This window comes from Rhodococcus sp. ABRD24, assembly GCF_004328705.1.
Lineage (GTDB): Bacteria > Actinomycetota > Actinomycetes > Mycobacteriales > Mycobacteriaceae > Prescottella.
This window is the reverse complement of record NZ_CP035319.1, coordinates 2,992,149-3,047,934: the sequence shown is the minus strand read 5'-3', so window position 1 is coordinate 3,047,934 and position 55,786 is coordinate 2,992,149. Positions and strand designations below refer to the sequence as shown.

At 65.8% G+C, this 55,786-nt stretch carries 54 protein-coding genes, 3 tRNA genes and 7 pseudogenes (2 of these 64 only partly in view); 35 read left to right on the top strand and 29 right to left on the bottom strand.

Going from position 1 to position 55,786, the window contains the following annotated elements; genetic code table 11:
- On the top strand, positions 1 to 70 hold the 3' portion of the coding sequence (locus ERC79_RS13435) for a flavodoxin domain-containing protein (protein WP_131578866.1). Its footprint begins 449 nt before the window's first position; the window shows 70 of its 519 coding nt (coding positions 450-519); its start codon lies off the left edge, out of view; it ends in the stop codon at positions 68 to 70.
- Positions 71 to 207: 137 nt separating this feature from the next.
- Here ERC79_RS13435 and ERC79_RS13430 read toward each other — a convergent pair whose 3' ends face one another.
- Positions 208 to 717 carry a DUF3761 domain-containing protein gene (locus ERC79_RS13430; RefSeq protein WP_207390521.1) on the bottom strand — a complete coding sequence of 170 codons (510 nt, stop codon included), beginning with the start codon at positions 715 to 717 and terminating at the stop codon, positions 208 to 210.
- A gap of 328 nt (positions 718 to 1,045) precedes the next feature.
- Here ERC79_RS13430 and ERC79_RS23500 point away from each other — a divergent pair.
- Positions 1,046 to 1,204 (top strand): annotated as a pseudogene (locus tag ERC79_RS23500) (site-specific integrase); the annotation flags it as partial.
- A 58-nt stretch (positions 1,205 to 1,262) separates the two neighbouring features.
- Here the strand turns inward: ERC79_RS23500 and ERC79_RS13420 are convergent.
- From ERC79_RS13420 to ERC79_RS13405, 4 genes are all read right to left on the bottom strand, one after another.
- A tRNA-Ser gene (locus tag ERC79_RS13420) sits at positions 1,263 to 1,353 on the bottom strand.
- A gap of 51 nt (positions 1,354 to 1,404) precedes the next feature.
- Positions 1,405 to 1,602, bottom strand: a complete 198-nt coding sequence (locus ERC79_RS13415; protein WP_131578862.1) for a CsbD family protein — start codon at positions 1,600 to 1,602, stop codon at positions 1,405 to 1,407.
- 146 nt (positions 1,603 to 1,748) lie between these two features.
- On the bottom strand, positions 1,749 to 2,207 hold the full coding sequence (locus tag ERC79_RS13410; protein ID WP_131578860.1) for a nucleoside deaminase: 459 nt from the start codon (positions 2,205 to 2,207) through the stop codon (positions 1,749 to 1,751).
- 16 nt (positions 2,208 to 2,223) lie between these two features.
- The gene (locus ERC79_RS13405) at positions 2,224 to 2,763 is read right to left on the bottom strand and encodes a tRNA adenosine deaminase-associated protein (RefSeq protein WP_131578857.1); all 540 of its coding nucleotides are present in this window, start codon (positions 2,761 to 2,763) and stop codon (positions 2,224 to 2,226) included.
- A 49-nt stretch (positions 2,764 to 2,812) separates the two neighbouring features.
- On the opposite strand from ERC79_RS13405, the gene ERC79_RS13400 reads away from it, so the two are divergent.
- Positions 2,813 to 3,778: a prephenate dehydrogenase gene (locus ERC79_RS13400; protein WP_131578855.1), complete on the top strand. Its 966-nt coding sequence runs from the start codon at positions 2,813 to 2,815 to the stop codon at positions 3,776 to 3,778.
- The gene (locus ERC79_RS13395) at positions 3,775 to 5,121 is read left to right on the top strand and encodes an amidase (protein WP_131578853.1); all 1,347 of its coding nucleotides are present in this window, start codon (positions 3,775 to 3,777) and stop codon (positions 5,119 to 5,121) included. Before ERC79_RS13400 ends, ERC79_RS13395 begins: the two co-directional genes overlap by 4 nt.
- A gap of 16 nt (positions 5,122 to 5,137) precedes the next feature.
- Here ERC79_RS13395 and ERC79_RS13390 read toward each other — a convergent pair whose 3' ends face one another.
- From ERC79_RS13390 to ERC79_RS13380, 3 genes are all read right to left on the bottom strand, one after another.
- Positions 5,138 to 5,743 (bottom strand): CueP family metal-binding protein, encoded by a 606-nt coding sequence (locus ERC79_RS13390; RefSeq protein WP_131578851.1) that lies wholly within the window; start codon positions 5,741 to 5,743, stop codon positions 5,138 to 5,140.
- 136 nt (positions 5,744 to 5,879) lie between these two features.
- The gene (locus ERC79_RS13385) at positions 5,880 to 6,395 is read right to left on the bottom strand and encodes a putative glycolipid-binding domain-containing protein (protein WP_242676886.1); all 516 of its coding nucleotides are present in this window, start codon (positions 6,393 to 6,395) and stop codon (positions 5,880 to 5,882) included.
- 164 nt (positions 6,396 to 6,559) lie between these two features.
- Complete coding sequence (locus tag ERC79_RS13380; RefSeq protein ID WP_131578846.1) at positions 6,560 to 7,621, bottom strand: hypothetical protein; 1,062 nt, start codon at positions 7,619 to 7,621, stop codon at positions 6,560 to 6,562.
- A gap of 163 nt (positions 7,622 to 7,784) precedes the next feature.
- On the opposite strand from ERC79_RS13380, the gene ERC79_RS13375 reads away from it, so the two are divergent.
- Entirely contained in the window at positions 7,785 to 10,268 is a 2,484-nt protein-coding gene (locus tag ERC79_RS13375; RefSeq protein ID WP_131578844.1) for an ATP-dependent Clp protease ATP-binding subunit, read from the top strand.
- A gap of 92 nt (positions 10,269 to 10,360) precedes the next feature.
- On the opposite strand, the pseudogene ERC79_RS13370 reads toward ERC79_RS13375, so the two are convergent.
- From ERC79_RS13370 to ERC79_RS13355, 4 genes and pseudogenes are all read right to left on the bottom strand, one after another.
- Positions 10,361 to 10,588: pseudogene (locus ERC79_RS13370) on the bottom strand (AMP-binding protein); the annotation flags it as partial.
- Between the two features lie 46 nt (positions 10,589 to 10,634).
- Positions 10,635 to 11,828, bottom strand: coding sequence for a nitrilase-related carbon-nitrogen hydrolase (locus ERC79_RS13365; protein WP_131578840.1), 1,194 nt, complete (start codon positions 11,826 to 11,828; stop codon positions 10,635 to 10,637).
- The gene (locus tag ERC79_RS13360) at positions 11,825 to 13,141 is read right to left on the bottom strand and encodes an ArgE/DapE family deacylase (protein ID WP_131578838.1); all 1,317 of its coding nucleotides are present in this window, start codon (positions 13,139 to 13,141) and stop codon (positions 11,825 to 11,827) included. The genes ERC79_RS13365 and ERC79_RS13360 overlap by 4 nt, the downstream gene beginning before the upstream one ends.
- A gap of 23 nt (positions 13,142 to 13,164) precedes the next feature.
- Positions 13,165 to 14,910: an amidohydrolase family protein gene (locus ERC79_RS13355; protein WP_165497118.1), complete on the bottom strand. Its 1,746-nt coding sequence runs from the start codon at positions 14,908 to 14,910 to the stop codon at positions 13,165 to 13,167.
- 157 nt (positions 14,911 to 15,067) lie between these two features.
- On the opposite strand from ERC79_RS13355, the gene ERC79_RS13350 reads away from it, so the two are divergent.
- The 4 genes from ERC79_RS13350 (at position 15,068) to ERC79_RS13335 (ending at position 18,489) form a co-directional block, all read left to right on the top strand.
- Entirely contained in the window at positions 15,068 to 15,751 is a 684-nt protein-coding gene (locus tag ERC79_RS13350) for a helix-turn-helix transcriptional regulator (protein ID WP_131578834.1), read from the top strand.
- A gap of 237 nt (positions 15,752 to 15,988) precedes the next feature.
- Positions 15,989 to 17,152, top strand: coding sequence for a DNA (cytosine-5-)-methyltransferase (gene dcm, locus ERC79_RS13345; RefSeq protein WP_207390319.1), 1,164 nt, complete (start codon positions 15,989 to 15,991; stop codon positions 17,150 to 17,152).
- Between the two features lie 36 nt (positions 17,153 to 17,188).
- Positions 17,189 to 17,593: a very short patch repair endonuclease gene (locus ERC79_RS13340; RefSeq protein ID WP_131578832.1), complete on the top strand. Its 405-nt coding sequence runs from the start codon at positions 17,189 to 17,191 to the stop codon at positions 17,591 to 17,593.
- Positions 17,594 to 17,658: 65 nt separating this feature from the next.
- On the top strand, positions 17,659 to 18,489 hold the full coding sequence (locus tag ERC79_RS13335; RefSeq protein ID WP_131578830.1) for an NAD(P)-dependent oxidoreductase: 831 nt from the start codon (positions 17,659 to 17,661) through the stop codon (positions 18,487 to 18,489).
- Between the two features lie 98 nt (positions 18,490 to 18,587).
- On the opposite strand, the gene ERC79_RS13330 is transcribed toward ERC79_RS13335, so the two are convergent.
- Positions 18,588 to 19,523 (bottom strand): LysR family transcriptional regulator, encoded by a 936-nt coding sequence (locus ERC79_RS13330; protein ID WP_131578828.1) that lies wholly within the window; start codon positions 19,521 to 19,523, stop codon positions 18,588 to 18,590.
- A gap of 121 nt (positions 19,524 to 19,644) precedes the next feature.
- Here ERC79_RS13330 and ERC79_RS13325 point away from each other — a divergent pair, with 121 nt between their 5' ends.
- The 8 genes from ERC79_RS13325 to ERC79_RS13290 all read left to right on the top strand — a co-directional run bounded on the left by ERC79_RS13325 (position 19,645) and on the right by ERC79_RS13290 (position 26,662).
- Positions 19,645 to 20,619: an alpha/beta hydrolase gene (locus tag ERC79_RS13325; protein ID WP_131578826.1), complete on the top strand. Its 975-nt coding sequence runs from the start codon at positions 19,645 to 19,647 to the stop codon at positions 20,617 to 20,619.
- Positions 20,616 to 21,947 carry an MFS transporter gene (locus ERC79_RS13320; protein ID WP_131578825.1) on the top strand — a complete coding sequence of 444 codons (1,332 nt, stop codon included), beginning with the start codon at positions 20,616 to 20,618 and terminating at the stop codon, positions 21,945 to 21,947. Before ERC79_RS13325 ends, ERC79_RS13320 begins: the two co-directional genes overlap by 4 nt.
- Positions 21,944 to 22,720, top strand: coding sequence for an SDR family oxidoreductase (locus tag ERC79_RS13315; protein ID WP_207390318.1), 777 nt, complete (start codon positions 21,944 to 21,946; stop codon positions 22,718 to 22,720). Before ERC79_RS13320 ends, ERC79_RS13315 begins: the two co-directional genes overlap by 4 nt.
- Before the next feature lie 10 nt (positions 22,721 to 22,730).
- Positions 22,731 to 23,555, top strand: coding sequence for an SDR family NAD(P)-dependent oxidoreductase (locus ERC79_RS13310; RefSeq protein ID WP_131578823.1), 825 nt, complete (start codon positions 22,731 to 22,733; stop codon positions 23,553 to 23,555).
- A 114-nt stretch (positions 23,556 to 23,669) separates the two neighbouring features.
- Positions 23,670 to 23,858, top strand: coding sequence for a hypothetical protein (locus tag ERC79_RS13305; protein ID WP_131578821.1), 189 nt, complete (start codon positions 23,670 to 23,672; stop codon positions 23,856 to 23,858).
- Positions 23,859 to 24,262: 404 nt separating this feature from the next.
- Positions 24,263 to 24,718, top strand: coding sequence for a PaaI family thioesterase (locus tag ERC79_RS13300; RefSeq protein ID WP_131581099.1), 456 nt, complete (start codon positions 24,263 to 24,265; stop codon positions 24,716 to 24,718).
- Positions 24,719 to 24,986: 268 nt separating this feature from the next.
- A complete protein-coding gene (locus ERC79_RS13295; protein ID WP_131578820.1) occupies positions 24,987 to 25,760 on the top strand; it encodes a class I SAM-dependent methyltransferase in 774 nt (257 codons plus the stop codon).
- A gap of 5 nt (positions 25,761 to 25,765) precedes the next feature.
- Entirely contained in the window at positions 25,766 to 26,662 is an 897-nt protein-coding gene (locus ERC79_RS13290) for a mycobacterial-type methylenetetrahydrofolate reductase (RefSeq protein WP_131578819.1), read from the top strand.
- Between the two features lie 18 nt (positions 26,663 to 26,680).
- Here ERC79_RS13290 and pcaG read toward each other — a convergent pair whose 3' ends face one another.
- The gene (gene pcaG / locus ERC79_RS13285) at positions 26,681 to 27,352 is read right to left on the bottom strand and encodes a protocatechuate 3,4-dioxygenase subunit alpha (protein ID WP_242676559.1); all 672 of its coding nucleotides are present in this window, start codon (positions 27,350 to 27,352) and stop codon (positions 26,681 to 26,683) included.
- Complete coding sequence (gene pcaH / locus ERC79_RS13280; protein WP_131578817.1) at positions 27,349 to 28,077, bottom strand: protocatechuate 3,4-dioxygenase subunit beta; 729 nt, start codon at positions 28,075 to 28,077, stop codon at positions 27,349 to 27,351. The genes pcaG and pcaH overlap by 4 nt, the downstream gene beginning before the upstream one ends.
- Before the next feature lie 94 nt (positions 28,078 to 28,171).
- Here pcaH and ERC79_RS13275 point away from each other — a divergent pair, with 94 nt between their 5' ends.
- Entirely contained in the window at positions 28,172 to 29,134 is a 963-nt protein-coding gene (locus tag ERC79_RS13275; protein ID WP_131578816.1) for a LysR substrate-binding domain-containing protein, read from the top strand.
- A gap of 15 nt (positions 29,135 to 29,149) precedes the next feature.
- Here ERC79_RS13275 and ERC79_RS13270 read toward each other — a convergent pair whose 3' ends face one another.
- The gene (locus tag ERC79_RS13270; protein ID WP_131578814.1) at positions 29,150 to 30,166 is read right to left on the bottom strand and encodes an asparagine synthase C-terminal domain-containing protein; all 1,017 of its coding nucleotides are present in this window, start codon (positions 30,164 to 30,166) and stop codon (positions 29,150 to 29,152) included.
- A gap of 227 nt (positions 30,167 to 30,393) precedes the next feature.
- On the opposite strand from ERC79_RS13270, the gene ERC79_RS13265 reads away from it, so the two are divergent.
- Entirely contained in the window at positions 30,394 to 31,278 is an 885-nt protein-coding gene (locus ERC79_RS13265; RefSeq protein WP_131578813.1) for an IclR family transcriptional regulator, read from the top strand.
- A gap of 23 nt (positions 31,279 to 31,301) precedes the next feature.
- Here the strand turns inward: ERC79_RS13265 and ERC79_RS13260 are convergent, their stop codons facing one another.
- The gene (locus tag ERC79_RS13260; protein WP_131578811.1) at positions 31,302 to 32,228 is read right to left on the bottom strand and encodes a D-isomer specific 2-hydroxyacid dehydrogenase family protein; all 927 of its coding nucleotides are present in this window, start codon (positions 32,226 to 32,228) and stop codon (positions 31,302 to 31,304) included.
- A 243-nt stretch (positions 32,229 to 32,471) separates the two neighbouring features.
- Between ERC79_RS13260 and ERC79_RS23740 the strand changes: the two genes are divergently transcribed.
- Positions 32,472 to 32,597 carry a hypothetical protein gene (locus ERC79_RS23740; protein WP_278249705.1) on the top strand — a complete coding sequence of 42 codons (126 nt, stop codon included), beginning with the start codon at positions 32,472 to 32,474 and terminating at the stop codon, positions 32,595 to 32,597.
- A gap of 149 nt (positions 32,598 to 32,746) precedes the next feature.
- Positions 32,747 to 33,049 carry a hypothetical protein gene (locus tag ERC79_RS13255; RefSeq protein WP_131578810.1) on the top strand — a complete coding sequence of 101 codons (303 nt, stop codon included), beginning with the start codon at positions 32,747 to 32,749 and terminating at the stop codon, positions 33,047 to 33,049.
- 212 nt (positions 33,050 to 33,261) lie between these two features.
- On the opposite strand, the pseudogene ERC79_RS13250 reads toward ERC79_RS13255, so the two are convergent.
- A pseudogene (locus tag ERC79_RS13250) lies at positions 33,262 to 33,603 on the bottom strand (GNAT family N-acetyltransferase); the annotation flags it as partial.
- Positions 33,604 to 33,659: 56 nt separating this feature from the next.
- Here ERC79_RS13250 and ERC79_RS13245 point away from each other — a divergent pair.
- Positions 33,660 to 34,775 carry a PLP-dependent aminotransferase family protein gene (locus ERC79_RS13245; RefSeq protein WP_242676558.1) on the top strand — a complete coding sequence of 372 codons (1,116 nt, stop codon included), beginning with the start codon at positions 33,660 to 33,662 and terminating at the stop codon, positions 34,773 to 34,775.
- A 378-nt stretch (positions 34,776 to 35,153) separates the two neighbouring features.
- A pseudogene (locus tag ERC79_RS23495) lies at positions 35,154 to 35,493 on the top strand (transposase); the annotation flags it as partial.
- A 29-nt stretch (positions 35,494 to 35,522) separates the two neighbouring features.
- On the opposite strand, the gene ERC79_RS13235 reads toward ERC79_RS23495, so the two are convergent.
- Positions 35,523 to 36,149, bottom strand: a complete 627-nt coding sequence (locus tag ERC79_RS13235; protein WP_242676557.1) for a response regulator transcription factor — start codon at positions 36,147 to 36,149, stop codon at positions 35,523 to 35,525.
- Positions 36,146 to 37,243, bottom strand: a complete 1,098-nt coding sequence (locus ERC79_RS13230; RefSeq protein WP_242676885.1) for a sensor histidine kinase — start codon at positions 37,241 to 37,243, stop codon at positions 36,146 to 36,148. The genes ERC79_RS13235 and ERC79_RS13230 overlap by 4 nt, the downstream gene beginning before the upstream one ends.
- 271 nt (positions 37,244 to 37,514) lie before the next feature.
- On the opposite strand from ERC79_RS13230, the gene ERC79_RS13225 reads away from it, so the two are divergent.
- The 4 genes and pseudogenes from ERC79_RS13225 (at position 37,515) to ERC79_RS13210 (ending at position 41,374) form a co-directional block, all read left to right on the top strand.
- Positions 37,515 to 38,489, top strand: coding sequence for an ABC transporter ATP-binding protein (locus ERC79_RS13225; RefSeq protein ID WP_165497116.1), 975 nt, complete (start codon positions 37,515 to 37,517; stop codon positions 38,487 to 38,489).
- Positions 38,486 to 39,271, top strand: coding sequence for an ABC transporter permease (locus ERC79_RS13220; RefSeq protein WP_131578804.1), 786 nt, complete (start codon positions 38,486 to 38,488; stop codon positions 39,269 to 39,271). The genes ERC79_RS13225 and ERC79_RS13220 overlap by 4 nt, the downstream gene beginning before the upstream one ends.
- 989 nt (positions 39,272 to 40,260) lie before the next feature.
- Positions 40,261 to 40,965: pseudogene (locus tag ERC79_RS13215) on the top strand (IS110 family transposase); the annotation flags it as partial.
- Positions 40,966 to 41,107: 142 nt separating this feature from the next.
- Positions 41,108 to 41,374, top strand: a complete 267-nt coding sequence (locus ERC79_RS13210) for a hypothetical protein (RefSeq protein ID WP_131578803.1) — start codon at positions 41,108 to 41,110, stop codon at positions 41,372 to 41,374.
- 60 nt (positions 41,375 to 41,434) lie between these two features.
- Here the strand turns inward: ERC79_RS13210 and ERC79_RS23490 are convergent, their stop codons facing one another.
- Positions 41,435 to 42,571, bottom strand: a complete 1,137-nt coding sequence (locus tag ERC79_RS23490; RefSeq protein ID WP_242676556.1) for a hypothetical protein — start codon at positions 42,569 to 42,571, stop codon at positions 41,435 to 41,437.
- Positions 42,572 to 42,737: 166 nt separating this feature from the next.
- Here ERC79_RS23490 and ERC79_RS13200 point away from each other — a divergent pair, with 166 nt between their 5' ends.
- A complete protein-coding gene (locus ERC79_RS13200; protein WP_207390317.1) occupies positions 42,738 to 43,283 on the top strand; it encodes a hypothetical protein in 546 nt (181 codons plus the stop codon).
- Between the two features lie 1,394 nt (positions 43,284 to 44,677).
- Here the strand turns inward: ERC79_RS13200 and ERC79_RS13195 are convergent.
- Positions 44,678 to 44,941: an ATP-binding protein gene (locus tag ERC79_RS13195; protein ID WP_131578798.1), complete on the bottom strand. Its 264-nt coding sequence runs from the start codon at positions 44,939 to 44,941 to the stop codon at positions 44,678 to 44,680.
- A gap of 1,579 nt (positions 44,942 to 46,520) precedes the next feature.
- Here ERC79_RS13195 and ERC79_RS13185 point away from each other — a divergent pair.
- The gene (locus tag ERC79_RS13185; protein WP_131578795.1) at positions 46,521 to 47,540 is read left to right on the top strand and encodes a hypothetical protein; all 1,020 of its coding nucleotides are present in this window, start codon (positions 46,521 to 46,523) and stop codon (positions 47,538 to 47,540) included.
- An 85-nt stretch (positions 47,541 to 47,625) separates the two neighbouring features.
- Here the strand turns inward: ERC79_RS13185 and ERC79_RS13180 are convergent, their stop codons facing one another.
- The gene (locus tag ERC79_RS13180; protein WP_131578793.1) at positions 47,626 to 48,168 is read right to left on the bottom strand and encodes a hypothetical protein; all 543 of its coding nucleotides are present in this window, start codon (positions 48,166 to 48,168) and stop codon (positions 47,626 to 47,628) included.
- A 41-nt stretch (positions 48,169 to 48,209) separates the two neighbouring features.
- Here ERC79_RS13180 and ERC79_RS13175 point away from each other — a divergent pair, with 41 nt between their 5' ends.
- From ERC79_RS13175 to ERC79_RS13160, 4 genes are all read left to right on the top strand, one after another.
- Positions 48,210 to 48,812 carry a hypothetical protein gene (locus ERC79_RS13175; protein WP_131578791.1) on the top strand — a complete coding sequence of 201 codons (603 nt, stop codon included), beginning with the start codon at positions 48,210 to 48,212 and terminating at the stop codon, positions 48,810 to 48,812.
- Positions 48,813 to 49,083: 271 nt separating this feature from the next.
- Positions 49,084 to 49,653 carry a recombinase family protein gene (locus ERC79_RS13170; RefSeq protein WP_131578789.1) on the top strand — a complete coding sequence of 190 codons (570 nt, stop codon included), beginning with the start codon at positions 49,084 to 49,086 and terminating at the stop codon, positions 49,651 to 49,653.
- Positions 49,650 to 50,231 carry an HNH endonuclease signature motif containing protein gene (locus ERC79_RS13165; protein WP_131578787.1) on the top strand — a complete coding sequence of 194 codons (582 nt, stop codon included), beginning with the start codon at positions 49,650 to 49,652 and terminating at the stop codon, positions 50,229 to 50,231. Before ERC79_RS13170 ends, ERC79_RS13165 begins: the two co-directional genes overlap by 4 nt.
- Positions 50,232 to 50,437: 206 nt before the next feature.
- A complete protein-coding gene (locus ERC79_RS13160) occupies positions 50,438 to 51,364 on the top strand; it encodes an FRG domain-containing protein (RefSeq protein ID WP_165497115.1) in 927 nt (308 codons plus the stop codon).
- On the opposite strand, the gene ERC79_RS23110 is transcribed toward ERC79_RS13160, so the two are convergent.
- The 3 genes and pseudogenes from ERC79_RS23110 to ERC79_RS13150 all read right to left on the bottom strand — a co-directional run bounded on the left by ERC79_RS23110 (position 51,361) and on the right by ERC79_RS13150 (position 54,017).
- Positions 51,361 to 51,510 (bottom strand): hypothetical protein, encoded by a 150-nt coding sequence (locus ERC79_RS23110; protein ID WP_165497114.1) that lies wholly within the window; start codon positions 51,508 to 51,510, stop codon positions 51,361 to 51,363. The two genes, ERC79_RS13160 and ERC79_RS23110, sit on opposite strands and share 4 nt — an antisense overlap.
- Positions 51,511 to 51,836: 326 nt before the next feature.
- Positions 51,837 to 52,656: pseudogene (gene istB, locus ERC79_RS13155) on the bottom strand (IS21-like element helper ATPase IstB).
- Positions 52,653 to 54,017 (bottom strand): annotated as a pseudogene (locus ERC79_RS13150) (IS21 family transposase). Before ERC79_RS13150 ends, istB begins: the two co-directional pseudogenes overlap by 4 nt.
- Before the next feature lie 124 nt (positions 54,018 to 54,141).
- Between ERC79_RS13150 and ERC79_RS13145 the strand changes: the two are divergent.
- Positions 54,142 to 54,372: a hypothetical protein gene (locus ERC79_RS13145; protein ID WP_131578783.1), complete on the top strand. Its 231-nt coding sequence runs from the start codon at positions 54,142 to 54,144 to the stop codon at positions 54,370 to 54,372.
- Positions 54,373 to 54,478: 106 nt separating this feature from the next.
- On the opposite strand, the gene ERC79_RS13140 is transcribed toward ERC79_RS13145, so the two are convergent.
- The 3 genes from ERC79_RS13140 to ERC79_RS13130 form a co-directional block, all read right to left on the bottom strand.
- Positions 54,479 to 54,551 (bottom strand) — tRNA-Arg (locus tag ERC79_RS13140).
- Between the two features lie 44 nt (positions 54,552 to 54,595).
- Positions 54,596 to 54,687 (bottom strand) — tRNA-Ser (locus tag ERC79_RS13135).
- 97 nt (positions 54,688 to 54,784) lie between these two features.
- Positions 54,785 to 55,513 (bottom strand): dienelactone hydrolase family protein, encoded by a 729-nt coding sequence (locus tag ERC79_RS13130; protein WP_131578781.1) that lies wholly within the window; start codon positions 55,511 to 55,513, stop codon positions 54,785 to 54,787.
- 61 nt (positions 55,514 to 55,574) lie between these two features.
- Between ERC79_RS13130 and hisC the strand changes: the two genes are divergently transcribed.
- Positions 55,575 to 55,786, top strand: the start of a protein-coding gene (gene hisC, locus ERC79_RS13125) for a histidinol-phosphate transaminase (RefSeq protein ID WP_131578779.1). The gene runs 874 nt beyond the window's last position; 212 of the gene's 1,086 nt are visible here — the first part of the coding sequence; it begins with the start codon at positions 55,575 to 55,577; the stop codon falls past the right edge of the window.

The window sequence follows — 55,786 nt, the reverse complement described above, 5'->3', positions numbered from 1 at the left end:
TCACTACGGTGATGCTCGCGACTGGCACGACATCGACAACTGGGCCGCTGACATCTGCGCCAACCTGTGAAACTCCAACTGTCCCCTACGGATCAACGGAGTTGTCCACCTTCGCTTCTGGATGAGTCCGATCTGATGCGGGATCAGAGGAAGACTGACCCGAATGAAGGTCCCGCCGAGTTCGGCGGGGCCTGCACGTTCGGTCGGTCAGTACCAGACGGCGACGCCGCCGTGGCCTGAGCAAGTTCCCCTTCGGCTCTGGCTGTAGCTGAAAGTGCCGTCCTTGCACTTCGCTGATGCCCCGGACGCGTCTGAGCCAGGCGACTTAATGCAGTTGCCCGCGGAGTTCTCGTAGTAGCCGTCGCCGCAGCCCCAACCGCCGCCGCTCGTTCTACCACCTGTACCAGATGGCGCGGGAGCCGGAGCGGGAGCGGGCGACGGAGCGGGTGCAGGTGCGGGTGCGGGTGCGACAACGGCCGGCGCAGGCGGGGCAACCAGAGGCGCCACCAATGCGCCCGCAGATGGAATCGAAGTCGGCGCAGGCGCAACACTTGTCGTTGTAGGTCGCGCCTCGACCGTCGTCGTGGCAGTAGTAGTCGTTGGTCGCTCAGTAGTCGTGGTAGTCGATGTCGCGGTAGGTGTGAGCGACCGCGTGACTCGGACCTGCTCAGACTCCGGAGATTCCGGGGAGGGAGCGAGCGTGCCACCGATGATCATCAAACCGACGGCGCCCGCGGTGACCGCAGCGGCTGGCTTGCGGCCCGTGATTCGGGCCCACCCAAGACGACCCCTGAACAGCGCGATGACGCCAATAATCAGCGCAACGACGCCCACGAGGCTGAAGAATCCGGACAAGGTGACTCCCCCAAAAGATGTGCGATTGGCCCGCAACATCTAAACACGAAGTCGACCGCCCGGTTTGCGAGATCACCCGAATGCTTCTAGACCAAACACCTCAGCACCCGCCAGCGAGCTGCAGCTCCCATCGCAAACAGTCGAGCGCCTCACGCACCCCGCTGAGGAGGTGTAGGCGGGAGCGCTCAGTCGGCATACAGCCGCATCGCTTGCGGTATCCGCAGGGGCGAACGTGAAGACAACCCAGAAGATGCTCGGACACCCGTCCGCGACCATGACCCTCGATGTCTGCACGGACCTGTTCGACGGTGACCTGACTGCGGTGGCCGACACACTCGATGCAGCTGTGGAGAATCAACATGTGGGCAAAAAGTTGCCCCTCACCTGCACAGCAGGTGAGGGGCATTTGGCGGTGGCGGAGGGATTTGAACCCTCGGACGGGGGTTACCCGTCACACGCTTTCGAGGCGTGCTCCTTAGGCCGCTCGGACACGCCACCGCCGAAAACTTTACCGGACGTCAGCCATATGGCCGAATCGCCAGGTCAGGGTCATTTTCCGGTGAGCTTGTCCTTGATCGTCGAGGCGGCGTCCTTGACCTTCTCACCCGCGTCCTTGACGGCGGATTCGACCTGGTCGCCCTTGCCCTCGTTCTTCAGCTCGTCGTCACCGGTCGCCTTGCCGGCGGTTTCCTTGGCCTTGCCGCCGAGGTCCTGAGCCTTGTTCTGAGCCTTGTCTGCGATTCCCATGAGCACTCCTCCGTGAATCTGCGTAGGTCTTGCGGTTCCGGTGCCACATGAGCACCTGTCTCCACGACACCACGATCGGCGGAACTCTGCCGGGGAACTCCCCGGCTCACCGCCAGGAAAGTCTGCGTTATCGCAGTTCAGAGGCGCTAACGCTGGTCCTGAAAGAAATTCTCGAGAAGGCCCGCACATTCGCCCTCGAGGACCCCGCCGCGCACCTGTGGGCGGTGGGTGAGCCGACGATCCCGGACCACATCCCACAACGAGCCGACCGCACCGGTCTTCGGTTCCCACGCCCCGAACACGACCCGGCCGACGCGTGCGAGAACCAGCGCGCCGGCGCACATGGTGCAGGGCTCGAGGGTCACCGCGAGGGTCGCGCCCTCGAGCCGCCAGCCGTCGCCGTGAACCCTGGCGGCGGCGCGCAGGGCGAGAATCTCGGCGTGCGCCGTGGGGTCGCCGGACGCCTCGCGGGCGTTCGCTGCACGCGCCAGCTCCACGCCGGCCGCGTCGAACACCACCGCGCCCACCGGTACATCCGCATCGGAGGCGGCGGCGGCCGCGGCAAGCGCGGCACGGACCATCCGCTCGTCGTCCCGCAGGGTCACGCCGAACTACCCGATGTCAGCGGGGCAGCTTGTCGAGTTCAGCCGACAACTCCGCCTCGAAGCCGCAGCGCTGGGCGACCATCGTCAGCTGCTCGTCCGGATACAGGTCGGTCTCGGCGAGAATCACCCCGAGTACGGCGTCCGGCAGCCCCAAGTCGGCGAGCACCCCGAGGTCGCCTTCTTCCCACGGTTCGACGTCGTCGAGCTCGTCGGGATCGATGTCGGGGATGTCGACGTTGAGCGCCTCGAGCACGTCCGCCGCGATGTCGTAGTCAATGGCCGCGGTGGCGTCGGAGATCAGCAGTCGAGTGCCGGTCGGTGCGGGACGGACGATGACGAAGAACTCGTCGTCGACGTCGAGCAGACCGAACACGGCACCGGAACTGCGCAGCTCCAGCAGCTCCTTTTCGGCGGTGCGCAGACTCGTCAGCGCACCCTCGCTCAACGGACCGCATTTCCAGCGGCCTTCCTCACGGACGACGGCGATGCCGAAGCCGGTCAGGTCCTCCATCGAACCTGCGGAGGCGCTGATGTTGTTCGCGCGCTGTGCACCCATGCGCGCAACGGTAGCCCGCGCAGTGCCTCCATAAGAAGTCCAGGCGTAAATGTGCCAACCTGTTCGGGTGGCTGACTCCGTTTCCGCACCTCCCATCTGCGTTCTCGGCCTCGGTCTGATCGGTGGATCGCTACTTCGTGCGGCCGTCGCCGCGGGCCGGGAGGGCTGGGGCTGGAACCGCTCCGCTCCCACCGTGGACGCCGCTCTCGCCGACGGATTCGATGCCGGAACCGACCTGGCCGCGGTGCTCCGCCGGGCCGCCGCTGCGCGGGCGCTGATCGTGGTCGCGGTGCCGATGCCGGCCGTCGATGCGACCCTCGCCGCGATCGCCGAGCACGCACCCGACAGCCCCGTCACCGACGTCGTCAGTGTCAAGGTCGAAGTGGCCGCTGCGGTCGCCCGGCACGGCCTCCAGGACCGGTTCGTGGGCGGGCACCCGATGGCGGGGACATCGGAATCCGGGTGGGTGGCCGGCGACGCCGACTTGTTCCGCGACGCGGTGTGGGTGGTGAGCGCCGACGACGGCGTGGACCCGGCCATCTGGGCGCAGGTGGCGCGGCTGGCGCTGGACTGCGGCTCGGTGGTGGTTCCGGCGGAGTCCGCCGAGCACGACGCCGCCGTGGCCCGCATTTCGCACCTGCCGCACGTCCTGGCGGAGGCGCTCGCGCTGTCCGGCGCTGCCGGTGGCGACCTGGCGCTGGGCCTGGCCGCCGGTTCGTTCCGCGACGGCACCCGCGTTGCATCGACCGCGCCGCAGCTGGTGCGGGCGATGTGCGAGGGCAACCGTGCCGCCCTGCTGACCTCTCTGGACGAGACTCTCGAGGTCTTGAATCGGGCTCGCACCGAGCTGGCAGGCCAGGGCACGCTCATTGAGCTGGTGGAATCCGGGCACGACGCCCGCCTGCGCTACGAGCAGCGCGAGCGCTGGACCATCACCGACATCCCCCCCGGCTCCGAGAACTGGCTCGAACGAATGCGGGACGCCGGACGCCGCGGCGGGGTGTTGCGGCCATGAGCACGCCCACGCTGCGCGACGTCGCGGGTCTGCTCGCCAAGAAGGAGATGACCGCCACCGAGCATGTACGGGCCACTCTCCACGCGCTCGACGGACTGCTCGACACGCCGTGGGCGAACCTAGTGGCCGCCCGCGACGACGCTGCGGCGTTGGAGGCGGCCGCGCGCGCCGACGCCGAGATGGCCGACGGGAACTGGATCGGCCCACTGCACGGCATCGCGGTCGCGGTGAAGGACAACATCGATGTCGCGGGGATGCCGCCGCGGTGCGGCAGCGCGGTCCTCGCCGACGTCCCGCCAGCCGAGTCCGATGCCCGCATCGTCGCCCGGCTACGTGAGGCCGGCGCGATCATCGTCGCCAAGACGCACCTGCACGAGTTCGCGTACGGTCCGACGGGCGCGGTCAACGCGTCCGGCCCGGCCGCGCACCCGGTTGACCCGGCGCTGATCACGGGCGGCTCGTCATCCGGGTCGGCGGCCCTGGTTGCGAGGGGCGTCGTCCCACTCGCTCTGGGCACCGATACCGGTTGCAGCACACGCACTCCCGCCGCCCTGTGCGGCGTGGTCGGCTTCAAGCCGAGCTTCGACGCCTTGCCGACCGGCGGCGTGTTCCCGCTGTCGACCACGTTCGACCACGTCGGCTTGCTGGCGGCCGACGTTCTCGATGTCTCGTTGGCATGGGGTGCGATCCCCGGCGTCGCACACGTGCGCACCCCGGTGGCAGGGCTGAGGGTGGGCCGGCTGCGCGGGGAGAACTGGGATGTCGCCGATGCCGCGATCGCGGCCGCAGTGGATGCGGCGTGCCAGGCGCTGGCCGACGCGGGCGCCGAGGTGATCGACGTGGAGCTGCCCGAGACGCCGCAACTCCTGGCCGCGTACCCGATCATCACCGGCTCGGAGGCGTACGAGACGCACCGGGGCTGGTTCGAGTCCGTGCCGGAGCTCTACCAGCCACCGACCGCCGCGCTGCTGGCGGCACAGAAGGACCGCCCCGCCGTCGAGTACCTGCACGCGCTGCGCACGGTGGAACGGCTTCGCCGCCAAGCACTCTCCCGCCTGCGCGGCAGCCTGGGCCTGAACGCACTGATCACCGCCACCACTCCCCTGCGTGCCGTCACCCAGGAACAAGCCCTCTCAGCCGACCCTGCCGTTGCCCGAACCCCGCTGCTGCGCATGTGCAGTCCCTTCAATGCGCTCGGGATCCCCGCGATCTCGGCGCCCGTCACGATCGACGTAGGCGCGCCGGTCGGCGTCCAGCTGATCGGTCTGCCCACCACCGCGGGCGGGCACGGGTCGCATCCTGCCGAGTCCACCGCTCTCGCCTGTGCACTGACGGTGGGCTGACCGCGCATTCGCAGGATCAGGTGAGCTGCAGCGTCGTCACACAGGTCGGATCGTCGTCGTATGTGGAGATCGCCGACGTAACCGAGCGGCCGCCGCTTTCGAGTGTGACGGTCGCGTCGACAGCTCTCGGCAGCCAGAGTCCGAAGAACCCGTTGTCGTTGGTGCGGAGCATGCGATCGACGAGCACGGCGCCGTTCGCGCGGTCGGTGACCGAGACCCGGATGTCCTCGTTCTGCATCTCGCCGAGACACGTCGTCAGGCTGTGAAAGTAGCACTCGTGAGTCTGCGTGGCATAGGGGGCGATCGAGACGTAGAACTGCTCGTCAGGTAGCGCCAAGGACGCCGTGGCGCCGCTGCCGTCGGAGAGCTCGACCGTACGCGACCTGACCGATGCGAGCAGATCCGCGGGCCGATCGTCGACCGGCATGGTGTCGAGCCGGGTGATCACCTCGCGGGCGTCGAGACCGTCGAGGCCGTGCTGTTCGAGCAGCTCCCCGGCTGTGACCGGCGCCGGTTCGTCGCGTTCGGTTGTGGCGGTCGTGCCGCATCCGGCGAGGAGCGCCGCCCCAGCCACGGCACAGACAAGAGTCTTGACTATCTTCGCGAACTGGTTGTACGCCATGCGTCGACAGTAGCGTGACAGCTACGGGGTAAGGGTATCCGACCCATTCGCGCAGACAGGACGCGAGAGACCCCTCGACAAGGCGCTGGCGCGAACGACTCGACGATACGGTGCTCCCGCCCGGCAGGCAGACGCGTCAGATCCGCTCCGCGAGCCCCGGGTAGTCGAGGACGAACCCGTCCGCATCGACGGTGATCGACGAACTCGATACCGGAGAGAGGACGTGGATGCCATCGGCGCCGCTGCTGTAGGTCAGCGACGCCTCCTGTACTGCCAGGTCGGGCAGATTCACGTAGACAACGGGGACCTGGAGGTCCTCGGACTCGTGCTGCAGCCCGAAGCGCCGGATCGGCAGCGTGTTGAAGAACGGGCTCAGCACCACATCGACGTCCTTCGCCCCGGCGAACGTGGACCGCAGGTGGGTAGTGCCGGTCTCGACCATCCAGGCGCCCTCCTCGTCCCGGCTGATCGACATCTGCCGCTCGCCGGATGTCAGCGCGGTACGCAGGGACAGTCGTCGAGTGACGCCGTTCTCGTCCGTGACGAGGTCATATGATGCGCTGAACGCGGGGTGTTCGGGGCACTCGCCGCCGATGATGCGTCCGGTCGCCTTGATTCGGTTTCCGTTCAACTGCACCCGCACCGATTCCATGCGGGGCGCGCCGTGTGCGCGCCACGTCAGGACGGCGGGCCAGGGCGACGCGGCGCTCGCGGACGGCCGGGGTACGCCGGGGACGGGGTTGCTCACGGTCTCTACGGTAGGCGACGAAGCCCGTCCAGGCGTGGACCGTGGGTGGGATTGGTTCGCACGGGTCGTCATTCGGACAATTCGGCGCGTCCCTCGGCGCGCTCGAGCACCGCGATGCGACGCGAGAACACCACCAGGGCACTCAACCCGACCGCGACGTTGATGAGCGCACCGAACTCCTCGGCGACGAAGTTGAAGACCTCGGTCAGCAGGATCGTCACGAGCGCCGCGGCCCGCAGCATCCGCACCGGCCAGATCCCTCCGCCGCGCAGTCGAGCGATCGCGACCCCGCACAGCGCGAACGCGACGATCGAGCCACACATCTGGCCGATCGTGGTGATGTCGGTGCCGGTGCCGCCCTCGAGATCCTCGGCCATCGTGAGGACAGCGTTGACCAGGCCGGCAGTGGAGAACAGCGCAAGCGCGACCGCGGCGATCCACAGGGCGCGGGTGCCGTCGAACACCTGCGACAGGTGCTCACGGAACCACGCGCCGACGTTGTCGAGGCGTCCGGTCCGGCGGGGCGCACACCGCGACAACAGGTTCTCGACGCTCGCGATCGCCGTGGGATCGGCGCCATCGGCCGCGGCCCGGCGCAACTGCCGGTGGGCCTGGGCGAGCCGGTTCGGCGTGAGGCCGTGGCCCAGTCCGTCGGCGGCGGCCGTGGCGGCGTTGACGAGGTCTTCGGCGGCAGTCTGCTGCCGGGAGTCATGAATCCAGCGGTTGACCAGCAGCAACGCCACGATGACCACGTACATGATCGCGACCGCGGGCTGGAAGAAGTAGTCGTTCGTCTTCGTCACGAACTTGCCGACCTCGTCAAGGAACAGCCCGAACCCGATGCCGCCGGCCACCACCGCGACCATCCGTGGCAGGTCGCCGAGGAACGAGAACACAACCACCAGGGCGATCACCAGGCCGAGCCCGCCCCACAGCGAATGCGCGATGTGCAGCGTCGCGCCGCCGATCTGCGGGTATCCGGTCGCGTGCAGATACGCACGGGTCACCAGGATCGTGAGGATTCCGATGACGACGAAGGCCTCGACCAGCGCACCGGCCTGCGCATCACGCAGCAGCCTCGGGTTGCGTGTCTTGGACGGGTGTTCGGTGGATGCGGTCGCGGTCACCATGCGGCACAAACCCTTTCGGCAGGTGTCGGCGGCGGGTGCCGCGAACTGGGGGCTGAGGACTCTTTACTTTCCCCCGTGGTGGCCGCAAGGTTGAGGTGTTCCACCCGGATGCAAAGACGAGTCCGAACCAGATTGCTGTAAGCAGAGATTTGGAGGATAGGACATGACCGAAGGTTGGGGACGCATGGACAGCCCCTTCGACGACATTTTCGCGAGGTTCTTCGGATCGGGGTTGTCATCTCAGCCCCCGGTCCAACGCGTCGATCTGGGTCGGCTCCTCAACGACGACGCTCGGCGGCTGATCGCCGTCGCGCGAGATGCGGCGAGCGAGTGGGGCAACACCGAGATCACGCCCGAGCATCTGCTGTACGCAGCTGCTCAGAACGACCCGACGCGCGGCGTCCTGAGCAGCATCAATCTCGATCCCGACGAGGTGGCCGCGAAGATGGCGGCCCATCTCGAGAAGCACGCCTCACCACAGGCCGCGTCCGGGTCCCCGGGTCTGAGCCCGTCCGCCAAGCGCGCGCTGCGCACAGCGCAGCAGCAGGCGAGCGAGTCGGGACGCAGCTACATCGGACCCGAGCACATCCTGATCGGCATCGCCGCAAACTCCGAGAGTCCAGCAGGCAAGGCGCTGCTCGGGGCCACCATCGAGGACGAGAAGACGAAGTCCCCGCCGAGCTCGACACCGACGCTCGACGAGTACGGCCGCGACCTCACCGCCGAGGCCCGCGCCGGGAACATCGACCCGGTCGTGGGACGCGCGCAGGAGGTGGAGCAGACCATCGAGATTCTGTCCCGCCGTCGCAAGAACAACCCGGTGCTGATCGGCGATCCGGGCGTCGGCAAGACCGCAATTGTCGAGGGCTTGGCGCAGCGCATCGTCAATGGTGACGTACCGTCCACGCTGACGGACCGCCGCGTCGTCGCGCTGGATGTCGGCTCGCTCGTGGCGGGCACGAAGTACCGCGGCGAGTTCGAGGAGCGACTGACGAAGATCCTCGACGAGGTCAAAGCGCACTCCGACGAGCTCGTCCTGTTCATCGACGAACTACACACCATCGTCGGGGCCGGAGCCGGCGGCGAGGGCGCGATGGATGCCGGAAATCTCCTCAAACCGGCGTTGGCCCGCGGCGAACTGCACGCGATCGGCGCCACCACGATCGACGAGTACCGCAAGCACATCGAGAAGGACGCCGCACTCGAGCGCCGCTTCCAGCCGGTGCTGGTCGCGGAGCCGTCCGTCGACGACACCATCGAGATCCTGCGCGGTCTCGTCGACAGTTACGAGGCGCACCACCAGGTGCACTACACCGACGAGGCACTCGTGGCGGCGGCGGAACTGTCCGACCGGTACATCACCGACAGGTTCATGCCGGACAAGGCAATCGACCTCGTAGACCAAGCGGGCGCCCGCGTCCGGTTGCGCACCCGAACCCCCGATTTCGACACCCGCGCCGCAGAGGAGGAACTGTCCCGACTCAAGCGGGAGAAGGACTCCGCGGTCGGCGCGGAGGACTACGAACGCGCCAACGATCTCAAACGGCAGATCACCGAGGCCCAGGAGCGACTGGGCGCGACTCCCGACGAAACCACACCGGAGGTCACCGTCCTCGACATCGCACACGTGGTGTCCAGGCAGACCGGGATTCCGGTAGCAGATCTGACCGCCGAGGAACGCGAGCGGCTGATGAAGCTCGAGGATGTGCTGCACCACCGCGTGATCGGACAGGCGGAGGCCGTCACCGCGGTGGCCGAGGCGGTGCGCCGATCCCGGGCCGGGCTGTCCGATCCCAACCGCCCGATCGGATCGTTCATGTTTCTCGGCCCCACCGGTGTCGGAAAGACCGAGACCGCGAAGGCCTTGGCGGAGGCCGTGTTCGGCGATGAGGACCGGATGATCCGGTTCGACATGAGCGAGTTCCAGGAGAAGCACACCGTCTCCCGACTCGTCGGCGCGCCGCCCGGCTACGTCGGCTACGAGGAGGCCGGACAGCTCACCGACAAGGTCCGCCGGCAACCGTACTCCGTGGTGTTGTTCGACGAGGTCGAGAAGGCGCACCCGGACGTGTTCAACGTCCTGCTACAGCTGCTCGACGACGGCCGGGTCACGGACGCGCAGGGCCGCACCGTCGACTTCAAGAACACCATCGTGATCCTCACCAGCAACATCGGCTCCGATCTGATCCTCGGCGCCAAGAGCGAGGACGTCGATGAGCTGGCCGCAACGCTGATGGAGCGGCTGCGGGCGCACTTCCGGCCCGAGTTCCTCAACCGGATCGACGAGACCATCGTCTTCCACCGGCTGGACCAGACCGAACTGCGGCAGATCATCGAGCTCATCCTCGACGGCACCCGCCGTCAGCTGCACGCACAGAAAGTGACGCTCGACATCACCGAGGACGCCGTCGACTGGCTCGCCGCGAAGGGCTACCAGCCTGAGTTCGGGGCGCGGCCGCTGCGCCGCACCATCCAGAAGGAGCTCGACAACCGGCTCGCCGGGCTGCTGCTGTCGGGACAGCTCGAGCCGCACGACTCGGTGCGCGTGTCGGTGGACGGCGCCGGACTCGAACTCGGCGTGGTACATCGGGGCGGCAAGGAGGGTTCGCTGCCGACCGAGCCGGAAACTGCGTCAACGGACGCCTGATTGCGGCTTCTCACTGCGAATGCCCCGGTTGTCACACGGCCGGGGCATTCGTCTCTGTGTCACTCCCGAAGAAGATTGCGGGCCGCCTCCACGCCCTTGCCGACGCCGAGACCGAGCAGCCCCGATGCGACCACGTCGACGTCGACGGCCAGTTCACTGTAGGTCCATCGCCGACCGGACCCGCGATCGACCAGCGCGTCGCGGTCATGGTGCGCCGCGACCGTACGGTCGAAGCTGTCGCCGATGGTGTCGTCCAACATGGGCAGTTCACTTGTGGCGGAGGAATGGCTGGGCTGAATCAGCGCCCCAGAGCTTGTCATGCTTTCGAGTACTCCTCGGTAAGGGTTGAAGAGACGGCAAAGGCCGTCAGCTATCGCCTGTCCACCGGGCCAAGATCGACTCGACGTCGTCATCGCCCGGCGGGGCGATGTGTCGCGCGCCCGGAAAGTCTTGCGCCGGAAGGGTGTAGGTTCCGCGCTCGACGAGGCGCCGGATGTTGCCACGGTAGATCTCGTCGGCCTCCGCGTGCCGGACCGGTTCCTGTTCGAGCCACAGATTGGCCGGATGGATCGGCCGGTCGTACATCCGACGGAACAGTTCGGTGCGAACGTCCTTGAGCCAGTTCGAGTTCAGGTTCATCATCCGGAACTGGCGTAGCGCCTCGATGTCGATGATCCCCGCGACCACGCTGTTCGCGCCCGAGACAGTGTGCCCGATCACCGTGCCGAGGTAGTCGACGACGTGCGAGTTGCCGCCACCGACGTCGAACGGGTGCTCCACGTCCGGGGACGTGTACACCGGGCCCACGTTCGGGCAGAGCATGTAGACCCCGTTGAACTGGGCGTGCGCCCGGTTCTGCAGCAGCCAGGTTCCGCCCGGTTCGGGACCCCACTGGGTCATCGGCACGGCCTCACTGGGCCGATACACCACCTCGGCCCCGTTGAAGGCGAGGGCGCGCACCGCCTCCGGGTACTCACCGTCGCTGCAGCAGATGGTGCCGATGTTTCCGATGTCCGGCGTGCGGAGGACAGGATAGAAGGCGTCGATCCCGTCCCCGAATAGCTCGACCCAGCGGTCGTAGACATCGTGCGGGGTACACGAGTGTTCTCGGCACCACACGTGATTCTTCGCGGCTCTGTGCACGATCTCGCCCTGCGGCGAGATCACCACCATCATGTTGAAGAACCGGTCGTCGACGATCTCGGGCCAGCGGGCCTTGCACTGGACGACGATGTACGTCTCGTACAGCCGGGCGAGGGCGGCGAGCCGATCGGTCTCCGGGCCGGGAATGTCGATGAAGAGCTCGCGTGCACAACGGGCGTGCGGGAGGTCGAAGACCTCGTCGGTGAACCCTGTGAGCGCGCCCTCCGCCAGCGCGATGAGCTTGACCGGCAAATTGATCCCGACGATGGATGCCGCACCGTGGATGGCTTCCTCGATGGTGTCGAGGTTGCGGGCGATGTGCTTGCGGGAGCCGATGCCGTGCACGATCGTCGACAGCCCGACGGCCATGTACGGTGCGATCGGACGCGAGTTCCCTGCGGCGGCGGTCTCGGTCATTCGACGCCGCACCAATCGATCGCCGCGAATGCGTACGTCTTTGCCGCGCAGATGATCTCATCGATCGAACACCGCTCGTCGACAGCATGCGCCATGCTGAGGCTGCCCGGTCCGAGCCCGACGGTCGGGATGCCGGCGCGCGAGAGCCAGGTCAGATCGGTCGCCGACGGGAACGGCATCACGTCGGGTTCCCCGGCGAGCCGCGTGTGCGCGGCGGCCCGGGTGCGGGCACCCGCGACGGTCAGGCAGAACGGGTGGTCACCGTCGGTGCGGCCGCCCGGGTAGTGCATCTGCCAGGTGATCGCCGGCGGATGAGACCGCATCCACGGGTCACGCTGGGCCGCGCTCGCCACCGCACTCTCGATCTCACCCTGGATGTCGGACAGTTCGGCCGCGGGCGGGTAGAAGACCGCGTACTCGAGGGCCATCTCGTCGGGGATGAATGCGACGTTGCGGCTGCCGCCCGCGCCACCGTCGATCACGTCGAGTCCGATGGTGAACTGACCGGGCGTGAACAACGGATCGATCTTGGTGCTCACCCAGTCGGATTCGAGTCGGCGCAACGCCTCGTGCACTGCGAGACCCGAGTCGATGGCGCTCGAGGCCACCGACTGGTCGCTGCGCTCGGCGAGCATCCGGGAGCGCATCGATGCGTGTGCCGCCTTGCCGGTCACGTCGATGCGGAAGACGAGGACTCCCGGGGTGGCCGGCATGACCGTCAGGGGTTCAGCGGCGCCGGTCGGCTCCGCCACGATCGCGGCGTCGCCGAGGTAGCCGCGCGCGAGGACAGCGGAGGTGCCCATGTGGTGCTCGAGGTTCTCCTCGCCCGCCACCGCCTGCAGGATCAGATCACCGCGCAGCCGGATGCCCGCCTCCCGCAGCGCGCGGGCCGCGAATGCCTGGGCCACCAGCCCGCTCTTCATGTCCACCGAGCCGCGGCCCCACAGGTGGTCGTCGGCGACGACAGCGGTGAACGGATCGTGGGTCCACGCAGCTGCGTTGTCGGCGGGCACCACGTCGACGTGGCCGTTGAACACCAGTGAGCGGCCGCCGCCGCTGCCCGCGACAACGCCGACGGCGTTGTCGCGGCCCGAAGCCTCGCCGAACAACTCCACCTCGGCCCCCGCCTCGCGGTAGACGTGGGCCAGCAGCTGCGAAACCGCGGTCTCCCCGCCGACCAGATCGTCGTAGTCCTGGTCTGCGTAGGTCGGGTTGACGCTCCGGATGCCGATGGCGGTCGACAGCGTGGCCAGGAGTTCGTCGCGCAGGTCGTCGATCCGGGCACTGACCAGGTTCGCTGCGGTGTCGTTCATGTTGTCCACTTTGCTCGTGTTGTTCACAGCGCCACCAGCGTCGACTCGTCGGAAGGCGAGGAGAGGTCGCCGCTGTCGTGCACGGTGCGTCCGCCCAGCATGGTCCGGAGCACCTTCGTGTCCGCGAGATCGTCGATGTCGCAACGCAGCGGGTCGCGGTCGACGATGAGGACGTCCGCTTGGTTACCGGGGGCGAGCGAGCCCACATCCGACCATCCGAGGATCTTCGCTGCGCCGGTGGTCCACATCGACAGCGCCTCGGCGCGGGTCAGCACCTGGTCCGGCCCGTCGTTGCGATGGTCGCAGCCGGCGAAGCGGTGCGTCTGCGCGAGCTCGATCTGTTCCCAGGGGTTCTTGGGACCCCAGTCGGTGCCGCCGCCGAGGTCGAGCCCGGCGTCGACCAACCGCTTCAGCGGTTCCAGGTCGCGCCAGACCTGCTCGCCCATCCGCTCGCCGTACATCTTGCCCTTGCCCCAGGCGAATCCGGCCGAGGTCGTGACCTGGAAGCCCAGATCTGCGTACCGGCGCACCTGGGCGGGCGTGATGGTGATGGCATGCTGCAGGATCCAGTTCCTATCGCGGAAGTCGTACTCGCACGCCACCTGCTCAGCGATGTCGAGGAACTCGTCATGCTCGCGGAACGCGCCCATGCACATGTTCGCGCGGATGCCGCGCTCCGCGCAGAACCGGACGAACGCCTCTTCCTTCTCGGTCGAGAGGAACCGGACGCCGCGGGTCTGTCGCCCGAACGGATTCAGATGCGCCTTGTAGGTGGCGAAGTAGCCGGAGAAACACGGCCCACCCGGGCTCATCGTCATCCCGTTGACGCGCAGCATGTCGTCGTCGAGGTCCATGGCATCACGTGCGAAACATTCGAGACGCTCGGTGAATTCGTCGAGGGTCAGCGGATCGAACGGATAGAAGATAACCGACTCGATGTCGAAGGTCGCCATGACGCGCAGGGTGAGCGCGTTGCTCGCCCGCAGGTGACGGTAGAGAGCGATGTGCTCGGGTTCCATCGCGTGACCCTCGTAGACCGTGGTCACACCCTGGGCCGTGAACCGTGCCATCTCGGCCAGCGTGCCAGCGGCGGCGTTCTCGAGGTTCGGCGGCGGCAGCTTCATCAGAATCTGACCCCAGAACGGGTCGTACGTGTAGTAGTTGGTGACCGGGCCCCTCAGGATTCCGGTGAGGTCACCCGTCTCGTCCTTCTCCAGGTCCACATCGCAGACCCGGTCCGGGATGAAAGCCGTCAGTCCCACGGCACGCAGCCCGGCACTGTTGAACGCCACCACGTTCGGCATCTTCGGTGCCCACGCCTGGATCATCACCGGATGCGCGTCGGTCGCGCGGTCGAGGGTCCACCGGTCGGGGAGGCGCCGTTCGAGCAGATCCTGCTCCGAGCGACGGATGAAATAGTGCGGTTCACCGACCGGGGTGCACATGATCCACTCGCCGGGCGGTGTGATCGCGGCCCTGGCCCGGATCCGCTTTACGATGTCGGCGTGGTCCACGGCGTCGGTGAGGTCGACGAGCCCGCCGGCGAGGGTACCGAAGTGCATCACATGCGGGTGCGTGTCGATCAGGCCGGGCATCACGGTACCGCCCTCGGCGTCGATGTGTTTTGCGCCCGGACCGGCCAGGCTCGTCATCTCGTCGGTACGCCCTGCCGCGAGCACCCGGCCGTCCGACAGCACCAGCGCCTCGGCCTCCGGAACCGCAGGGTCGAATGTGAGCACTCGCCCGCCGGTGACAATCGTGTTGGTCATCGCTACCTCCGCTCCCGACCGGTCCACCCGGCCTGGCATCTGCGAAGCTATGCCGCCGGTCACACTCCGGCATCAACCCAAGGGATGAGATCCGCTCGGCATCTTCACCTCGATCGGTCTAGTCGGCGCCGGTGATCGGCACTAGTGTTTGGGGACCATGCAGCCGCTGTCCGAGATCGACGACCTCGCCCAGTACAAGTCCGAGGCGATGGGGTTCCTGTCCGGGCTGGTACCGAACTCGGGGATCGTCTTCTACACGGTCGATGCCAACCTGAATCCGGTCGATCACGCGTTCCATCGGATCGAATCGGATCGGAACGTGCGCTACACCGACTTCTTTCACCGGCTCGACCCGTTCCACCCCCGCCGGTTCGCCGCGACCGGCAAACCCATCGTGAGCCTGCGCGATCTGCACCAGCATTATCACGGGGGCGAATACCACCGCAGATTCATGGCTCCGCTCGGCCTGGACTTCGAGGCGGAGCTGTACCTGTACCGCGCCGGACAGATGGTGGGTGGCATCTCGCTGCACCGCTCGTCCGAGCTGGGCGACTTCACCACCCGCGAACTGGAGTTGCTCCGCAACGCCCGCCCCTTCCTCGAACACACCTTCACAACCGGGCGGTCCTTCGAGGCGGCGCGGCGGGTCGACGAGTGGGGGCTCACACAACGCGAACGCGACGTGGTTCGTCTCGTCCGCGAGGGAGCGGCGAACGCCGAGATCGGCCGCGCGCTCTTCATCAGCGTGCCCACCGTGAAGACCCACCTGCAACACATTTACGACAAGTCGGGGCTGCGGTCCCGCGCTCAACTCATCGCGCAGCTCGGCACAACGGGCTGACCCACCCGGCCGAGTTCAGAACATCCACCGAGACAACAACTTCTCTCGGAAGAACGCGGGAAGGCTGCGGTTTCACCCCAACCGATGAACCGTCGGACGGGGGCATTGCCCTCCGGCGCGGCGATCGGGGAACGTCGATTCCCCATCACACGCCGGTCGGCCCGCGGCGGTGTGACGCGGCCACGTCGGAGGACTCGAGTAACGTGCTCCCAGTACTTGTGCGTGAGGAAGGGTGCTGTGACGTCGACCGGGAACATGGTGGGGCTGTTCGCCGGGATCGGCGGGGTAGAGCTCGGCCTGCGCAGCCACGGCTGGGAAACCGAGCTGCTGTGCGAGATCGATCCGGGCGCCCAGCAAGTACTGAAGACTCGGTTCGCGGGTGTCGAGTTACACGGTGACGTCACCCGGCTGCGTTCATTGCCCGCCAGCACCGAGCTGGTCGCGGCCGGCTTCCCGTGCCAGGACCTGTCGCAGGCGGGGCGCACCGCCGGCATTACCGGTTCTCGCTCAGGACTGGTCGATGAGGTGTTCCGGCTGGTCAAGCGCAAGAAGGGCCCGCGCTGGCTGCTGATCGAGAACGTCCCGTTCATGCTCAATCTGGGCCGCGGCGCTGCGATGCGGCACATCACCGACGCGCTCGAGGACCTCGGCTACACGTGGGCGTACCGGGTGGTGGACGCGCGCGCGTTCGGGCTGCCGCAGCGGCGCCAGCGCGTACTGATGCTGGCCTCGCGCACCGACGATCCCCGCGAGGTGCTGTTCGGTCAGGACGCCGGCGTGCCCGAGGAGGGCGACCCCTCCGCGCACCCCTGCGGCTTCTACTGGACCGAGGGCATCCGCGGGCTCGGCTGGGCGGTGAACGCGGTACCCACGCTCAAGGGCGGCTCCACTGTGGGGATCGCGTCGCCGCCGGCGGTGCGCCTGCCGTCGGGCGAGATCGTCACTCCCGGACTGGTCGACGTCGAGCGACTACAGGGCTTCGACCCCGACTGGACGGCTCCGGCCGTGGAGGCGAAAGGCGTGCGCACCGGCCACCGGTGGCGGCTGGTCGGCAACGCGGTGAGCGTTCGGATGGCGACATGGGCGGGTGGACGCCTCACCGACCGCATCCCTTACAGCGCAGACCACGAGACCCCGCTCAAACCCGGCGACGCGTGGCCCAGTGCCGCATGGGGGCGAGGCCGTCAGGCGTTCCGGGTGCACGAATCGCACTGGCCCGTGCAGGACCCGTACGAAGACCTCAGCGGGTTCCTCGAGGATTCGCGGCTGCTGTCGGCGCGCGCGACCGCCGGGTTCCTCAAACGCGCCCGCAGCGGCAGCCTGCGCTTCGTGCCCGGCTTCCTCGACGATGTCGAGAGCCACCTCGACCGGATGGGCGGCTATCCGGAAGCGGCTGCCTGAATCCGGTACCGCGGTTCTGGTGCGAAGATGGTGGCAATGCCGTCGACCGATCCCCTGACCAGCGCCCGGATGCGGGCACAGCGCCGACGCGACACCGCACCGGAGGTCGCTTTGCGGCGCGAGCTGCACCGGCGCGGGGTTCGCTTCTTCGTCGACCGTGCGCCGCTGCCTGGGCTGCGGCGGCGGGCCGATCTGGTGTTCCCGCGGCGGCGGGTCGCCGTCTACGTCGACGGCTGCTTCTGGCACAGTTGCCCGCAGCATGCGACGGCGCCGAAGAACAACGCGCAGTGGTGGGCAGACAAGCTGGCGGCCAACGTAGTTCGGGACCGCGACACCGATGTCCGGATTACCGCCGCGGGCTGGCGGGTGGTGCGGGTGTGGGAGCACGAAAATCCGGCCGAAGCGGCAGATCGGGTGCAGGCCGCACTGACCGTCGAGTGAACGGTCGCATCTCGAATCGGCCGCGATCCCGCCGGAGCGTCCCCGGGTTTCCTAGGCTCGACCGTATGCGGATTCTCGTCGCCGGCGCCGGGGGCGTGGTCGGATTGCCGCTCACCCGCGCACTGATCGCCCAGGGGCACGTTGTGGCGGGCACCTCACGCAATCCGGACTCGCGTCCCGAGCTGCGAGAGGCGGGTGCCGTCGTCGTGCGGCTCGACGCGTTCGACGCGGCGTCCGTCGAGCACGCCATCGTCGAGGCCCGGCCGGACGCGGTGATCCATCAGCTCACCGACCTGTCCTCGGTCGATCTCGAAGCCAACGCCGAGCTACGAACCGTCGGCACCCGCACCCTGGTCGACGCGATGCACCGATACGGCGTCGAACGGCTGATCACGCAGAGCATCGCATGGCTGTACGCGGAGGGGGAGGGCTTGGCCGACGAGGCTGTCCCGCTGGTGGACGCCGTCGGGCCGAACGCGCGCACCGTGGAGGGCGTCGAGGCGATGGAGCACGCGTCCGCCGAAATCCCCAACCACGTGATCCTGCGGTACGGCAAGCTCTACGGCCCCGGCACCTGGTACTCCCCCGACGGCGACTTCGGCCGTGCCGCGCGCGATGGTGTGTTCGCCGGCAACGGCATCGAGAGCTTCCTGCACATCGAGGACACCGTCGCCCCGACCGTCGCAGCACTCGGCTGGCCCGCCGGCATCGTCAACGTGGTCGACGACGAACCGGCCGGCCCTGATGAATGGGTGCCGACGTTCTGCCGCTGGGTTGGTGCGCAGGAGCCGGCGGGGCTGGGCCCTGGGCACGGTCGCGGGGCATCGAACGCGAAGGCACGCGGTCTGGGTTGGGTGCCGAAGTACCCGTCATGGCGGGTCGGGATGTCGGGCTAGACAGGCATGGGGCGGTGAGCAGCTGCCCCCGGACGATTCATACGGGTACGGGGTCTGACACTGGTCTCGACGGCTCAGCAGTAGGGAGTGCGCACGGTTCAGATCCGCGCGAACCCGGTGTCGTGTGACGAGACGGGTGCCGTACCGAGGCGTTGCGCAATCCTGAACAGCAAAGTATCGACCTTGTGCAGAATCGGTCGTCGGTCGTTGGTGCGTCGCAGCAGCGCGGTCGGCATGGAGGGCAGGTCGATCTCTACGAACTCGACGTTCGGCGTGCCGTAGTAGTCCACCGCCCGCTTTGTGATCATCAGGCAACCGGCGCCCGCGCTGACGGCGGCGATGCCTTCCCGGATCGTCGTGATCGTCGGCCCCGCGGCGATCGGTGTTCCGGACGGCGTGCTGCGGGGGAAGTGATAATCCCGCCAGGTCGTATTGGTCGCGTCCGGAGGCACCTGACACATCTTCAGCTCGGCGAGCTGCTCCGGGTCGACGAGTTCTGCCTGGGCGAGTGGGTGCCCCGACGGCACACACAGCATCCGTTGATCCTGCATGACGACCGGGCCGCTGGTAAGTCCGTCGAGGCCGATGGGGAGTCGACACAGGGCGAGATCGATATCGCCGTTCGCCAGCGCCGAGAAATGCGACCGATAAGAAAGCTCGACGAGGGACAGGTCCACTTCCGGCACGTTTTCGGCGAGCTCACGAAGGAACGGCTGGTACAGCTCGTAGAAGCCACCGCCGAGAAATCCGATGCTCAGCGGGACGCGTCCCCCGGTCGACATGGCCTTGCACGTGTCGATCGCGGCCGTCAGGTCCAACATGGCCGGCTCCAGCAGTTCGAGTGCACTCCGCCCGAACGCGGTGAGCTCGACGCGGCGACTGCTGCGATCGAACAGTCGCCCACCGAGATGTTCCTCGAGATTGCGGATCGATTCCGAGAGCGAGGATTGGCCCATGTAGAGGCTCGCGGCCGCCCTACCGAAATGGAGTTCGCGGGCCAGTGCGAAGAAGCATTCCAGCCATCGAATGTTCACGTGGCCCCCTTCGATCGGATTCTCCGATCAAATGATCGGTAATAGCTCGTTGTTCAGTGAGGTACGTCACCGATAGCGTCCTTCCCCGCAGGGTATTCCCAGATCATATGAGGTATTAGGCGTGAATGACATTCCAGTTGGCCGAGAATCGATCGAAGGATCCGCGCAATCGATCGAGTTCGCCGTTGACGGCGATACCATCCGGGGAACCAAGTACCTCCCCGACGGGTTCACCGGCCCGCTACCGGCAGTCGTCATGGCACACGGGTGGTCAATGGTCGCGGGCGGCGACCTCGAGGAGTACGCCGCAGTCGTCGCGAACCGGGGCTTCCTGGTCCTCACCTTCGACTTCCGCAACCTCGGCCGCAGCGATGGTCGCCCACGCCAGGAGATCGACCCGTACAAGCAGATCGAAGATTTCCGCTGCGCAATCACGTTCGTACGCTCGTGCCCCGAGGTAGATCCGGACCGGATCGGAATCTGGGGCAGCAGCTACAGCGGCGGGCATGCCCTCGTCGTCGCCGCAATGGATCGGCGAGTCAAATGCGTGGTCAGCCAGGTGCCGACCATCAGCGGCTACGAAGCGGGCCTGCGGAGGATGCCGCGGGAGCAGGCTGCGGAGTTCCATCGCCGTCTCGAACAGGACCGCGAGGCGCGGCACGCCGGCGCCGCTCCGCAGCTGATGCAAACTGTCAGCGACGATCCACAGGTTCCGGCCGCGTACCCGCAACGCGACTCGTACGAGTACATGTCGACGGAGGGCGCACGGTGTCCGGAGTGGCGCAACGAGGTGACTCTGCGTTCTCTCGAGCTGGCCCGCCAGTATGAGCCCGGCGTGTTCGTCCAGCGGATCGGCCCCACCCCGTTGTTGATGGTCGTTGCCGACGACGACGGGCTGACGCCGACCGACCTCCAGCAGGACGCATACAACCGTGCGCACCATCCAAAGGAACTGCTGTTGCTCCCGGGCGGGCACTACTCCGTCTATACCGACCACTTCCATCGGACCAGCACGGCGGCAGCCGACTGGTTCCGCCGATATCTGCTCCCCACCACGACGAACCTCGGCCCCCGACCGAAGGACCCCCACTCATGACCATTGATTCCTTGACCACCACCGCAACCGGCGAGCTCAGCATGCAGGCACGGCGGCGATCGCTGCGTGCCGCCGCCGTCGGCAACGCCCTCGAGTGGTTCGACTGGACGCTCTACGGAACGTTCTCGGTCTACCTCGCCGCGAATCTGTTCAACTCGGTCGACCCGACCTCCGCGATGCTGTCGACGCTCGCGGTCTTCGCCGGTGGATTCCTCGCCCGTCCCGTCGGCGGCTGGATCTTCGGCGCAATCGGCGACAAGCGGGGACGTAAGTTCACCCTCGTCGCGACCATGTCGCTACTGGCACTGACGAGTCTGGGCATCGCCCTGACCCCGACGTTTGAGCAGGTCGGTGTCCTTTCTTCGTTGCTGCTGCTGGTCCTGCGCCTGCTCCAAGGTCTCGCGCACGGTGGGGAGAGCGGTGTCAGCTACACCTACGTCGCAGAGATCGCGCCACCCGAGAGGCGTGCCCTGTGGACGAGCTCGGTGTTCGTCAGCGTGACGTTTGGGGTCATGGCGGCGACCGCGCTTGCGGCGGGTCTGACTTCGGTCCTCGGGCCCGACGACATGCAGGCTTGGGGTTGGCGGGTCGGCTTCGCGGTCGGAGCCCTGCTCGGCGTCTACGCCATGTTCCTGCGTCGCAGCGCCGAGGAATCCGATGTGTTCTCCGAATCCGGAAACGAAACAACGCCCGCCGCGGCGCTCACCCCCAGGGCGATGCTGTCGATCGGCGCCCGGATCATCATGATCGGCGCGGCCTCGAACGCTACCTACTACACGTGGGTCACCTTTGCACCTGCCACCGCGATCGCGACCAAGGGGATGGACCCGAACGGGGCCTACGTCGCCAGCCTGCTCGCTCAGGTCGTCTGCATCCTGTGGCTGCCAGTCTGCGGGATCATGGCCGATCGCTGGGGACGCCGGCGCATGCTCGCCGTCTACGGCGCAGGTGTGTTCGTCGTCGTCATCCCGATCAACGTGATCCTCTCGTCCGCCCCGTGGACACTGTTCGTCTCCCAGCTGCTCGGCCTCCTCGTCTGGGCTTTGCTGGCCTCGATGTTCCCCGCCATCGTCGCCGAGCAGGTTCCCACCGCTGCCCGCGCCAGGGGGGTGGGCTTGGTGACCTCACTGTCGGTCGCGCTGTTCGGTGGCACCGCGCCATACCTCAACACCTGGCTCACGTCGATCGACAAGGCGTGGATCTACTCGGCATACGTCATGGCGCTGGGACTGCTCGCGGTCGGAGCGGCTTCGATCATCAAGGAAACAGCCAGAATGCCGCTGCATCAGATCGGCACGGAAACCACACTCACGAAGGAAAACTCATGAATATCGACATGCCGGACACGGCAACTCGGGGCGCGCACTACCCAGACCTCGACGGCAAGGTCGTCGTCGTCACCGGAGCCCTCGGTGGTATCGGCTCCGCGGCGATGAAAGCCTTTGCCGAACAGGGGGCCACAGTGATCGGCATGGATTTGTCCGCCGCCCCAAAGGAATCCGCAGTCGTCCCGAACGCGCGATATCTCACCGTCGATATCGCCGACCCGACGCAGATCGCGGACGCGGTGGCCGACGTCGTGGCCGCGCACGGCGCAATCGATGCTTGGATCAACAATGCGGGCTCGATGAATCGGATCGCCGCACTCGACATGGACCTCGCATCCTGGAACAGGACGATCGGCGTGAACCTGACCGGGGTCTTCTTCGGGGCGCAAGCCGCCGCTCGCGTCATGGCACGCAACGGCGGCGGGTCGATCGTGAACCTGTCCAGCTACGCCGGAATCAAGGCGCGGCCGAACTGCATCGACTACGCCTCGGCGAAGGCGGCGGTATCGCACCTGACGAACTGCCTCGCCCTCGAATGGGGTCCGCTCGGGATCCGCGTCAACGCGGTGGCCCCGGGCTACATCAAGACCCCGATGAGCGCCTGGATGCACGAGGATCCAGTCAACTACCGGACCTTCGTGGAGAAAACGCCGCTGCGCCGGATGGGCGAGCCAGCGGAGGTGGCCCAGATGTTCCTGCACCTCGCTTCCGACGTCTCTGCATTCGTCACCGGGCAGACGCTCGTTGTCGACGGCGGAATCACGCGGTCGTAGCGGGCTGTCGATGAGCCATTGGGACGGAAAGGCCGTCGTTGTGACCGGCGGCGCCCGCGGGCAGGGCGCCGCCGAGAGCCTCGCGCTGCTGCGAGCCGGAGCCCGCGTCTACGCGGTGGATGTCCATCCGGACGGATCAGATCATTGGGACAAGTTGCGAGCCGAGTCCGGCCCGCACAGTTCCCGGCTGGAGACGATCCTCGCCGACGTCGCGAGCGCCACGGACTGGGCGCGCGTCGCCGACCGCGTCGCCGATGCCGCGGTGCCGCTGTACGGCCTGGTCAACAATGCAGGGATCACGCTGAGGAAGACGGTCACCGAGACGTCGTTACACGAGTGGGACCGTGTCCTGAACGTCAATCTCACCGGCGCGTTCCTCGGGACCCGCACGCTGAGTCCGCTCCTCGTCAGGGGCGGTGCGATCGTCAACATCTCGTCAACTGCCGGCCTGACCGGATACTTCGGCGCCGCCTACACCGCAGGCAAGTGGGGGCTGCGAGGCCTGACCAAGGCGAGCGCACTTGAACTCGCACCGCGCGGAATCCGAGTGAACTGCATCTGCCCCGGGCTCGTGGAAACCCCCATGATCCACGCGGCGAACAGCGTCCACAGCACTGAGGACGCAAGGGTGTTCCATGCCGGAAATCTGGCGGCGACTCCGCTCGGTCGAGGCGGGGACCCTACCGAATTGGCGGCCGCTGTGATGTTCCTACTCGGTCCCGATTCGTCCTTCGTCAACGCCGCCGACCTCCCGGTCGACGGCGGAATGGTCGGCGGCGGCATCTACTGGCGAATCGGACAAGCCACCGGCAATCTCGGCGGGGTCGAGCCCTGATCGCGGGCGGCTCCAGCGAATTGCGGAACGGGCTGCCCCGCAGTCTGTCCGGAGCCGAGAGCACCGGTTCGACCAGCGACCGATCGACGACAGAAGCCGGCCAGAGGAGGCCAGATGCACTCACCGGGCCACGGCGAGTATTACAACCTCGAACGAGTGGGCTTCCTTCCCCCGGGCCACCCTGTCTACCAGTGGCAGAACGACGAGATCCGTGGGCAGGCGACAACGAGCGCCTACCTGAAGTGGGGCGGCCTGAAGTGGGGCGGCCGGTACATCGGCTACTCGCTCTCCGGCGGCCCCTGATCCCCGCTCACGCACCGGCCTACTTACATTCCGCATCCAGGCCGGGAGTGGCCCTGCTGACCGAAACCATGCCCGTCCGCTCGAGTCGTCTCCGTCGCGGGTAGCTGCCGATAGGGTGACTTGATGAGAGTCCGCCCACGTGTGCGGCGCGCGGGTCGTGGGTGCGTACCGGGAAGCAGTACCTGTTGTCCAGCTCCCGATCGCACAGTTGCGCCCACCGATTGGAACGACCCGTACCAGCTGGGGACCATGACCCGGGTGTCGGAGGCATCTGCGGTGTTCGAGGCGAAGGGGCAGCAGAGGTACTTCCAGCTACGTCCGGGTGCCACCGATTTCCTCCAGATCTGCGCATGACGGACATCGAGATCTCGGCAATACACCATGAAGGAGTCCACGTGGACAGCATCGATTCACCGCTCGGCATCGAGGACGCCCGCACGCATCTGGCATCCCAGCCGTTCAGTGTCCTGCTCGGCACCCGGCTGGTCTCCTTCGACGACAGCGGCGCGGTCCTCGAGATCGACGCCCGACCGGACCTGCTGCAACAGAACGGCTTCCTGCACGGCGGCGTGCTCGCCTACGCGGCCGACAATGCACTCACCTATGCCGGCGGCACCGTGCTGGGTGCTGCGGTACTCACCGGCGGGATGACCATAGAGTACGTGCGGCCCGCGCAGGGCCGGACGCTGCGCGCCACCGGGCAGGTCACTCACGTGGGGCGACGCCGCGCGGTGTGCAGGTGCGACCTGGAGATGGTGGCGGACGACGGCAGCATCCGGTTGTGCGCCGTCGCGCAGGGCACGGTCTATCCGGTTGCCACGGCCCGATCCGATACCGCCGGACATCTTCGAATTCCATAGGTATAGAACACTTTCCAAGTTCTTTACCATCCACGACCTCACCAGCCTGGGGCCCGATTTCGGTACGATGGTCGAGAACTCACCAACTGCTCGACAGGGGAAGTGGCCAGCGCCGTCCTGGGTGCCTGCGCGTTCCGAGGCAAGTTGGGACGACGACCACTGCACCCCGGCGAGAAAACCCCGGAGGGAGATGGTCCGCGGTGAATTACTCGTCGGAGCACCCGCGCGACCGGGATCCGAAGTCCACATCGTCGCCAAGGAGCAGCCCGTGAGCGCCGACGTTCCCCAGTCCCCCGACCAACCGACCCCCGCTGCGTTCGATGCGCTGTATCGCGGCGACTTCAATACCTTCAGGCGCGACGCCCAGCCGTCCGGCACCACGCAGTACACCGAGTTCGAGTTCGATCGGGTGCCGTGGGATATCGGCGAGGCCCAACCGGTGGTCCGCAATCTCGAGGCCGACGGGCAGTTCACCAGCGAAGTCCTCGACATCGGCAGCGGCCCAGGCGAGAACGCGAACTTTCTCGCCGAACGGGGATATCACGTGTGCGGACTCGACGCCGCGCCCGCGGCAATCGACATCGCCCGCGAACGCGCCCGCGAGCGTGGGCTGGATCAGTCCGTCGACTTCGACGTCGCCGATGCCACCGACCTGACCGGCTACGCAGACCGGTTCACCACCGTCATCGACAGCGCGCTGTACCACTGCTTCCCCGAGGACCAGCGTCACGGCTACGTCGCGGCAGTGCACCGTGCGTGCCGCCCACACGCCCGGATGCACGTGGTGTGTTTCTCGGACCAGGTCCCCGACGAGTTCCCCGGACCCTTCCGAATCGGTGAGGACAATCTCCGCGGAACCCTCGCCGACGCGGGCTGGATTGTGCGGCGACTGGAACGCACCACCTACACGACCGCCTTCACCCGGGCAGATCTGATGCAACAGCCCACTTCCTCCCTGACCGCCATCGTCTCGACACTCGGATTCGACTCCCAGGACCGCCTCCTCGCCCCGGCCTGGCTGGCGACAGCCGAACGATCTTGAGCGCCATGCACACGGTGGCTCTGGAGTTGGTGCCGCCCGAACTGCGAGCGGGGATGGACGGGGCCGTCGAAGTGGTCCGCACGGCCGCCGAACATTGCTGCCGCTACGGGCTGGCCAACCATCTGGGACATCTGCTGATCCCAGGCCTCATCGCAGAGGATCAGGACCGGCCCGTCACGTTGACCCCGCGGATGGACGTGCTGGACTTCTGGAATGTGGCCCGCCCATCGCTCGGCGCCGTCGCAGGCCTGTGCACCCAGGTCACCGTCTTCCAGGACGAATGCCAACTCGCTGCCCGCGTACGGCGGCTACGGGACGCCGGGATGGACGGCATCGCCTTTGTCGGCAAGCCACACGGACTGGCGCCCGCGGACGCGCCAGGCGTGACCCCCGGCGATGCTGCGCGCCTCTTCCATGATCTGATCCCCCAGCGCGGGGTGGTGCTGATCCCCACGCGGCGGGGTGAACACGACAGGCTTGCGGCGAAATGTGAACGCGGCGCAACCTTTGCGCTGACCCAGTTGCTGTACTCCGCACGGATCGCGGACTTCCTGCGTGACTTCGCCGCGCACACTGCACATCGTCCGGAGATACTGCTGTCGTTCGGCTTCGTCCCCGGCATGGAACAGCATGTACGACTGATTGATTGGCTCATCCACGACCCAGGAAACGAGCGGGTCCGGAAGGAGCAGGAGTTCGTCGCGCGCACCGCGGCCTGCTCACCCGAGCAGCGGCGGCGCAACCTCCTGGACTTGTACCGTCGCGTCGTCGACGGCGTCCACGATCTCGGGTTTCCGCTGAGCGTGCATCTGGAGGCGCCCTACGGCGTCTCCGGTGGCGCCTGCGAGACCTTCGCCGCGATGCTCGACTACTGGTCGCCGCACATGGAGCCACGTCGATGAGGCGACTCCACGCTCTCGTCAGATGTCGAAGAACACCGTCTCGGCACCACCATCAGGGGTGTCCTGCAGCCGAATGTCAAAGGTATAGAACACCTTTCCCTCGCGATCGGACCGCTTCGCGATGAGCGTCCGACGTCGGGTCTCCCACTCGATACCGCCGAGCACCGGGTCGGCGGCGTTGCGGTCGGTCTCGTCGTCGAAGTAGATGCGGGTGTGCAGTCCGACGTTGATACCGCGCGCGAAGAGCGCGACGCAGATGTGCGGAGCCTGAACGCGGCCGCCGTCGGCATCGACCGAACCGGGCTTGATCGTGTGGAACTCGAAGACACCGCTGTCGAAATCGGCGCCGGTGCGACCCCACCCGCGGAACGACGGGTCGATCGCCTTGTCCTGCGGGTCGAGTGGGTGCGCGTACTTGCCCGCGGCATTGGCCTGCCAGATCTCGAGCAGCGCGTCGCGCACCAGGGTGCCGGTGCCGTCGAACACACGGCCTTCGACCACGATGCGTTCGCCGACAGTGTCGTCGGAGACGAGAGTGTTGCCGAAGTTGTTCTCGAAGATGTCGAAACCGGCCTGCTGCGGTGCGAGTCCGATATGCACGTACGGGCCGCCGGTCTGCGACGGCGTCTCCGGGAACCGGGTGACCATCGGGCGCGGGGTCATCGCGGCGGAGGGCAGGGCAAAGGTCATCGCGGGACTCCCGGGAGGGTGTTCTCGAAGAAGGTTGCGCGGCGACCGCGCAGGGTGACGTCGAAGCGGTAGGTACGCGCGTCGAACGGGATGTGGTTGGCCGGATCCTCCTGCGCGATGAGGCTGCGGACCTGTTCGACGGTGGGGATCGTCTCGACGATGGGGCAGCGTTCGATCAGCGGGTCGCCCTCGAAGTACAGCTGGGTGATCAGCCGCTGCGCCCACCCGTCGGCGTTGAGTGACATGTGGATGTGGGCGGGACGCCACGCGTTGGTGCTGTTGGCCCACGGATACGGACCCGGCTTGATGGTGCGGAAGACGTAGTAGCCGTTGCTGTCGGTGAGCATCCGGCCGCAACCCCCGAAGTTGGGGTCGATCGGCGCGAGGTACTGGTCCTTCTTGTGCCGGTAGCGGCCGCCCGCGTTGGCCTGCCACACCTCGACCAGCGCGCCGGAGACGGGGTTGCCGAACTCGTCGCGGACGTACCCGTGGATCACCAGACGCTCACCGATCGGCAGACCGTCCTTGGCGAAGTTGAGGATCAGGTCATTGTCCTTCTCCCCCAACTCGCGGGCGCCGAACACCGGCCCGGTGATCTCGGAGAGCGTGTTCCGCGGGGAGATCAGCGCGTTCCGCGGCGAACGCAGGATGCTGGTCTTGTAGCCAGGCGTCAGCGCCGACGGATGCACCGCGGCGTCGCGTTCGACGAATTCGCCGATGGTCATGTGGGTCTCCTGTCGAGCGGGTCTGTTGCCACGCTATTTCTGAGAATCAGTGATGTAAATTGACAGTTTTCGCGCTCTTCCATAACCTGTGGCTATGCCTGACGGTTTCGTTCCGCCACCCGAGTCGGACCACCTGCTCGCCGCGCGCCTGCTGCACAAGATCCGGCTGCGCCACCTGACCTGTTTCGTCGCAGTCGCGCAAGAACGTAATCTCGGCCGGGCCGCGGAACGGCTGCACCTGACTCAACCGGCGGTGACCAAGACCCTCAACGAACTCGAGTCTCTTGCCGGGACGCGGCTGGTCGACCGGGGCCGGCACGGCGCCCGCCTCACCCCGGCGGGCGAGCAGTTTCTCCGGCACGCAGTGGAGGTGACCGACGCAATGGAGTCGGCGGCATCCGCCCTCGCCGGTGCCGGTGCCCCCAGCGCACCGATCCGGATCGGCGCGCTGCCGACCGTCGCGAGCGTGCTGCTGCCGACAGCCATCTCCCGGCTACACGCCCGGCATCCCGACGTCGGAGTCCGCATCACCACCGGATCGAACGACGTCCTGCTCGCCGCAGTCCGTGCTGGCGAACTCGAGCTCGCCCTGGGCCGCATGGCCGAGCCGGTGGCGCTGCAGGACGTGACGTTCGAGCTGCTCTACACCGAGTCGTTGGCACTGATCGTCCGACCGAACCACCCCCTCGCGACCGCCGCGGGTCCGATGTCGATGCCTGTCGTGCTCGAGTACCCGCTGGTGGTGGCAACCACCGGCACAGTGCCGCGCCACCACACCGAGGTGCTGCTGCAGCGTCACGGGCTGCACCTGCCGGCGGGCTGCGTCGAGACCCTCGACATCACCGTCGCGCGGACGCTGACCCGACGCGGCGACGCGGTGTGGTTCACCCCCGAACGAGTGCCTCAGACCGATCTCGACGACGGCACCCTCGTGCGACTACCGCAGCCGACGCCGGGCACCGCGGAGCCGGTGGGACTGTTCCGGCGTACCCTCACGGAATCCCCTTCGGCGACAGAGGAACTGGTAGCGATTCTGCGGGAACTCGCGGCCGAATAGTCCACCGTCGCTGCGTCAGGCCGTCCCTAGAGTGTGCAGGTACAGACGGATCGCCACGGATTCGATCGGCTCGACGAGCGGGTTGCTGTAGGTGCAGGCGCCAGGGAGTTCGGCCGCGGCGACTCGGGCCGCATCGGCGAGGGCTGCGAACAGACCGGTGGCACGTTGGATCGGCGCCTTACGAGTCCAGGCGAGCGCACCGGCATCGCCGGGCAGCACACGCTCGCACGCGATCCGGAGCGGCATCTTGTCCCACACGACGCCGTCGATGTCCTGGAACAGCGCGGTCGGCGCGAGTTGCCGCCCGATCTGCCAGAAGCGTTCGGTCTGGAAGACGTGGATCAGCATGGCGGCACGGGCGTCGAGGAGTCGCTCGTAGAAGTCCGGAACCAGGCGCGCACGAACGAAGTTGGTGCCCACCTCGGTACGGATGAGGGTGTCCAATTCCGCAGTTGCCGACGGCGTTCCGAGCGGGGCGGTGAGGGTGCGACCGCCGGCGAAGACGGCGTCCGCACCGCTGCCGGTGAGAATCGCCGAGTCCCCCGGCTGGCCGACGGCATGCGTGGAGATCGCGCTCTCGGCGGCGAGCAGGGGCATCGCAGCGGCCACCTCCCACAGTTCGCTCGTGCCGAGCACATTGGTGGCGCGCCGGGCGAGACGGACCACGTCGGCGCGGTCGAGAGTGATCACCTCGTGGCTGAGACCGAGCGCGCGGGCGGCCGCGCTGGCCGGACCGTAGTCATCGGTATCGGCGCCGGTGACGACGGTGATCGCATGAGGACGCACACCGAGATCGGTGGCGGTCGCCGCGACGAGAAGGGAGTCGACGCCGCCGGAGAGGAGCACGATGGGCTGGCCAGGATAGGCATCGAGCACAGCACGCACTCGGTCAGCCGTCTCGGCAGCGACAGCGACAGCAGCCTCCGCAGGGTCGGCGACGGTGCGGAGCGCTGCGCCGTCGACACGGACGTTCTCATGGTCAGCGAGGTACTGCATCCCTGCAACGGTCTGGGCGGCGGTGAGCTCTAGCACGTGCGACTTCCTTTCAGGTGGTACCGCAGATCCGTGTGGTGGACCGCTCCGCAGACCGGTCCGAACTCTACGTTTACTACCTCCAACCAGGAAACATGACCCGATCCGAAAGAACTGCAAACCCGGCGCGCCGCAGAAACGTGCGCTGAGTCACTTCTCGAGCCATGATGTCCCCGGCCAGTTTCACCAAACGGCTGACCAATTTTTGGCAAATTCTGGAGGTCTCGATGACGAACAGCGAATCATGGAGCTCGCCGACTCCTCCTGTGTTGCAGGTAGATCCGCCAAGCTCGATGATCGAGCGAACGACACTGATCCTCGAATCTTTCGACAGCCACACCACACGACTCACGCTCGAGGAGGTGACCAGACGGACGCGGCTCCCACGCTCCACGGTGCACCGCATCCTCGACAAACTCGTGCGGGTGGATTGGCTGGAGCACCTGTCCTCGGGCTACCGCCTGGGGCGGCGCGCCCTCGGGGTCGCCGGCGACGGCAGCAGCCACGCCGAGATCCGTGCCGCCGCGGCGCCCTTGCTCCACGAACTGCACATGCAGACGGGAATGGTGGTCCATCTAGCCGTCCTGGACCGCAGCGACAGCGTCTACCTGGACAAGGTCGGCGGACGGCAGGCGTCGTCGCTACCGACCCGAGTCGGCGGCCGAAGCCCCGCCTACTCGACCGCCGACGGCAAGTCGATGCTGGCCTGGCTCGATCCCGAGTGGGTCGACAGCCTGTACCCGGACCGCCTGAACCGTTGCACCGAACGCACGATCGCGGACATCTCGACACTGCACCGCGAACTCGACCAGATCCGGCGACGACGCGGCGTGGCTTTCGAGCGCGGCGAGTCCGTCCGCAGCATCGCAAGCGTCGGGGTAGCAGTCCGTGGTCCCGAAGGGCCGGTCGCCGCGATCTCGCTGTGCGGCGACGTCCGCACCGCCCGACTCGAACGCGTCGCCCACCTCGTCATCGCTGTTGCCCATGAAACCTCACGGGCCCTCGACAGCGCACTCCGTTCCGCACGCCGCGGACCGTACGGGCCGAGGAGATACCTTGGCCGCGAACATTACCCGGGCCCGACCGGTCAATCTCTCCACGCCACCTCCTGACATCTGCCGCCGGGGCAGCCGACTCAGTAACCGGCTGCCGGGTCGATCCGCGCCACCAACTCACCGCCGGTGATGAACCGGCGCACGTTCCCTTCGACATGGCCGGCGAACGCTGCGGGGCGCACTGATGGCGGATTCGAATCGTGTGGGGTGATGATCGCGTTCGGCAGGGTCCACAGCGGATGACCGTCGGGCAGCGGTTCCGGATCGGTCACATCGAGTCCGGCACCACCGATTCTGTTGTCCCGCAGGGCATTAACGAGAGCATCAGTGTCGACGAGCGAACCTCGCGCAACGTTGATTACCCACGACTTCGGGCCGAGGTGGGCCAGCTGAGCTGCCCCGACGAGGTGACGGGTCTCGCTGGTCGCCGGGGCCGCGACCACGACGTGATCGGCACGCGCGAAGACCTCGTCGACTCGGTCGGCGGTAAGTGTCTCGGCAGCGCCGGGCACCGGTCGGCCGGAACGGTTCACCGCGATCACCGTTGCCCCGACCGAAGCGAGCATCGGGATCAGAGCTCGGCCGATTCCACCGGCGCCGATGATCGCGACCCGGGACCCGTGCAGCGTGGAGACCCTGCCGAAGAATTCCTGCTGGCGCCACGTGGTGGCGGTCAGGTGCTCGGGCAGCGCGCGCACGCCCGCCAACAGCAGCGCGAAGGCGTGTTCGGCGACGGTAGCGGCGAATGCGCCAGCCGCCGAAGTCCACACGATGTCGGGGTGGCGTTGGATGACCCCGGCGTCGAACCAGTGCTCGACGCCGGCCGACGGCAACTGCACCCAGCGGATCGATTCCGGGAGTTCGTACGGGAAGGTCGTGACGCCGTCGCCCGCCCACACGAGCGCCTGCGCGTCCGCCAGGTCCGCGAGTTCACCACCGCCGCGCACGATCGCGTCCGCCAGCAGGTCGTCGGGTGTCGGGCCGAGAGCGATCGGCATCGGTGTCATCACGGGGTCTCCTCACAGCATGGTCCGGCTGTCGCCGGACCTCGATCCGAGGCTAGTGTCGCGGACTTCTCTCCGTTGATCGGCGTCCGAGAGAAGTGCCCCCGGCGGCTTTGGCCGGGGGTGGCCCGAAGAGTGCGGTCGCCATCCTCCGAATCAGGGGGGGGCTGCGCGTCCGCACACTTGTGGGGTAGCTTGCGAACGCGCATATTGCGCAACCAAACCATCAATGGAGGGGAAACAGTTATGGGTTCTTCCGAGTTCACTACGTCTGTCGCCGAGGTCAAGCCTGTCGTGAGCGGCGCTGCCACCGCGCTCACGGCGATCGCCACGATCCTCGGCGTGATCGGCGCACTGGCTTCCTTCAGCTGATGCGCGCCTGCGGCGGGCAGTGACGAGCCCTGCCCGCCGCGGCGACATCGGCACGGATCGCCGACGGAATCGCCGTTGGTACATTCTCCCCACGGCATTGGCACAGCCAGGCCCCTAGGAATTGCCGTTTCTGAATCGAGATGCGCGCATTGTTCACGTCTAGCCTGAACCCGCGACAGTACGAGAAGTTCCACGGAATGTTCTTGGCCATGTGCGGCGTAGCGGCGTCCACTGGCGTGGTCCTGCTCGCCAGTGTTCTGCTCGATTACGCCAGAGGTGTCGACGGGGCTGTCACGATGTTCGCGCTATCGGTCGGCTGCGTGAGCACCGGCATCCTGGAAACGTTGTCGCGAAGACGCCGAGGCACCGACGTGCCGATCGCGTTCCTGCTCGTGAACTCCGCCCTCACGGCAGCGGGTGTCTGGCTGCTGACGGATCTCATCCCTCGCTGAAGTATCTCCGGGTGCTCGTGCGACCGGGCCGGGTCCGATCCTGGGAACCGACAATGCGTCGAGCAGGACCGGGAACATCGGCGAGTCTCCGACCTGCCCCGGTCCGACAAGCGGGACCAGGGCAGGCCGACGGATCAACTCACAGCTCCGCCGCCGCCCGCGCCAACAGCCCAGGGGACCTCTGTCGGCAGCGGTTCACCACGTTGCAGTGCTCAGTTCGCGGAGGGTTCGGCCTCGTAGGTAACCCAGCTCGTTCGCGTGGCGAGGGTGTTGTAGAGCGCCTGGGCTTGGTGGTTGTCTTCGGCGGTCGCCCACTGCACCACGGCACGGCCCTCAGCGGTGGCCATCTCGGTGAGACGCCCGATCAGTGCACGTCCGATCCCCCGGCCTCGAGCTGCGGGGTCGGTGTACAGGTCGTCGAGGAAGATGCCGGTGGTGCCTGTGTATGGCGAGGAGAAGCGGCGATGGTGTGCGAACCCGAGGATCTCACCGCCCGCTTCCGCGACAAGCGCCTTGCATTCGTGTCGCGGATCCATGAACCATCCCCAGGCGCGGGGGACTGCCGGAACCGGACTTTTCCTGGCAGTCTCAGGCGCTCGGCCACGCCAGAGTGGACGCCGACCGGGCCGCTCGCCTGGGCGGCTACGGCACTCCCGAGCACATCCCACTCTCCTGGGGATACCTTGCCCCCGAACTACTTCCGAACGACGACCTGCAGCGCATCGGTTCGCGGGCGGCGAGAAGCCGTCATGCTTGGATGATGACACCGCCCGCGGGATCGCCGGAACTGCGGCGGATCCTCGCCGCCGAATACCGTGCCGACCCGAACGACGTGCTTGTGGTCTCCGGCGGGCAACAGGGTCTCGTCTTCACCATGCGCACACTCGCCGAGCCGGGCTCGGCGGTCATCACCGAGAGTCCCAGCTATCCGGGTGCGATCCTCGCCGCGCAGAGTGCGGGCCTCAATCTCTCGTCGGTACCCACCGACGCCGACGGAATCCTGGTCGACCGCCTCGCCGACGAACTCGAACGCACGCGAGCACGAGTGATCTACCTCCAGCCGAGCTACGCGAATCCCACCGGCGCAGTCCTGAGCGCAGAGCGCCGGAAGCAAGTGCTCGAACTCGCCGCCCGACACGGCACGTTCGTCATCGAGGACGACTGGGCCAGACACCTCGGCATCGACGGACAGACCCCACCTCCCCTCTTCACCGAAGACCCCCACGGACACGTCGTCTCGATCCTCACCCTGTCGAAGCCTGCCTCCCCGGGCCTTCGGCTCGGCGCGGTCATTGCGCGAGGCCCGGCAGGCGAACGGCTCCGGGCCTCGCGCACCGCCGATGACCTCTGCGTCGCGCCACTGGTGCAGGAAATCGCCCATAGCCTCCTCACCTCGAATGTGTGGCCCCGGCACCTCAAACGCCTACGCGCCGAGCTCGCCACGCGACGCGACGCATTGACCTCCGCGATCCACGCCACAACGCCTGAAATCCGCATCCCGCACCTCCCGCACGGCGGCATTCACCTCTGGGCCAGGCTGCCTCAGGGCACAGACACCCGCGAGATCTGCACTGCCGCATACTCGGCCGGGGTCCTCGTCGGAGACGGGCGCCACTTCTTCGTGGACGAACCGCCCGCTCCGTTCCTTCGCTTCTCCTACGGGGCCGCAACTGAAGCCCAGATCGCCGAGGGCATCAGGAGGCTCTCCGAGCTCCTCGAGCGATGAGTCGGTGGTGCAAACCCGTACGGCAACGGCAGTTTTCGAATGGCGCACCGACATAGCGCGTCGGCAAGCGCAGGAGCCGGAGAGAACAATCCATGCCACGGGTTCCGGTGTGGGTAGGCGGCGCTGCAGTTCGACGAGCACCGTGGCGTGAACAAGAAAAGAGTGCGGCGCCGGTAGACGGAGGAAGGCCTGCGGCGGCGCAGTCCACAGCACACGCACTCGCCCCTGTCTCACGAATGATCCGGGGATTGGGTCGCCGAACCTGGCGGCATCGATTGCCGTTGAAAGGTACAAGGCCACTGGAACATACGGTAGGTCTCCTCGTAACGTCGACGTCGGGTATCGATCGTTGACGGCTGGACGAAGGACTGCTGCTCAATGGGCACGGGTTACGCCGTGTTCTGCGGCATCGACGTGGGCAGAGTCGACCAGCACGAGGTCGGGCTGGCACTTCCGGGACCCGAATGTTCGACACGGCGTTGCCGAACGGTGAGACCGAGTTGCGGGCCACGTTGGACGCTTGGCGGCCCGAGGCCCGGTACTGGTGATCGTCGGCCAACCGAACACGATCGGCGCATTGCCTGCCACCGTTTCCCACGCCCACGCCCACGGCCACGGCCACGGCCACGGCCACGGCCACGGCCACGGCCACGGCCACGGCCACGGCCACGATGTCGCCTACCTGCCGGGACTGTCGATGCGCCCCGTCGCGCGGCTATTGTGTTCGGGTGCAGCCGTTCCAATCGGTCACTCGTCGGTGTGGAGCGGCGGGATGAGGCCTCTCGTAACTGCTTTGGCTACGGCGCTCGCACGGTCTGTGACGTTCAGCTTGCGATAACTACTGTGCAAGTGCGTCTTGACGGTGGCTTCTCCTATGCCGAGCCGCCGACCGACCTGGGCATTGGTGTTGCCCCGAGAGACCAGCGTGAGTACTTCTCGTTCGCGTTTGGACAGTGGCGCCACGGGTTGCCCGAGTCTGTGGCGTGCCATTTTGACTGTGATTTCAGGGGTGATGACCAATCGCCCGGTCACTGCGGACCTCACCCCTGACAGCAGCTCTTGTGTCGAGGCAGACTTCAGTAGGTAGCCCGCCGCGCCGGCCTCGATGGCTCCGACTACGGACTGGTCGTTGTCGTAGGTGGTCAGAATGAGCACTCTCACGGCTGGGACGGCCTCAGTGATTTGCCGGGTTGCCTCGATGCCGCTACCAGGCATTCGCAGGTCCATCAACACAAGATCCGGCCGTAGGTCCAGGGCAGCCGACACGGCGGCACCTGCACTGTCAGCCTCGCCGATAACACTGAATTCCTCGTGCAGGTCGAACAGCGCACGTAGCCCCTGCCGCATGACCGTATGATCATCGGCCAAGATCAATCGGATAGGGTCGGAACCCGCACGCAGATAGTCGTTCCCGACTTGGGTGTCGCGCATACGCTGAAATCACCGCCCTCCGAAGTGATTCGATCACGCATCCCGGACAGCCCGTAGCCGCGGCCACCCGTGTTTGCCTCGTCGAATCCGACGCCGTCGTCAGTGATGGTCAACGTGGTGGACTCTCTCTCGTAGCCAAGTGCAACGGTGGCCCGCTCAGCCTGCGCATGCTTGTGAACATTTGCTAGCGATTCTTGAGCGATACGAAGCAAGTTCACGGTAGTCCGGACATTCAACGTTCGAGGTTCGCCCTCTACCAACAATTCCGCTGAGAAGGCCCATTGGCTCTGCACCAGCCGGTCCAGCATCTGGACCAGACTGTACTGCTCATCCTGCTCGAGACCGTCAACGACTCCGTCGTTCACCAGCGTGCGTGCCTGCTGGTGGCTCTCGTCCGCCGTACACCGCGCTAGATGCAGATGTTGTCGAGCTTTGTCGGGGTCGGTGTCCATCTCGATCTCCGCGGCCTCGAGGAGAATTCGTATACTGGCGAGTCCTTGAGTGACGGTGTCATGGATCTCCCTGGCCAGACGCTGTCGTTCGCTCAGAACACCGTTGTGGTGGCTGGTCGCTGCGAGTAGTCCTCGCGTGCGCTCCAACCGGCGCAGCAGTTCCTTTCGCTCGTGTGATTCACCGATGATGCGGGCAATCTGCCAACTGAGCACCTGGCTGTACACGAACGTCCCGACCGCAGCGCCAACGCTCATCCCTGGCGAGAGATCCATGGTCAGCCAGATCGCACTGGATCCGGCGGCTGCGTACGCCGTCGACGCGAGGTAGGCGACGCGGCGGTCGAGTATTCCGAAAAGGAGGGCCAACGTCGTCGGCGAACTCAGCCACAGGGCTGGGGCCGCGAAAATCGCTACGCACCAAGGAATGGCGAGTCCGGCCGCCATGACACCCGAGACGCTTTCTCCGTCTCGGGTGCTGTTGAGCAGCCGCAGCCCCACCACCGCGACCATGGCCGATCCGAGACTGGCGAAGCCGACGGCTACGGCGAGGTGAGCAGTGCCCCGCGTCGGAAAGAAAGCGATCACGCTCAACGAAATCACCACGTTGGTCGACCACAGCAAGATCCAGCCACTACGTCGAATCGGCGGGTCACCAGTAGTCGTCGGTCCCAAGACCTCGGATATCGACTGACCGGGCCCCATCTTCGTCATACCGATCCCCTTCGAATGCTCCGAGTCCCCTCGAACGCTCTGAGTATGGTAGTGCCTCGCCCATGTGCCCTCCCCCGATCGATGGAGGGGCGGGTACCCCATTCAGCGGTTCCGCTGCCAACTCGGACCCCGAATCATCGGAGGGGTGAACGAACCTACATCCAAAGCCGACTCCTCAGCCGCGCGCCGGAACATTCCGGTATCGGCCGAAGATGTCGTGCTGCGCCGAGGCGGGATCACTATCCTCGACGGTGCCAGCATTACCGTTTCTCCGGGTGAAGTGGTTGGCCTACTCGGGCCGAACGGTGCAGGAAAGACGTCGTTGGTCGAATGCCTCGAAGGATTTCAACGTCCCGACAGTGGCCGAGTCGAGGTCTTCGGCCACACTCCATGGACTGCGCCGCGTGGATGGCGGGCGCGCATCGGTGCCGTGCTGCAGGACTGCCGCGTGGACAGTGAGCTGACCGTCGGTGAGTTCACCACCATGACCGCCGGCTACTACTCCGATCCTCTCTCACCCGGCGAAGTACTGGCCAGAACTGGCTTGAGTGAGCTGACCAAGCGTCGAGTGACACGTTTGTCGGGTGGGGAACGTCGCCGACTGGAAGTAGCTCTGGCGCTGGTCGGCCGACCGGATCTGTTGTTCCTGGACGAGCCCACCACCGGACTGGACACGCAATCTCGCCGGGATCTGCTGGACATGCTTCGAAGTTTGTCTTCCCGCGGCACAGCCATGATTATCACGACCCACATGTTGGAAGAAGTCGCAACTCTGGCAGACCGCATCGTGATCCTGGTAGCTGGCCGCGTGCTACTCGAGGGCACGGCGCAGGAGCTGAGTAAACGCAGTGGCATTCCGTCCCGAGTGGAGTTCTCCGCGCCAGAACTCGAAGGACGTCCGATCCCTCCGATCCTGGCGGAAGCGAACCAAGACGCCGACTCGGGACTGTGGCGGATCATGACTCGGACCCCGAGCGAGGTGATTGCGACGATCACCCGACTCGCTGCAGAGGAAGGGTTCACACCCGTGAATCTGGCGGTGCATACTCCGACACTCGAGGACATCTACCTCGAGCTGCTGGAAGCACCGGCCGACCAGTCGAGTGGTCTCGCCTCATGAAAGACCAGACTCTCGACAATCCGGCATTGCCCGCTCTCGGCGTTCCAACGCTGTACCTGTGGCAGCTGCGGTACGACCTGCTGGCGCAACTGCGCAATCCGGCCGCAGCGTTCTTCTCCGTTGCCCTTCCTTTGATCTTCCTGGTCACGTTCTCGGTCATCGGCTCACAGGGCAAGGACACCATGGCTTACTACGCGCCTGCGACGATGGGCATTGCCGTAGTCAGCGGCACATTGACCAACATCGCGATCACCTTCACCTATCTACGGGAGTACGGGCTACTCAAACGATGGCGTCTGCTGCCCGCCCCACGCGGCGCTCTCCTTGCGTCCCGCATCAGTGCCTCCGCACTGCTATCGCTGCTCGGGGTCGGAGTTATCGCGGCCTATGCCGTGATCGTGGGAGGCACCACAGCGATCGAACCGCTCGCGGTCCTGATCGCGGTACCACTACTCACCATCACCGGGAGCGCAATGGGGCTCGCCCTCACCGCGGTCATTCCGTCGGAGAACGCCGCCGGCCCGGTGGCGAATGCTCTGGCGTTGCCCCTTCTGATGCTCTCCGGAGGGTTCTTTCCCCTCTCTTCAGCGCCGGAATGGGCGCAGACCGCAGCATCCTTCCTTCCCTTCGGTGAAGGCGTGGCCCTCGCCATCGCCGGCTACAACGGGACGGCCGTAGCCGGCGACTATTGGACCGCAGCAGTCTCATGTGCGCTTTGGACGGGGATCGGTATCGGAGTGACCACATGGCGTTTCAGTTGGACCCCACGACACCGACGATGAATCGAGCAGCACAGGCGAGGGTAGAACACTTCGGACTGGAATCGAGAGGATCTGTTGACAATGAGTGCGCCACGCGAACGGGGATCGTTCTTCAACTGGATTATTGCGTTGCTGTTCACGCTGCCACCCAGCATCGGAGGTGCAGTGATCACCTACTTTGCCAGCGGCCGATCACCGGGTGTGGCAGCAGCCGCACTAACCGTAGGTGTGGCGATAGGAATGGCAGGCTACGCCCTCATGTGCAGCAGTCGAACGGAATAAAATATGGGTGGGTAATTCGCAGAAACCCCTTGCAATCTTTGATCAACAGACGGGGATGTGCCGAGGATTGACAATCTCCGAAACCGGCGAGTCAGAGAGATTTCAATGAAAGCCCTCTAATTTCCACGCATTGCGCCGACCACGGTCATCGAGTTTTTCCCACCAGTAGGAGCAGTCAGGGGAGAACTAAAAAAAACTTACTCCTCCCCGCAGATTCTTCAGGTCGACGTTCCGATCGGGGTCACAACGGGTCGACTCTGCTGAATACTCCATAAACCGTCTCGACTCCCAAGTAGGTGTGAAGCGGAATGCGCTTCTTGCGGCGGACCCGGCTGATCACTACTGGCGGCCGGATCAGTGGGGTATTTGGGACCTGCGGCCGGAGGACTGCGACGTGACCGGGCAGCCCGCCACGGTGACCATCTATGGGACGCTCGTCGCGCCTTGGGTGAAGGGCGAGCGATTGAACCGTCGGAAGTACCGCAAAGACGAGGCCCCCGTTACCTTCTTCGTAGTCCCGCACCGCGGGACCGCGGTCGCCAGGTTCGGTATGACTTCCTGCCCCTGTCTTTCGAATGATCCGGGGGGTGGTGTCGCCGAACTTGGTGGCATCGATGGACCGCTGATAGGGACAGGGCCACCGGGTTAGAGGTAGGTCTCTTCGTAACGTGGGTGCCGGGTATCGATGCTGGATCGGCGACCGGTTGGGCCGGACGAAAGACTGCTTCATGGACACGAGTTACGCCGTGTTTTGCGGCATCGACGTGGGTAAAAGCGATCATCACGCGGTCGGATTGAATGCCGCCGGCCGCCGACTGTTCGACAAGGCGCTGCCGAACGACGAGGCGCGCCTGCGGGCTGTGTTCGCGGACCTCGCCGCGCACGGACCGATCCTGGTGGTCGTCGATCAACCGAACACCATCGGCGCCTTGCCGGTCACCGTTGCCCGGGCCTGCGGTCATGACGTCGCCTACCTGCCAGGGCTGTCGATGCGCCGGGTCGCCGATCTCTATCCCGGGCAGGCGAAGACCGATGCCCGCGACGCGTTCATCATCGCCGACACCGCCCGCACCATGCCCCACACCCTGCGCCAGGTCGACGTCGGTGACGAGACCCTGACCGAACTCGGAGTGCTCGTCGGGTTCGACGACGACCTCGCCGGCGAGGCCACCCGGATCAGCAACCGCATCCGCGGACTGCTCACCGGCATCCACCCCGTCCTCGAACGAGTTCTGGGATCTCGGATCAGTCACCTGGCTGTCCTCGAGATCCTGTCCCGCTACGGCGGACCGGCCGGGATCCGGCAGGCCGGTAAACGCCGGATCACCACTCTCGCGGTCAAACACGCACCGCGGATGGGCACCCGTCTGGCCGAGGAGATCTTCGCTGCCCTGGACGCGCAGACCGTGACGGTTCCCGGCAGCAAGGCCGCCGAGCCCTGACACCGGGATCGCCGCGCACATCAAGCCCGAATCCATCGCCCTCGACTGACCCCGGACATGGCCCGAGGCGGGAAGGCAGCAGCGAACCTATTTTGTACTACACAAATAGACTATTTTGTCGTACACTATTAGCATGGCAATCAAGTGGACCGACAGTGCCCTCAAGCACGGAATCGACATTGAGGACGCGAAGTATGCCATCGCACACGCCGAGTACATGGAGACCGAATTCGACGAGCCCCGCCCGCCGTCGACCATCCCGCCCACCCTGTTCATCGGCCCTCAGCGTCGGCTGGGGGCACCGTTGCTCGAGGTGATGGTCGAGATCGGCCGCCGCGACGTGACGATCTTTCACGTCATGGAGGCCCGGGCGAAACACCTTGAGCGGATGAAGAACTGAAGGTGCCGGACCTGTGCACGCGGCAAGAATGGAGGAAGCGATGACCAAGAAGGCGAAGGACTACGAGGCCGCAGCCCGATGGGCCGAGGACGACATGGTCCTACCCGAGAACTCGACGACGGCCCGCCGGGGCGCGGCCGCCGCCGAAGCGGGCCGGGCCCTGCTCGCCCGCGCCCACGCCGGACGGCCCAGCCTCGACCCGGCCGCCGCGCCCGGCACCGAGTCGCCCCGGCGGCAGGTCCGGCTCCCGCTCGCCGTGAGCGAGCAGGTCGACGAGATCGCGAAGGCGCAGGGCCGCCGGTCGTCCGAGGTCATGCGGGACGCGATCACGCTGTACGTGCAGGACAACGCGACCCGGTGAGACAGCCCCCGTCGGCACCCGGCAGGGTGTCGACGGGCAGCACCGGCCTGCAACACGACAGGGCAGGGCACCAGGCCCAGCCCGACTGCCGCGTCCGCTCCGGCACTGCTAGCGGCGTCACTCAGGGCGGAGAACGCGTCCCCGACTCCCTGCAGTCCGACCACAGTCGCGGCCAGGCCCGCGGCGCCCGCGATACCGACACCCGCCAGCCCGACACCGAGCGCACCGACGGCTCCCGCAGCCAGTCCCGCCGCGGCACCGATCGCGGCGATCAACGACGCGATACCGGCGATCTTCACGCGATTCCTCGCGACCCGGTCCAGCGACATACCCAACCCGGCCACGCCATCGCCACCACCACCGACGGTGTTGATGCGCACGATCTGGGTCGTCGGCCGCGTCAAATGCGCGATGTACGCCCGGAACTCCGCTGCATTCGCCACATCCAGACGCACCGGGGCGACGATGTCGGCGGCCGTGAGCTTCGTGTTCAGCTCCGCCACGAACGCCTGAAACTGTGTCGGCGACACATCCAACGTGACTGGCACCGTCGCACTCAGCGTCGCCAACGACGCCTGCAACGCGGCCTTGTCAGCTTCGAGCGTGACATTCGCAGAAAGCGAGAGCGTGTTCAGCCGCGCCTGTGTCTCGTGCGAGAACAACCCAGTATCGGCGTCGAGGCGGACATTCGCCGCGAACTCGATGTCCTTGAAATGCTGCTCAGCTGCCTCGGTAGCCCGCACTGCGGCCGCACGCACCCGCGCCTCGAACTCGGCGTCGAGATTGCCCCAGTCCAAACTCGCTTTGACAGAGGCAGTAGCGAACGGGACTGTCACCGGCCAAGCCCTCCCGGATCACCTGAACAAGGTGTCCGGCCCGCAGCCAGCGACAAGAACTACGTGCAGCCTATCGGTCTACTCCGACGCGTGACGACTCGATGAAACCCGGCTTGAGTAGACGCCCACCGCGGCTGCATCCGCACCCATGCGACGATGACGAGCTGTGACCCTCACCGCAATCGGCCCAATCAACTGGGGCTCGCTTCCAGACTGGCTCGTCGCCCTCGGCACAGTGGCAGCGGTGGTAGTTGCCCTGGCACTGGCATTGCGTGACAGGCGTCGTCACGCAGCCGATGAAGAACGCCGCGCAGAAGAACGCCGCGACCTCGAAGCGGCACAAGCCCGTCTCGTCTACTTCGAAATCACGGCAATGGGCGGCCTCATGGTCAAGATTCTCAATGAGAGCGACCGCCCGATCTTCCACGTCTGCCTGGAGTCGGTGGAGAAGTCCGATTCACCCGACTTCACGTGGCAGGTGAACCGAAATGTGATGGGGGCCCGCGCAGAGACAAACTCGATCGAGCCCCGCGGGCATTTCAAGATTCCTGTGAATCTGGTGTCCGAAGATGGTCAGGCGCCACGTTCACGGATCGGCGAGTACACGATCACTATCAGCTTCCTCGATGCAGCTGGTCTGAGATGGACCCGGACCGGAATGGGCCCTCCCACACGCGTACTTGATGATCCGACTGACGCGCCCGCAGCCTAGTTCCATGACTCGGGCTCGGGGCGAGGCTTCGATGCGGGCGGTGAACGTCCAGCCGAATCAGTTCGCGTATCTAATTTAGATACGTCGCCAGATTCCTCCAGGTCTCGTCGCACCGACCCCACCGTTGAGGGGTGAGCCCCAGTGCGTCGACCATGAGCATTGTCTGATAGTCCCGGGTCGGCCTTGATCGACTCAGCGATCAGTGCCCGCTTCTGCTCCCGATTGAGCTGTCGGCGGTCGATGTTGAGTGACAGTGCAAGCGTTCGCTTCTCGCTGTCGGTGTATCCGGTCTTCACGATCCGGGGACAGTCGCTGCCGAGGTGAGCTGCGATCTGCCGGCGGTGTGGGTGGACGTTCCCCTTCACCAAAACTGGGGGGGCAGCTCCTACCTGCGGTTTCGTTCGGGCATCGACGTCAGCCAGGTGATGCCGCCTCAGCGAGTCGATCGGCGCCATCGAGAAGCGCAGTGCGAAGGTCGCCCTTATCTAGGCGCGATCCTGCGGAAGCGAAGACGATTGCGCCGACCGCGCGGCCGGTCGAGATCATCCATGGGTCAGGGAGCGGCCCGTCGTCCATCGGTCGCGGACCTGGCCCACCCCACGGCCATTTCCGCGGGTAGGGGGTCGGACACCAGTCGTCCACCACTTCGCTGACGATTCGTGCTGACGGTTCACCACGGATGTCCGATTCAACTGCGATGCGGACCAACTCGTGCGCCATATCGGCGGTGTTGATCAGGAAGGCATCGGACGGAGAGAGCGATTGAGAGTCACGCTCGTATCTTCGGGGCGAACGGGGTGTGTGTGGAGCTATTGCATCCCATACTTGGGGCCGGATCTGGGCGATGAGTGGCAGCAAAGACGCTGTGCGCATGAGAATCTCCTGCGATCGGTCTGGCGCGTGGTCACCGGCCTGAGGCTTCCGTAGTCGACCATCATTGGGAGGACTTCCAGCCGCGCTAGCAAAAACGTCAAGGCCGGTACGTATCCGATCGTCCTCCTCCGCTGATTGCATGTCACTGGCCGTTAGAGCTGCAAACCAGCCTTCCGGTCTTCTGTCCGACGTGCCACCGCCATCCATCGCGCGATCGTCTTGTCGACCATCCATGCCAGATGCACGGCCACTCTAGTCACACGATGCGGCTCACATGTCACATGAATCGGCCGACAGCTGCCTGTCAGTCGGCGACGGTGCGGAGGCCGAATCGGATGTCTGACCGTCCATTTGGGGTACGGCCATGCTGGACACCGGCCTGACCCGCATCTCCCGTCTATCTAGGGTCCATTGCGCTGTGACTGTCAGCGGTAACTGGCACGGTTCTTGTCGCTGAAGATGACAGGCCCTGCTGCGGCGGCTTCCACGACTGGACCACTCGAAGCGTCGAGGACCGACGATCACCGGTCAGTGTTGCGGGCGGTTTCGACCACGTCGACGGTGATGGTGGTCAGTTCGTTGATCTTCATGATGCGGCGGATCTGAGAGAAGAGCCGTTGGAGGAGCCGGAAGTTTCCTGATGTGATGCGGGCGATGGCGGCGATGGCTTGGGCATCGGTGAAGTCGTCGCTGAGGTCGAGGCCGAGGGTGCGCCAGTGGCGAGTCAGGACGAAGGTCAGCTCGTCGTGGGACAGGGGACGGTGGTGGTGGGCGAACCCGACCACCGCTGTCGTGCTGGGCGTGGCGAGGGAAGCGTTTTTCGATGCCGGGCATGCCGATGAGGATCAGGCCGTGCTGGCCCCGGTCGTATTCGTCGCGGAGCATCTCGAGGGCGCTGGTGGTCAGGCGTTCGGATTCGTCGATGATCGTCGACTTACCGCCTGCCCTCAGGTCTCTATTGTTACAGGACTGAGACCGACACCGGCGCTATTCCTGAGAGTTTGCTGTGGACTCACAAGACGGATCAATCGGTCCGTAGCGACATAGGGGAGGTTGTTCGTATATGCGACTCGCGCTAACCAATCTAGTCCGGGGGCGATGGAGGAGACCACTGAGTTCTAGCCTCGTCGTTCTCGTCATAGCCGCTGTTGTCACGGCGCTCTTGCCTGGCACTGCGTATGCAGCGGAGCGGTGGATCCCTCCGCAGTCGGTCAAGGGCTCGATTCTTGCCGAGTACGAGAGACTCGAAGGCATCGGCAAATCACCGGGTACTCCGACGAGCCCTGAACGCGACGACCGGCAGGGCGGGAAGTTCCAAGACTACGTCAACAACAACCATATCTACTGGAACGCCCGAGTCGACCCCAACCGCGGCCGACAAGTCGGCGGCGCAATCTACAATCGCTGGGGTCAATACGATTGGGAAAACGGCGCGCTCGGGTACCCCATACAGTCCGAAATGGACGCAACCGGAGGCGGCAAGCTCAGCCGGTTCGAGCGGGGCCTGATCTACTGGAGCTCGGCCACCGGTGCACACCCCGTGTGGGGGGAAATCCTGCAGACATGGGCAGCGCACGGATATGAACAGAGCAGCTACGGATTCCCCACCAGCGGCGAGGAAGTCATTGGCGACGGGCGACGCCAGTACTTCCAGACTTCCAGAACGGCTACATCGAATGGCATCCCGAAGGCTTCCCGGAGGACTGGGAAGGGGACTCCCGCCAAGACGAGGATCCTGCCGACGATACTGATCAGTTCTACGCGAACTGCGGAGCGAACTGCGCGAACGACGCAACCGTTAAGGTGACCGGACACCCCGTCAAGAGCAACGCAGGGGCCTCCTTCCGCGCCCAAGATTCCGAGGCCGGCAACAGCGATACCACTTCCGAAGATGGCACGCCGTTCTGCGACGAACTACGGCCCGACCCCAGTGCAAGCCCCGATGACGGCGTGCTCTGTCTCGTGCGTGAAGGAGCAGAACCCGGAACGGCAGTGCACAAGCAAGGCGATGAAGCTCCCGCACTTCCGCAGCCTTCATCAACTCCACGAGCAACGTCGACCACCGAGCCATCCCGGCAGGAAGCAGCCCCACCGACGGGAACCAACGAGACCACGCCGTCCTCTACAGTCGTTCCGACAACCGAGCCATCGACACAGTCGAACCCTCAGCCACCGACGACCCGAGCACCCAAGCCGGCGACATCCACGACCGCCACTCCACCGACACCGAGTCCGTTCTCGGGCACGGACCCAGACCAGCAAGAACCTGCTGGAATCTCTAACCCTGCCCCATCGGAGAGCACAGGGATCCGGAACTTCGTAGGTAACCGAACCCAAGGCGTCACTGCTGCGGCACTTCCCGGAGTGAAGGAATACTGCAAGATCGGCCATGCCGACTTCGAGTACAAATTCTGGATCGGCGAACGAATGAACCAATGCCGAACAAAAGTGATCGAGATCGGCATGGCGAACAAGCAGACCGCCACCTACATCGGAACGATCTACGTCGAGGAAATGCGCAACATCAAGCTGGCGTGGAACAACACCGCCTGGGACGAGAACCTGGGAATCCGCGTACAGAATGTCATCGCTTTCCCGGGTGTTCCCGGAGCTGAGCTGATTCTTGACAGCGTGCAGCTCAAATGGGAGTTCAACTGCACCTACGCCTTCCTCGTGTCCTGCTACAACGATGGTGGAGCGCCTTCCATCGGACCTCAGACAGTCGCAGCGCTACGGGCGGTGCAGTTCACCACGATCGCGAGGAAGGGGATCGTGGCACCGCCGGCTGGGGCGGCCAACGGGCTGTCCAACATGCGGTTTACCGCGACGCATCCCCAGTTCACTATTGCCTCGGGCTTGACGGGGGTGTCACCCTTGATCTCTTGCGATGCATCCGTCGGGATGAGAAACACCCAGGGCTGTTCCTTCGCGGCCGTCGTTCCGGTCCTTGACTACACGGACTTCACCGGACTGAACGAGTTCATGTATCACGTCAAGCAGGCCCAACTGTCCGGCCTTCCGGGAGCCAATGGCGGACAGCCGCTCAACCGCGTGACATCGAAGCAGACCATCAGGGACAACCGCCGCGGATCCTGTGGCGGGGTCACGGGGCCGAGACCATCCGGCAGGAGCTGCGATGAGTATCCATTCGCCAGTACCAATCAGGGAGCACGACCCGGCGGACCGTACGCAGGCCTCGGACGCACGTTCCCCAACTGCGGGATCAAGGACAATGACCTCCAAGTGGGCGGAACAGGGGGCACCGGCTACAGCGTGTGCATGATCGATCGAGGCCAAAATAGCTCAGCCGGATCCATCCTGGGATGGTTCTACGCGAAGAACCGCGTCCTATCCGGAGAGAGCTTCAGGGTGTACGTCGGATAGCAGGGTAGGCCCAGCAAGAGAATCTGCCGGTGCTCCACACCTCAGGTACAAGGCGTGGAGCACCGGCACCCAACCCGTGTACAGATCACTTCGTTTTTGTGGGTCCAAACAAACGGGCGGATGCATCAGCGACTCGATCCCCATAGGGATCGGCTTTCGCCGCAGCCTTTGATCGCGAACGGCCCACCTTCGCTCTGGCTTTTTGATCTGGGATGATCGGCCAGCACTCGAGCAGATAGTCCTCTGTTGGTTCGTCAACGATGAGGTCCCAGTTCGCATCCCGTCCACGAGCAGATACCCGAACCATCAGTTTCCCCGTCGATGGAGCAGAAATCGTCCCGAACTCATTGACCACGTCCCCGAGTGTCGTCAGTACAACCAAATCGTCCGTGACAACGACGCTGCCGTCAGCGACGACTTCCCACTCACCATGAGTGCCGGTCGGTTCAGCCTCGAGCACGGACACACCCACCCGTACTGGACCCGCGGCGACCCCCGTATGGACGACGATCAAATTCGGTCCGGAGTCGAAGATCTCGCCGACCGTGGTCACCGCTGTGGGATCTGCAGTAGGAGCGGACACGAAGAACTGGTGATAATCGGCATCAACCGTCGACCAAAGCGTCATGACATTCAGCCTAACCACCTGGCGACAACCGGAGGACCTACATGACCCGCCCAACCTCGGCACGGCACCTGGCCACCCCGGCGTTCTCCGGCCTATGTTCAGGGCTGGCGATGCTCGCAGGCTGGCGATATATCGCCCACCGCCGCCTAGTCCTGGTTTCTCCTCAGCCGCCGACGGACCCGAACAAACCCGGCTTCATTTTCACCCTCGACTACCTCGAATACCGTGGCGGTCCCCCATGGTGGCCAGCAGCAATCGTGTACCCGCTCATCGGCCTCGGCATCGGTCTCGCTGTGGGATTGCTCCTCGCAACAGTCCCATCAGTCGCTCGGATGCCCGACCGCGCCACTCGGATCGCGCTGTGGCTCGCGATCCCCGTAACCGGCATCATCGTCGGCACCGTGACCACGCAGCTGGTCCAGTCCTCACCCCCGGTGATCGAAATCGCCGCGATCACCGACCCCAACTACGTCCCCAACCCCACAGAAATCGAATCCCTCACCGAACCACCGGTACACGGCGCGCCACCCCGATTCAACCTCCTCGAGCCAGCCCTCGCGCTCCCGATACTCGGCGGCATCGCCGCACTACTCGGCGGAACAGCAACACAGCTCATCCTCCGACGAACGACCCGAACCGACTAGGTAGACCCGACCTTGCTCGGCGAGGACGCCCGCCCAGCAGGTGTGGGCCGCCTCAGTCCTGCGCATAGCTCTCAGGATCGGAATAGCCTGACCGGTGATCGTCGGTCCTCGACGCTTCGAGTGGTCCAGTCGTTGAAGCCGCCGCAGCAGGGCCTGCCATCTTCAGCGACAAGAACCGTGCCAGTTACCGCTGACAGTCACACCATTGCGCATTGATCGACACTCTGTCTAATTTCGTCTAAGACCCTAAACAGACAGGGAAGGACGGTCCATGAGCACAGTCGGCTATCAGCGCGTATCCACCGCGGACCAGAACACCGCCCGCCAGCTGGACGGTATCGAGATAGACAAGATGTTCACCGACCACGCCTCAGGCAAGGACACCAACCGCCCGCAGTTCCAGGCGTGCCTGGAGTACGTCCGTGAGGGCGACGAGCTGGTGGTGCACTCGATGGACCGCCTGGCCCGGTCCCTGGTGGACCTCCGCCGCGTCGTCGACGAGCTGACCGACCGTGGTGTCAGCATCCGATTCGTCAAGGAGGGGCTGACCTTCACCCGCGACGAGTCCGACGCGTGCAGCGTTCTCATGCTGTCGGTGATGGGCGCGGTGGCGGAGTTCGAGCGGTCGCTGCTGCTCGAGCGCCAGCGTGAGGGCATCGCCGTCGCAAAGCGTGAGGGTAAGTACAAGGGCCGCGCCTTCGCCCTCAGCGCCGAGCAGGCCGCGGAGATGACGCGGCGGTTGTCCGCGGGCGAGTCGGCCGCGGCCCTCGCTCGGGAGTACGGGGTAAGCAGGGCGACGGTCTACAACACAGCCCAGCGTGCGCAGGCGGTGTCCCGATGACGAGCACGACCGACACCCGTTCCACGCCTCCGAAAGCCATCGACATCGTGCGGGCCTTCAGCGAGCGGCGGGCACACGTTGATGGACTCCGGTTCATCGATTGGGGGGAGCCGACGTGCTTCGTCTGCGGGCTGTCCGACGCCTCCTGGGCCGTGGGCGATCTGGACGACTCGATCGCCCTTCTGGAGAAGCGATGGAAGCGGTCTCGACTCCAGAAGGCCCATCTCGTCCCCCACCAGTTCGGCGGGGCAAACACGCCTGACAACTTCGCCATGCTCTGTAGGGACTGCCACCGGGACGCACCAGACACTCCCGACGCGGAGGCCGCGCTCCGTTGGATCGCCCGACGTGAGCACCACATCGCCACCCTTGCCCGCGAGATCGACGGAGCTGCCTCGCCCGGGTGTGTTGCTCGCTGGATCGAGGCGGGGTCGCCACGGCCGGACGTCTCGGATGTTGCCGGTTCTGCCGGGCTGCACTGGGACGCAGACCCCGGCGGCGGTCCCATCCTCTCGGTCGGTACGAAGGCAGTGCTGCTCGCTGCAGCTATCGAGTCCGCCCTTGCCGAACGTATGTGAGCGAGCGACAATCCCGTTCCGACGATCGCAGTGGCACTCGGAGTGTCCCGGGCGGCGAGTTGGAACTGAGACGCGGTGTCCGATACTCACGAGAGTGGTCACTAGAGTTCCCGTCCGACGGCTAGAGATAGCGGAGGACAACATTGGTCGACCGGCAACCCATCTCATTGCCCTGGTACGACGAGAACTCGATACCCGGCGGGAGGGTGAAGCTCAAGAACTTCGGTAGCGTTCCCGCTCCGAGCTCCGTTCCGGAGCTCATCGAAGTCGCTCAAAGGATCGCGTTGGCAGATGGCAAGGTCATCGGCTGGCGGGGGCAGGCCCACGAGGCGTGGAAGGTAGAACCGGGAGCCGCGCGCCGCATACATAGGCCTTGGAACGGCGTACAGCCGAAGTGGTCCCGCAATGTTCAACAGATGCTCGACAACCTTGGCGTTGCGCGAGTGCCGATGGGCGATAGCCCGCGCAGTCGCCAGGGAGCGATTGAGGAGTATCTGCGACAGCTTGTCCGCGAAGTGCGGAGTTCAAGCTCTCTCAGTCAACCGCTGGTCCGCGCCAGTGACCTCGAAGTGCTGACGCTGCTGCAGCACTACGGCACAGCGACGCATCTCCTCGACATCTCCAGCAACATCCTTGTTGCGCTCTGGATAGCTGCAACCAACGAGAGCGACAAGACCGGGATCATCATCGCCTTCAGTCGGGAGGCGGTGACAGAACTACTGCCCAGTGACGTTTCTCCGACACTCTGGGAACACTTCGCTCAGATCCGTAGTGGCAGGCCGGCGTACTGGACTCCGCCAACCACGACCCCCCGAATGACCTCGCAGCAAGGGGCGTTCGTCATCTCCCAAATTGCGGACCAGCCTTGGGGGACGGTAGATGTGACCAGCACCTTCGTCTGGAACGACCATCCCGGGTGGAACGAACGGCCCGGTAGTGATCCCTCGTTCGACTACACCGACGTGCACAGCTACTTCATAGCAGTCACGCCCGAGCTCAAAAAGGACTTCCTGACCAGCACTCGCACTGGAGTTTTCGGTCTCAACCACGCCACCGTATACCCAGATCTTCCGGGCTTTGCTGAGTCTCATCGTCACTCGAGCGAAGTGCCCTACGTCCCACCGTTCGACTAGTTCCGCCCGTCGCCAAGCGCTCGAAGCGCAGCCACCGCGCCCTCCAGGAACGCAGCCTGCTCTGGTGTCGCATCGAGCGCACCGAGCGCCGCTTCGAGCTGGTCCGCGGCCTCAGCGGCCTCGGATACAGGCGTCTTGTCGCTCACACGTCCTCCGGGTTGTCCTGGTCGATCTCGCAGAGCTTGCGGGCGAGCTCGAGGATGTCGGCATCGAGATCCGACTTCGTGAACGCGAGAGTGACATCCGCCTTGCCGGCACCGCCAGGCCCAGAAGCTTGACCTGCGAATCCAGCACACCTCGGGCTGCTGCAATCAACTGAGACTTGCCGACCAGCTGCCCCTTGCCCTCTGCCGTCTCGATCGCCTCCCACGCCTTCGCCCACAGGGCTTCGAGGCGAGCATTCATAAGGTTGATGAGGCTCAGCGATAGTGCTCGCTTGTGCTCAATGAAAGTGCCCGGTCGTGGGCGGGGTTCACTGTAGCGGTTGCCGGGTTCCTGTGACGGTTTTGCGGAGTTTCTCGGTGAGGGCGTGGTGGTCGCGGAGTCGGTAGGAGTCGCCGTCCAGGTTCAGCACGACGGAGCGGTGCAGGAGCCGGTCGAGCATGGCGGCGGCGACGGTGGTGTCGCCGAGGACCTCACCCCATTCACCGACGCCGCGGTTGGTGGTGATGACGATCGAGGTCTTCGTATAGCGTTGCGCGACAACCTGAAACAGTGCGGATGCGGCTTCGCCCGGGAAGTGGTAGGTAGCCGAGTTCGTCGATCACCAGCAGGGTGGGTCCGGCGTAGAATCGCATCGTGGTCGCCCACCGGCCTTCGATGGCGGCCCGGTGGCAGCGGGCGGCGAGGTCGGCGGCGGTGGTGAAATACGTGCGGTAGCCGGCATGCGCCGCTGCGCGGGCGAGCCCGACTGACAGGTGGGTCTTGCCGACTCCGGGTGGGCCGATGAGCAGCACGTTGGTGGCGGTCTCGAGGTAGCGGCAGGTGCCGAGTTCGGCGAGCAGTGCCCGGTCGACGCCGGGGGCTGCGTCGTAGTCGAAGTCGTCGAGCGACGCCGGGGTCGGCAGACACGCGAACCGCAGCCGGCCGGCCAGACGGCGGGCCTCGGTGGCATCGACCTCGATCGACAACAGTTGCTCGAGGGCCGCGGTCATCGACAGACCGTCTTTCTGCGCGCGATCGAGAACCGACGGCAGGGCTTCGGCGGCGTCGTGGAGTTTCAGTGTGGCCAGGTGTCCGCGCAGGCGCTGGTAGAGACTCGTCGTCTGCGTGGTGGTCGGGGTTGCGCTCATGCGAGGGTGTTCCTTCCGCGGGCGGCTCGTTCGTAAACGGTCAGGTCAGTGATGGTTGAAGTGTTTGCTGGAGTGGATGATTCGCCCGCGATCTGCCTCTCGGTGGCGCTGCGGTGCAATGCTTCTGCCGCGGCGATCGCGTCGGGTCCGGGTGGGATGCGTTCCTTGCGGCGGTGCGGCCGACCACCCGCTGAGGCGGTGGCCATCGCCGCTTGTTCGAGGGCGACGACGTGGCCGTGGTCACGGACGGTCGCCCCGGCCCCGTCGGGTGCGAGTCGGTGCCTGGCGACGGTGATCTGCGAGGCGGTGTCGATGTCGACGACATCGCCGCCGAGAACTCGGGAGACGGTGACCTGCGCTGCAGCCAACTCCGGGGGCACCGAGTAGCGGTTGCCGCGGTAGGCGACCAACGCCTGCCGGCTGACGGTGCGGGTCTCGGTGACGGTCACCGGATACGGAACCGGCGGTGCGGTCAACGGTTCGGCCGCGGCGACGGTGGCCACCGAGGATCGGCCATCCGCGGTCGGGCGCAACCGGGTGTCGCCGCGCAGCCGGCAGAATTCGTCGAGGCTCGCCTGCGCCTGCTCCACCGTCAGGTCATCGGCGAGGGTTCGCCACCAGCGTTGTGCAGCAGTGTGATTGGCCTTCTCCACCACGCCTTTGCGGTTCCCGGATCTCGGTGGGCAGATCGCGACCGAGACACCTTAGTGCTTGGCGACACCGGCGCAGGAAGCGGTGACCTTCCCCGAGTCCGGGTGGCAGACCGTCGCCATCCGGTCGAACCGCCAGCTGCGGGTCAGGCCACCCAATGCCCGGACGATGCGGTCGAGACCGTCGATCAGCTGCGGCTGGGTCATCGCCGGGGCGAGGATCCCGCGCCACCGCCCGGACTGCGCGAGGGAGCCTACGAGCAGATGCGCCGTCTTTCCCCAGCCCCACCCGGTCGGGGGGTTCGGCAGTTCGACCCAGTCCCATTGGGTTTCCTCGCCCGGCGGGTGCTCGATGACCGCGTTGGGGCGGCCGGTGGCGCACGCGCAGGCCTTGCACACCGGTCGTAGCTTTCGCTGCCGGATCTGGCGGGTCAGGGTCTGATACGAGGCGGTGTAGCCGAGCGCCTCGAGTTCGTCGCACAGGGTGCGGGCCCACAAATGTGGGTCCTCGACCAGGCGGGCGGTGACGTAGTCGACGAACGGCTCGAACGGATCCTGGCGTGCTGGTTTGCGCACGCCGGGCGTCGTGGTCCCGTTCAGGTAGTTGCGGACCGTCCTACGGTTGCGGCCGGTGTGGCGGGCGATCGCCGAGATCGTCCAGCCTCGTTTGTGGAGTGCGTGTATCTCCAAGTCGTCCTCCCATGTCAACATAGAAAGCGGGTCTCCTTTGGGGTGCTGGTGCGTGGTCAGAGACCACCAGCATCGAAGGAGACCCGCCCTCATTGGCGGAGCCACACGGGTGAGCACTTTCGGTGAGCAGAGTTGAGCAGGTTCAATGAGCGCCATCAGACTGACCCGCGACCTAGCGCAGTGGGCGTATACGGCTGTAGGTGAAGACGAGCGGCCGAACTACTCCGGAATTCGATATATGTCGAAGCAGGGCGAGTATGAGTGCTGGGCCGTCTTCGAGGGGACCGGTGTTCAGAAGGAGAGCGTCCGCACCATCGAGTGGAGCGACGAAGACTTGCAACATGTCGGAAGGATCTTCAACCTCACCGTCCACTGACGCAATCCTTCATCCAATCCGTGTCGAAAGCGTGTCGTCGCGACCCCATAACCCGATACGAGAAAGCCCCTCACCTGCATCACTGCTGGTGAGGGGCTTTCTGATGTGCGCCCGAAGGGATTCGAACCCCTAACCTTCTGATCCGTAGTCAGATGCTCTATCCGTTGAGCTACGGGCGCATGAAAAAGCGTATTAAGTTGTTGCTGGCCAACGAGAACCAGTGTGGCGGAGGCGAGAGGATTTGAACCTCCGGTCCCCTGTAAGGGGGACAACTCATTAGCAGTGAGTCCCATTCGGCCGCTCTGGCACGCCTCCTTGGGGGCCGGCTCGTTTCCGATCCGCCGGGCGAAACACTACACAACCTTCGCGAGCAAACGCAAAACAGCTGGTCAACCTCCTAAGCTCGACATCGTCACCGAAGGTTGGCGTCGAACCAGTCGAAGATGCGGCGCTGGGCGTCAAGGATCGCCACGACGAGCGGATCATCGTCCTCGGCAGAGGTCTCGCTCACGGGTGGCTCGTCCGCCCGATGCGCCAGCCCGGTGTAACTGACGATGTTGGTAGCGACATCGGCCCGCGCGACCGCCTCCCGCAGTTGCTCGACGTGTTCGCGAGGGGTCAGGGGGTCGTCCTCCCCGTACAGCCCGAGCCATGGCGCCTTGAGCGAGGTCGCCGCGTTCACCAGCGCCGGGGTCTCTGCGGTCAGCGGCTCGATGATTCCGCGGGCGGAGACACTCACCGCGGCGGCGACGGGCCGGTTGGTCGCGACGAGCATCGCAGCGGTGCCTGCGTCGTCGAACCCGAGGACGCCGACGCAGTCGGCGTAGACGCCGCGGGCGACCAGCCAGTCGAAGGTGGCGTCGAAGTCCTCGAAGAGGTTATGTCCGAATACCTCGGTATCGCTGTGCGCGGGCTCTCGATGGAACAGGTGCGGGGCCACCGCCACCCACCCCTCGCCGGCGAGGGCACGCATCAGGTCCAGCAGCGCCGGTGTGAACTCCCTCGATTCGTGCAGCACGACGATCCCGCCACGGGCGGGCCGATCGGGCTGGACGGCGGTCAATGGAACACGTCCCCGGGAGTGCTCGGGCGAACTGTCGTCGGCGCGCAAGGGGGCGCTGTCCCGGAAGATTCCCGGCATGAATCAACCTTGGCACGACCGGGTCGCCGGTGCACGGGATCACGGGGCGCATAATCGCATCGTGACCCCCGTGACCCGCGCTGACCTTGATTCCATCCCCGCCTACGTGCCGGGCCGCAGTTTTCCCGGGGCGATCAAGCTGGCGAGCAACGAAACGACACAGGGCCCGCTGCCCGGTGTCGCGCAGGCCATCGCCGACGCCGCCGCGACCGCGAACCGATACCCGGACAACACGTCGTCCGCACTGATCCACGCTCTGTCCGAGACCCTCGG

Excerpts from the sequence above, each read along its gene's own strand:
- ERC79_RS13430 (WP_207390521.1), bottom strand. The coding sequence starts at position 717 with ATGATCATCGGTGGCACGCTCGCTCCCTCCCCGGAATCTCCGGAGTCT.
- ERC79_RS13415 (WP_131578862.1), bottom strand. The coding sequence starts at position 1,602 with ATGGGAATCGCAGACAAGGCTCAGAACAAGGCTCAGGACCTCGGCGGC.
- ERC79_RS13405 (WP_131578857.1), bottom strand. The coding sequence starts at position 2,763 with ATGGGTGCACAGCGCGCGAACAACATCAGCGCCTCCGCAGGTTCGATG.
- ERC79_RS13400 (WP_131578855.1), top strand. The coding sequence starts at position 2,813 with ATGTGCCAACCTGTTCGGGTGGCTGACTCCGTTTCCGCACCTCCCATC.
- ERC79_RS13395 (WP_131578853.1), top strand. The coding sequence starts at position 3,775 with ATGAGCACGCCCACGCTGCGCGACGTCGCGGGTCTGCTCGCCAAGAAG.
- ERC79_RS13390 (WP_131578851.1), bottom strand. The coding sequence starts at position 5,743 with ATGGCGTACAACCAGTTCGCGAAGATAGTCAAGACTCTTGTCTGTGCC.
- ERC79_RS13385 (WP_242676886.1), bottom strand. The coding sequence starts at position 6,395 with ATGGAATCGGTGCGGGTGCAGTTGAACGGAAACCGAATCAAGGCGACC.
- ERC79_RS13380 (WP_131578846.1), bottom strand. The coding sequence starts at position 7,621 with ATGGTGACCGCGACCGCATCCACCGAACACCCGTCCAAGACACGCAAC.
- ERC79_RS13375 (WP_131578844.1), top strand. The coding sequence starts at position 7,785 with ATGACCGAAGGTTGGGGACGCATGGACAGCCCCTTCGACGACATTTTC.
- ERC79_RS13365 (WP_131578840.1), bottom strand. The coding sequence starts at position 11,828 with ATGACCGAGACCGCCGCCGCAGGGAACTCGCGTCCGATCGCACCGTAC.
- ERC79_RS13360 (WP_131578838.1), bottom strand. The coding sequence starts at position 13,141 with ATGAACGACACCGCAGCGAACCTGGTCAGTGCCCGGATCGACGACCTG.
- ERC79_RS13355 (WP_165497118.1), bottom strand. The coding sequence starts at position 14,910 with ATGACCAACACGATTGTCACCGGCGGGCGAGTGCTCACATTCGACCCT.
- ERC79_RS13350 (WP_131578834.1), top strand. The coding sequence starts at position 15,068 with ATGCAGCCGCTGTCCGAGATCGACGACCTCGCCCAGTACAAGTCCGAG.
- ERC79_RS13340 (WP_131578832.1), top strand. The coding sequence starts at position 17,189 with ATGCCGTCGACCGATCCCCTGACCAGCGCCCGGATGCGGGCACAGCGC.
- ERC79_RS13335 (WP_131578830.1), top strand. The coding sequence starts at position 17,659 with ATGCGGATTCTCGTCGCCGGCGCCGGGGGCGTGGTCGGATTGCCGCTC.
- ERC79_RS13320 (WP_131578825.1), top strand. The coding sequence starts at position 20,616 with ATGACCATTGATTCCTTGACCACCACCGCAACCGGCGAGCTCAGCATG.
- ERC79_RS13315 (WP_207390318.1), top strand. The coding sequence starts at position 21,944 with ATGAATATCGACATGCCGGACACGGCAACTCGGGGCGCGCACTACCCA.
- ERC79_RS13310 (WP_131578823.1), top strand. The coding sequence starts at position 22,731 with ATGAGCCATTGGGACGGAAAGGCCGTCGTTGTGACCGGCGGCGCCCGC.
- ERC79_RS13305 (WP_131578821.1), top strand. The coding sequence starts at position 23,670 with ATGCACTCACCGGGCCACGGCGAGTATTACAACCTCGAACGAGTGGGC.
- ERC79_RS13290 (WP_131578819.1), top strand. The coding sequence starts at position 25,766 with ATGCACACGGTGGCTCTGGAGTTGGTGCCGCCCGAACTGCGAGCGGGG.
- pcaG (WP_242676559.1), bottom strand. The coding sequence starts at position 27,352 with ATGACCTTTGCCCTGCCCTCCGCCGCGATGACCCCGCGCCCGATGGTC.
- pcaH (WP_131578817.1), bottom strand. The coding sequence starts at position 28,077 with ATGACCATCGGCGAATTCGTCGAACGCGACGCCGCGGTGCATCCGTCG.
- ERC79_RS13275 (WP_131578816.1), top strand. The coding sequence starts at position 28,172 with ATGCCTGACGGTTTCGTTCCGCCACCCGAGTCGGACCACCTGCTCGCC.
- ERC79_RS13265 (WP_131578813.1), top strand. The coding sequence starts at position 30,394 with ATGACGAACAGCGAATCATGGAGCTCGCCGACTCCTCCTGTGTTGCAG.
- ERC79_RS13260 (WP_131578811.1), bottom strand. The coding sequence starts at position 32,228 with ATGACACCGATGCCGATCGCTCTCGGCCCGACACCCGACGACCTGCTG.
- ERC79_RS23740 (WP_278249705.1), top strand. The coding sequence starts at position 32,472 with ATGGGTTCTTCCGAGTTCACTACGTCTGTCGCCGAGGTCAAGCCTGTC.
- ERC79_RS13220 (WP_131578804.1), top strand. The coding sequence starts at position 38,486 with ATGAAAGACCAGACTCTCGACAATCCGGCATTGCCCGCTCTCGGCGTT.
- ERC79_RS13210 (WP_131578803.1), top strand. The coding sequence starts at position 41,108 with ATGGCAATCAAGTGGACCGACAGTGCCCTCAAGCACGGAATCGACATT.
- ERC79_RS13180 (WP_131578793.1), bottom strand. The coding sequence starts at position 48,168 with ATGACGCTTTGGTCGACGGTTGATGCCGATTATCACCAGTTCTTCGTG.
- ERC79_RS13175 (WP_131578791.1), top strand. The coding sequence starts at position 48,210 with ATGACCCGCCCAACCTCGGCACGGCACCTGGCCACCCCGGCGTTCTCC.
- ERC79_RS13170 (WP_131578789.1), top strand. The coding sequence starts at position 49,084 with ATGAGCACAGTCGGCTATCAGCGCGTATCCACCGCGGACCAGAACACC.
- ERC79_RS13165 (WP_131578787.1), top strand. The coding sequence starts at position 49,650 with ATGACGAGCACGACCGACACCCGTTCCACGCCTCCGAAAGCCATCGAC.
- ERC79_RS13145 (WP_131578783.1), top strand. The coding sequence starts at position 54,142 with ATGAGCGCCATCAGACTGACCCGCGACCTAGCGCAGTGGGCGTATACG.
- ERC79_RS13130 (WP_131578781.1), bottom strand. The coding sequence starts at position 55,513 with ATGCCGGGAATCTTCCGGGACAGCGCCCCCTTGCGCGCCGACGACAGT.